This window comes from Cupriavidus sp. (assembly GCF_057315035.1).
In genome coordinates, this window is record NZ_DBHKYV010000015.1 from 69081 (window position 1) to 125280 (window position 56200).

54 protein-coding genes (2 of these 54 only partly in view) are annotated in these 56200 nt (G+C 64.0%); 38 read left to right on the plus strand and 16 right to left on the minus strand.

What is annotated here, in order from left to right:
- From ACO550_RS19035 to ACO550_RS19085, 11 genes are all read left to right on the plus strand, one after another.
- Positions 1 to 968 carry the final stretch of a molybdopterin cofactor-binding domain-containing protein gene (locus ACO550_RS19035; protein WP_315594032.1) on the plus strand. The gene continues 1429 nt to the left of window position 1, outside the view, so 968 of the gene's 2397 nt are visible here — the last part of the coding sequence; its start codon lies off the left edge, out of view; it ends in the stop codon at positions 966 to 968.
- Positions 965 to 1783: an FAD binding domain-containing protein gene (locus tag ACO550_RS19040; protein WP_315594033.1), complete on the plus strand. Its 819-nt coding sequence runs from the start codon at positions 965 to 967 to the stop codon at positions 1781 to 1783. The genes ACO550_RS19035 and ACO550_RS19040 overlap by 4 nt, the downstream gene beginning before the upstream one ends.
- Positions 1780 to 2307, plus strand: coding sequence for a (2Fe-2S)-binding protein (locus tag ACO550_RS19045; RefSeq protein ID WP_315594034.1), 528 nt, complete (start codon positions 1780 to 1782; stop codon positions 2305 to 2307). The genes ACO550_RS19040 and ACO550_RS19045 overlap by 4 nt, the downstream gene beginning before the upstream one ends.
- Positions 2297 to 2896, plus strand: a complete 600-nt coding sequence (locus ACO550_RS19050) for an SRPBCC domain-containing protein (protein WP_315594035.1) — start codon at positions 2297 to 2299, stop codon at positions 2894 to 2896. Before ACO550_RS19045 ends, ACO550_RS19050 begins: the two co-directional genes overlap by 11 nt.
- 66 nt (positions 2897 to 2962) lie before the next feature.
- Positions 2963 to 4150, plus strand: coding sequence for an ABC transporter substrate-binding protein (locus ACO550_RS19055; protein WP_315594036.1), 1188 nt, complete (start codon positions 2963 to 2965; stop codon positions 4148 to 4150).
- Positions 4151 to 4176: 26 nt separating this feature from the next.
- Positions 4177 to 5049 carry an ABC transporter permease subunit gene (locus tag ACO550_RS19060; RefSeq protein ID WP_315594037.1) on the plus strand — a complete coding sequence of 291 codons (873 nt, stop codon included), beginning with the start codon at positions 4177 to 4179 and terminating at the stop codon, positions 5047 to 5049.
- Positions 5046 to 6101, plus strand: coding sequence for an ABC transporter permease subunit (locus ACO550_RS19065; RefSeq protein WP_315594038.1), 1056 nt, complete (start codon positions 5046 to 5048; stop codon positions 6099 to 6101). The genes ACO550_RS19060 and ACO550_RS19065 overlap by 4 nt, the downstream gene beginning before the upstream one ends.
- Positions 6098 to 6880: an ATP-binding cassette domain-containing protein gene (locus tag ACO550_RS19070; protein WP_315594039.1), complete on the plus strand. Its 783-nt coding sequence runs from the start codon at positions 6098 to 6100 to the stop codon at positions 6878 to 6880. The genes ACO550_RS19065 and ACO550_RS19070 overlap by 4 nt, the downstream gene beginning before the upstream one ends.
- Positions 6867 to 7571, plus strand: coding sequence for an ATP-binding cassette domain-containing protein (locus ACO550_RS19075; protein WP_315594040.1), 705 nt, complete (start codon positions 6867 to 6869; stop codon positions 7569 to 7571). Before ACO550_RS19070 ends, ACO550_RS19075 begins: the two co-directional genes overlap by 14 nt.
- Positions 7572 to 7584: 13 nt before the next feature.
- Positions 7585 to 8859, plus strand: a complete 1275-nt coding sequence (locus ACO550_RS19080; RefSeq protein WP_315594041.1) for an amidohydrolase/deacetylase family metallohydrolase — start codon at positions 7585 to 7587, stop codon at positions 8857 to 8859.
- 19 nt (positions 8860 to 8878) lie between these two features.
- The gene (locus tag ACO550_RS19085; RefSeq protein ID WP_315594042.1) at positions 8879 to 9961 is read left to right on the plus strand and encodes an oxamate carbamoyltransferase subunit AllG family protein; all 1083 of its coding nucleotides are present in this window, start codon (positions 8879 to 8881) and stop codon (positions 9959 to 9961) included.
- Between the two features lie 10 nt (positions 9962 to 9971).
- Here the strand turns inward: ACO550_RS19085 and ACO550_RS19090 are convergent, their stop codons facing one another.
- Positions 9972 to 11315 (minus strand): MFS transporter, encoded by a 1344-nt coding sequence (locus ACO550_RS19090; RefSeq protein WP_315594043.1) that lies wholly within the window; start codon positions 11313 to 11315, stop codon positions 9972 to 9974.
- Between the two features lie 30 nt (positions 11316 to 11345).
- Complete coding sequence (locus ACO550_RS19095; protein ID WP_315594044.1) at positions 11346 to 13103, minus strand: dihydroxy-acid dehydratase; 1758 nt, start codon at positions 13101 to 13103, stop codon at positions 11346 to 11348.
- A 212-nt stretch (positions 13104 to 13315) separates the two neighbouring features.
- On the opposite strand from ACO550_RS19095, the gene ACO550_RS19100 reads away from it, so the two are divergent.
- The 3 genes from ACO550_RS19100 (at position 13316) to ACO550_RS19110 (ending at position 16689) form a co-directional block, all read left to right on the plus strand.
- On the plus strand, positions 13316 to 14290 hold the full coding sequence (locus ACO550_RS19100; protein ID WP_315594045.1) for a LysR family transcriptional regulator: 975 nt from the start codon (positions 13316 to 13318) through the stop codon (positions 14288 to 14290).
- Positions 14291 to 14477: 187 nt separating this feature from the next.
- Positions 14478 to 15770 carry a cation:dicarboxylate symporter family transporter gene (locus ACO550_RS19105; RefSeq protein WP_315594046.1) on the plus strand — a complete coding sequence of 431 codons (1293 nt, stop codon included), beginning with the start codon at positions 14478 to 14480 and terminating at the stop codon, positions 15768 to 15770.
- Positions 15771 to 15774: 4 nt separating this feature from the next.
- Complete coding sequence (locus ACO550_RS19110) at positions 15775 to 16689, plus strand: amino acid ABC transporter substrate-binding protein (protein ID WP_485994936.1); 915 nt, start codon at positions 15775 to 15777, stop codon at positions 16687 to 16689.
- A gap of 107 nt (positions 16690 to 16796) precedes the next feature.
- Here ACO550_RS19110 and ACO550_RS19115 read toward each other — a convergent pair whose 3' ends face one another.
- Together ACO550_RS19115 and ACO550_RS19120 are read right to left on the minus strand one after the other, a co-directional pair.
- Positions 16797 to 17180: a HipA domain-containing protein gene (locus tag ACO550_RS19115; RefSeq protein WP_315594047.1), complete on the minus strand. Its 384-nt coding sequence runs from the start codon at positions 17178 to 17180 to the stop codon at positions 16797 to 16799.
- A 129-nt stretch (positions 17181 to 17309) separates the two neighbouring features.
- Positions 17310 to 17645 (minus strand): helix-turn-helix domain-containing protein, encoded by a 336-nt coding sequence (locus tag ACO550_RS19120; RefSeq protein ID WP_315594048.1) that lies wholly within the window; start codon positions 17643 to 17645, stop codon positions 17310 to 17312.
- 298 nt (positions 17646 to 17943) lie between these two features.
- Between ACO550_RS19120 and ACO550_RS19125 the strand changes: the two genes are divergently transcribed.
- The 5 genes from ACO550_RS19125 to ACO550_RS19145 all read left to right on the plus strand — a co-directional run bounded on the left by ACO550_RS19125 (position 17944) and on the right by ACO550_RS19145 (position 24023).
- Entirely contained in the window at positions 17944 to 20250 is a 2307-nt protein-coding gene (locus tag ACO550_RS19125; RefSeq protein ID WP_315594049.1) for an FdhF/YdeP family oxidoreductase, read from the plus strand.
- A 5-nt stretch (positions 20251 to 20255) separates the two neighbouring features.
- The gene (gene fdhD / locus ACO550_RS19130; protein WP_315594050.1) at positions 20256 to 21089 is read left to right on the plus strand and encodes a formate dehydrogenase accessory sulfurtransferase FdhD; all 834 of its coding nucleotides are present in this window, start codon (positions 20256 to 20258) and stop codon (positions 21087 to 21089) included.
- A 53-nt stretch (positions 21090 to 21142) separates the two neighbouring features.
- On the plus strand, positions 21143 to 22573 hold the full coding sequence (locus tag ACO550_RS19135) for an aminotransferase class I/II-fold pyridoxal phosphate-dependent enzyme (protein ID WP_315594051.1): 1431 nt from the start codon (positions 21143 to 21145) through the stop codon (positions 22571 to 22573).
- Entirely contained in the window at positions 22570 to 22872 is a 303-nt protein-coding gene (locus tag ACO550_RS19140; protein WP_315594052.1) for an ArsR family transcriptional regulator, read from the plus strand. Before ACO550_RS19135 ends, ACO550_RS19140 begins: the two co-directional genes overlap by 4 nt.
- A gap of 149 nt (positions 22873 to 23021) precedes the next feature.
- Positions 23022 to 24023 (plus strand): PDDEXK nuclease domain-containing protein, encoded by a 1002-nt coding sequence (locus ACO550_RS19145; protein WP_315594053.1) that lies wholly within the window; start codon positions 23022 to 23024, stop codon positions 24021 to 24023.
- Positions 24024 to 24184: 161 nt separating this feature from the next.
- On the opposite strand, the gene ACO550_RS19150 is transcribed toward ACO550_RS19145, so the two are convergent.
- Genes ACO550_RS19150 through wrbA form a run of 3 tightly spaced genes read right to left on the minus strand, consistent with a single transcriptional unit; the run spans position 24185 to position 26615 of the window.
- Positions 24185 to 25618 carry an FAD-linked oxidase C-terminal domain-containing protein gene (locus ACO550_RS19150; RefSeq protein ID WP_315594054.1) on the minus strand — a complete coding sequence of 478 codons (1434 nt, stop codon included), beginning with the start codon at positions 25616 to 25618 and terminating at the stop codon, positions 24185 to 24187.
- Positions 25619 to 25623: 5 nt separating this feature from the next.
- Positions 25624 to 26022 (minus strand): DUF2069 domain-containing protein, encoded by a 399-nt coding sequence (locus tag ACO550_RS19155; RefSeq protein ID WP_315594055.1) that lies wholly within the window; start codon positions 26020 to 26022, stop codon positions 25624 to 25626.
- Positions 26019 to 26615, minus strand: coding sequence for an NAD(P)H:quinone oxidoreductase (wrbA, locus tag ACO550_RS19160; RefSeq protein WP_315594056.1), 597 nt, complete (start codon positions 26613 to 26615; stop codon positions 26019 to 26021). The genes ACO550_RS19155 and wrbA overlap by 4 nt, the downstream gene beginning before the upstream one ends.
- A 170-nt stretch (positions 26616 to 26785) precedes the next feature.
- Here wrbA and ACO550_RS19165 point away from each other — a divergent pair, with 170 nt between their 5' ends.
- The 3 genes from ACO550_RS19165 (at position 26786) to ACO550_RS19175 (ending at position 29794) form a co-directional block, all read left to right on the plus strand.
- Complete coding sequence (locus tag ACO550_RS19165; RefSeq protein WP_315594057.1) at positions 26786 to 28123, plus strand: YihY family inner membrane protein; 1338 nt, start codon at positions 26786 to 26788, stop codon at positions 28121 to 28123.
- 92 nt (positions 28124 to 28215) lie between these two features.
- A complete protein-coding gene (locus ACO550_RS19170; protein ID WP_315594058.1) occupies positions 28216 to 28863 on the plus strand; it encodes a DUF1120 domain-containing protein in 648 nt (215 codons plus the stop codon).
- A gap of 226 nt (positions 28864 to 29089) precedes the next feature.
- Positions 29090 to 29794 carry a DUF1120 domain-containing protein gene (locus tag ACO550_RS19175; protein ID WP_315594059.1) on the plus strand — a complete coding sequence of 235 codons (705 nt, stop codon included), beginning with the start codon at positions 29090 to 29092 and terminating at the stop codon, positions 29792 to 29794.
- A 23-nt stretch (positions 29795 to 29817) separates the two neighbouring features.
- Here the strand turns inward: ACO550_RS19175 and ACO550_RS19180 are convergent, their stop codons facing one another.
- The 3 genes from ACO550_RS19180 to ACO550_RS19190 are packed head-to-tail and all read right to left on the minus strand — an operon-like array spanning position 29818 to position 32277.
- Positions 29818 to 30135, minus strand: coding sequence for an Mpo1-like protein (locus tag ACO550_RS19180; protein WP_315594060.1), 318 nt, complete (start codon positions 30133 to 30135; stop codon positions 29818 to 29820).
- 13 nt (positions 30136 to 30148) lie between these two features.
- Entirely contained in the window at positions 30149 to 30976 is an 828-nt protein-coding gene (locus tag ACO550_RS19185) for an alpha/beta hydrolase (protein ID WP_315594061.1), read from the minus strand.
- Positions 30976 to 32277, minus strand: coding sequence for an O-acetylhomoserine aminocarboxypropyltransferase (locus ACO550_RS19190; RefSeq protein WP_315594062.1), 1302 nt, complete (start codon positions 32275 to 32277; stop codon positions 30976 to 30978). Before ACO550_RS19190 ends, ACO550_RS19185 begins: the two co-directional genes overlap by 1 nt.
- Positions 32278 to 32505: 228 nt before the next feature.
- On the opposite strand from ACO550_RS19190, the gene ACO550_RS19195 reads away from it, so the two are divergent.
- The 5 genes from ACO550_RS19195 (at position 32506) to ACO550_RS19215 (ending at position 38171) form a co-directional block, all read left to right on the plus strand.
- On the plus strand, positions 32506 to 32970 hold the full coding sequence (locus ACO550_RS19195; RefSeq protein ID WP_315594063.1) for a CBS domain-containing protein: 465 nt from the start codon (positions 32506 to 32508) through the stop codon (positions 32968 to 32970).
- Between the two features lie 156 nt (positions 32971 to 33126).
- Entirely contained in the window at positions 33127 to 35031 is a 1905-nt protein-coding gene (locus ACO550_RS19200; RefSeq protein ID WP_315594064.1) for an MFS transporter, read from the plus strand.
- Between the two features lie 2 nt (positions 35032 to 35033).
- Positions 35034 to 35813, plus strand: a complete 780-nt coding sequence (locus tag ACO550_RS19205; RefSeq protein ID WP_315594065.1) for a glutathione S-transferase family protein — start codon at positions 35034 to 35036, stop codon at positions 35811 to 35813.
- Between the two features lie 46 nt (positions 35814 to 35859).
- Entirely contained in the window at positions 35860 to 36975 is a 1116-nt protein-coding gene (aroC, locus tag ACO550_RS19210) for a chorismate synthase (RefSeq protein WP_315594066.1), read from the plus strand.
- 89 nt (positions 36976 to 37064) lie between these two features.
- Positions 37065 to 38171, plus strand: coding sequence for an MFS transporter (locus ACO550_RS19215; protein WP_315594067.1), 1107 nt, complete (start codon positions 37065 to 37067; stop codon positions 38169 to 38171).
- A gap of 34 nt (positions 38172 to 38205) precedes the next feature.
- Here ACO550_RS19215 and ACO550_RS19220 read toward each other — a convergent pair whose 3' ends face one another.
- Entirely contained in the window at positions 38206 to 39321 is a 1116-nt protein-coding gene (locus ACO550_RS19220; RefSeq protein ID WP_315594068.1) for an FAD-dependent oxidoreductase, read from the minus strand.
- A gap of 27 nt (positions 39322 to 39348) precedes the next feature.
- Positions 39349 to 40050 (minus strand): FadR/GntR family transcriptional regulator, encoded by a 702-nt coding sequence (locus ACO550_RS19225; protein ID WP_315594069.1) that lies wholly within the window; start codon positions 40048 to 40050, stop codon positions 39349 to 39351.
- 305 nt (positions 40051 to 40355) lie between these two features.
- On the opposite strand from ACO550_RS19225, the gene ACO550_RS19230 reads away from it, so the two are divergent.
- The 4 genes from ACO550_RS19230 (at position 40356) to torA (ending at position 46372) form a co-directional block, all read left to right on the plus strand.
- On the plus strand, positions 40356 to 41261 hold the full coding sequence (locus ACO550_RS19230) for a flagellar brake domain-containing protein (RefSeq protein WP_315594070.1): 906 nt from the start codon (positions 40356 to 40358) through the stop codon (positions 41259 to 41261).
- Between the two features lie 344 nt (positions 41262 to 41605).
- Positions 41606 to 43210 carry a c-type cytochrome gene (locus ACO550_RS19235; protein WP_315594071.1) on the plus strand — a complete coding sequence of 535 codons (1605 nt, stop codon included), beginning with the start codon at positions 41606 to 41608 and terminating at the stop codon, positions 43208 to 43210.
- Positions 43207 to 43899: a TorD/DmsD family molecular chaperone gene (locus tag ACO550_RS19240; RefSeq protein WP_315594072.1), complete on the plus strand. Its 693-nt coding sequence runs from the start codon at positions 43207 to 43209 to the stop codon at positions 43897 to 43899. Before ACO550_RS19235 ends, ACO550_RS19240 begins: the two co-directional genes overlap by 4 nt.
- Entirely contained in the window at positions 43889 to 46372 is a 2484-nt protein-coding gene (gene torA, locus ACO550_RS19245; protein ID WP_485994937.1) for a trimethylamine-N-oxide reductase TorA, read from the plus strand. The genes ACO550_RS19240 and torA overlap by 11 nt, the downstream gene beginning before the upstream one ends.
- A 69-nt stretch (positions 46373 to 46441) precedes the next feature.
- On the opposite strand, the gene ACO550_RS19250 is transcribed toward torA, so the two are convergent.
- Positions 46442 to 48121, minus strand: a complete 1680-nt coding sequence (locus tag ACO550_RS19250) for an electron transfer flavoprotein-ubiquinone oxidoreductase (protein ID WP_315594074.1) — start codon at positions 48119 to 48121, stop codon at positions 46442 to 46444.
- Between the two features lie 420 nt (positions 48122 to 48541).
- Between ACO550_RS19250 and ACO550_RS19255 the strand changes: the two genes are divergently transcribed.
- The 4 genes from ACO550_RS19255 (at position 48542) to ACO550_RS19270 (ending at position 52425) form a co-directional block, all read left to right on the plus strand.
- A complete protein-coding gene (locus ACO550_RS19255) occupies positions 48542 to 49327 on the plus strand; it encodes an SDR family oxidoreductase (protein WP_315594075.1) in 786 nt (261 codons plus the stop codon).
- 120 nt (positions 49328 to 49447) lie between these two features.
- Complete coding sequence (locus ACO550_RS19260) at positions 49448 to 50056, plus strand: TRAP transporter small permease subunit (RefSeq protein WP_315594076.1); 609 nt, start codon at positions 49448 to 49450, stop codon at positions 50054 to 50056.
- Positions 50053 to 51357 carry a TRAP transporter large permease subunit gene (locus tag ACO550_RS19265; RefSeq protein ID WP_315594077.1) on the plus strand — a complete coding sequence of 435 codons (1305 nt, stop codon included), beginning with the start codon at positions 50053 to 50055 and terminating at the stop codon, positions 51355 to 51357. Before ACO550_RS19260 ends, ACO550_RS19265 begins: the two co-directional genes overlap by 4 nt.
- Before the next feature lie 39 nt (positions 51358 to 51396).
- A complete protein-coding gene (locus tag ACO550_RS19270) occupies positions 51397 to 52425 on the plus strand; it encodes a DctP family TRAP transporter solute-binding subunit (protein WP_315594078.1) in 1029 nt (342 codons plus the stop codon).
- Positions 52426 to 52524: 99 nt separating this feature from the next.
- Here ACO550_RS19270 and ACO550_RS19275 read toward each other — a convergent pair whose 3' ends face one another.
- Positions 52525 to 53070 carry a LuxR C-terminal-related transcriptional regulator gene (locus ACO550_RS19275; protein ID WP_315594079.1) on the minus strand — a complete coding sequence of 182 codons (546 nt, stop codon included), beginning with the start codon at positions 53068 to 53070 and terminating at the stop codon, positions 52525 to 52527.
- Positions 53071 to 53224: 154 nt separating this feature from the next.
- On the opposite strand from ACO550_RS19275, the gene ACO550_RS19280 reads away from it, so the two are divergent.
- Positions 53225 to 53923, plus strand: coding sequence for a 3-oxoacid CoA-transferase subunit A (locus ACO550_RS19280; RefSeq protein ID WP_315594080.1), 699 nt, complete (start codon positions 53225 to 53227; stop codon positions 53921 to 53923).
- Between the two features lie 11 nt (positions 53924 to 53934).
- On the plus strand, positions 53935 to 54573 hold the full coding sequence (locus ACO550_RS19285; protein ID WP_315594081.1) for a 3-oxoacid CoA-transferase subunit B: 639 nt from the start codon (positions 53935 to 53937) through the stop codon (positions 54571 to 54573).
- A 109-nt stretch (positions 54574 to 54682) separates the two neighbouring features.
- On the opposite strand, the gene ACO550_RS19290 is transcribed toward ACO550_RS19285, so the two are convergent.
- Positions 54683 to 55174, minus strand: coding sequence for a DUF411 domain-containing protein (locus ACO550_RS19290; protein WP_485994938.1), 492 nt, complete (start codon positions 55172 to 55174; stop codon positions 54683 to 54685).
- Between the two features lie 10 nt (positions 55175 to 55184).
- Positions 55185 to 55961, minus strand: a complete 777-nt coding sequence (locus tag ACO550_RS19295) for a 3-hydroxybutyrate dehydrogenase (protein ID WP_315594082.1) — start codon at positions 55959 to 55961, stop codon at positions 55185 to 55187.
- Positions 55962 to 56189: 228 nt separating this feature from the next.
- On the opposite strand from ACO550_RS19295, the gene ACO550_RS19300 reads away from it, so the two are divergent.
- Positions 56190 to 56200, plus strand: the start of a protein-coding gene (locus tag ACO550_RS19300; protein ID WP_315594083.1) for an alpha/beta fold hydrolase. 880 nt of this gene lie beyond the right edge of the window; the window shows 11 of its 891 coding nt (coding positions 1–11); the start codon lies at positions 56190 to 56192; the stop codon falls past the right edge of the window.

The window sequence follows — 56200 nt, forward strand, 5'->3', positions numbered from 1 at the left end:
ATCACGGCTGGGGTATCCCGATGGTGCCCGGCTTCGAGCAATGCTCGGCACGGTTGACACCCGACGGTGTGCTCGAACTGCGGCTCGGCGTGCATTCGCACGGGCAGGGCATGGAAACGTCGATGGCACAGGTGGCCCACTCGGTGCTGGGCATCGATATCGAACGTGTGCGCGTGGTGCATGGCGATACCGCGGTATCGCCGTACTCGACAGGCACCTGGGGCTCGCGCTGCGCGGTGATGGCTGGCGGTGCGGTCGGCGCGGCGTGCGAGGTACTGGTGCAGCGCGCGATCGCGATTGCCGCCGGTCTGCTTGGCAAGCCTGCCGAAACGCTGCGCCTGGCCGATGGCATCGTGGGCGAGCCCGGCATGGCCGGAGTGACGCTCGCCGAGATTGCCCATGCCTGGTATCGCGCGCCGCAGAAAATTCCGGTGGGCAGCGTCGATCCGGGTGGGCTCGAAGTGGTGACCGGCTACAAGACGCAGCCAGACACCGGCACCTTCAGCTATGCATGCCATGCGTGCGCGGTGGAAGTCGATACCGCCACCGGTCGTGTGACCTTGCTCGATTACGCGATCTGCGAGGACGGTGGCGTGCTGCTGAATCCGCTGATCGTCGACGGTCAGATCATCGGTGGGCTGGCACAAGGCATTGGCACCGCGTTGTACGAGGAAATGCCGTTCGACGCCGAAGGCCAGCCACTGGCCTCGACCATGGCCGACTACCTGTTGCCCGGTGCCGGGGAAATGCCGCCGCTCAAGGTGCTGCATATGGAAACGCCAAGCCCCCACAGCATGTTCGGACAGAAGGGACTGGGCGAGGGCGGCGCCATTGCGCCACCAGCCGCCATCGTCAATGCGATCAACGACGCGCTGTACGCGCTGGGTGCGGAGCTCACCGAATGTCCGGCCAGCCCGGAGCGCGTGCTCGCTGCACTGGCCCGCGCGGGCCATGGAGAACGGGCATGAAGGCCGTTGCGTACCAACTGGAAGCAGTGGCATCGGTCGCCGCGGCGACGCAGCGGCTGGGCGAGGGTGGCTGGGGCAGCAAGCCCGTCGCCGGTGGACAGTCGCTGGGCGCGATGCTGAACCTGCGGCTGGCCCAGCCCGAAACGCTAATCGATCTCGACCAGATCGAAGCCTTGCGTGCGGTGCACGCCGGACAGGATGCGGTGACATTCGGCGCGATGCTGACACACGCAGCATTCGAGGATGGCAAGGTGCCCGACCCGAGCCGCGGCCTGATGCCGTTCGTGGCGCGTCGTATCGCGTATCGCGCGGTACGTAACCGCGGCACGCTGGGTGGCAGCCTGTGCCACGCCGATCCCGCAGCCGACTGGGTCAGCACCATGCCCTTGCTCGGCGCCACGCTGCGCATCGACGGAGCGGCGGGCAGCCGCGTCGTACCTGCAGCGGACTTCATGGTGGGCGCGTTCGAAACACAACTCGCGGACGGTGAGTTGCTGGCTGCGATCAGCGTGCCGGTGCTGTCGGCCAATGCACGCTGGTCGTACCGCAAGTTCTGCCGCAAGACCGGCGAGTTCGCGCAGGCGCTGGCCTGCGCACTGCACGATCCCGGTCTCGGTATTGAACGGATCGTGCTCGGTGCGCTTGATGGTGCGCCACAGGTATTCGAAGGTGCCGGGCTGCTTGCATCGCTAGGCAGCGGGCCTGCACGCGCAGCGTGGCTGGCTGGCACTGGCATCGCACTGGATGGCGTGCGCATGACGCTGCTGGCAGAAATGCTGCGACTGGTTGTGGAAGACATGGAGACCCCTCGATGAACGCACCTGACCTGCGTTTCCCTGCGGTGCGCGAGGCGCGCATCACGCTGGACGTCAATGGCCGGCAGTACGAGATCACGGTGGAAGACCGGACTCACCTGGCCGATGCGCTGCGTGAGCAATGCGGGCTGACCGCAACCCATATCGGCTGCGAACACGGCGTGTGCGGTGCATGCACGGTCGAGGTCGACGGTGCGCCGCAGCGCTCGTGCCTGCAATCGGCGACGCGCTTCTGCGGCAAGCCGGTGCGCACGCTTGAAGCATTCGACGAAGACCCGGTCATGGCCCAGCTGCGCGCGGCCTTTACGGCTGAACACGCGTTGCAGTGCGGCTATTGCACGCCTGGAATGCTGATGACGGCGCGCGACATCGTACTGCGCCTGCCCGATGCCGATGAGGCGCGAATTCAGGAAGAACTGGCCGGCAACCTGTGCCGTTGCACCGGATACCTCGGCATCGTACGCGCGGTACAGCGCGTGCTGGCGGCCCGTCGGCAAACCATGGAGACCACTGATGGAAATTGAACAGCGCTTCACACTCGATGCCGCGCCCGAGCGCGTGTGGCAGGCCTTCGACGATGTCCGGCTGCTCGTCAATTGCCTGCCGGGTGCATCGATTGCAGCGGATGCCGATGCCGACCTGTCTGCCGGCAATGTGCCACTGCTGTTCAAGGTGAAGCTCGGTCCGATTGCGGCCGCATTCAAGGGGCAGGGGGAGTTGCAGCGCGACCCGGCTGCCCGTACCGGTGCCTTCAGCGGTAGCGCGGTCGATGGCAAGACGCAGAGCCGCGTCAAGGGTGTGGCGCGCTTTGCGCTGCAGCCCGACGACGCCGGCGGCACGGCGGTAACAGTCGCGGTGGACTACACGATTACCGGCGCACTGGCCCAGTTCAGCCGTGAAGGCATCGTGCGCGCACTGGCCGAGCAGCTGACGCGCGATTTCGCGCAAAACCTGCAAGCCGCTTTGCCCCAGGGCGTTGCCGTCGATGCCGTGGGCGAGGTTCCAGTGACTGCCCGGCCGGCTCTCCATTCGCCCAATGCTTCGATCGATCTCTGGAGCGTGCTGAAAGCGTGGCTGCGCCAGTGGTGGACCAGCCGCCGCAAGACGTCCTGATTGCCCCGATTTCCGATTGCCGTTCCCGTCGTTCCAACCTGCCTCAAGACAAAATAGGAGATCCCCATGTGGATCCGCAGCAAGACCCGCGCCCTCGCCACCCTTACCAACTTCACCGCGCTCGGCGCCACGTCCGTCGCACTTGCGTTGGGCAGCGCCGCCGCGCAGGCGCAGGAAACCATCAAGATCGGTGTCTCCGAGCCGCTGACCGGCGCGGTGGCTGCCTCGGGTACCTATGTCACGAACGGCGCGCGCATCGCGGCCGACGTCATCAACCGCAAGGGTGGCGTGCTTGGCAAGAAGCTCGAACTGGTGATCGAGGACAACAAGTCGAACCCGCGTGAAGCCGTGAACTCGGCCGAGAAGCTGATCCTCAAGGACAAGGTGCCAGTGCTGATGGGGGCATGGAGCTCGACCTTCACGCTGGCCGTGATGCCCAAGCTCGTCGAGTACGGCGTGCCGATGGTGGTTGAAACTGCATCGTCGACCAAGATCACCACCTCCGGCAATCCGTGGGTCTTCCGTACCAGCCCGACTTCGGCCATGGAGGCCGCCGCGTTCAGCAAGCATCTGGCATCGTTTTCGCCGGCCATCAAGAAGGTGGACTTCCTGTCGGTCAACAATGACTGGGGCCTGGGAGCCGCCGCGGAATTCCGCAAGGCGCTCGAAGCCAAGGGTATTGCCGTGGGCCGTACCGAGACCATGGCCCCCGATGCCACCGACCTGTCCGCGCAGCTCGCATCGCTCAAGAGCACCGGTGCCGACACGCTGATCGTCACCTCGGGCATCGAGCAACTGACGCTGGCCATCCGCCAGGCCGCCGAGCAACGCCTGCCGCAACGGGTCATCACCACGGGCGGCTCGTTCCCCGAACCGCTGCTGAAGACGCCAGGCCCCAAGGGCTATGCCAGCCAGCACCTGCTGTTCTTCGCACCGTGGGCAGTGGAACGCGCCAGGTATCCCGAAGTGGCGAAGGAGTTTGTCGAAGGCTGGAACGCGCGCAAGCTCGACTTTGCGGGACAGACCGAAGGCTTCCGCGGCTATGACGCAATCCTGACCATTGCCGAGGCGATCCGCGTGGCCGGCAAGGCCGAGCCTGCCGCGATTCGCGATGCGCTGTGGAAAATCAAACTCAAGGGTGTGAACGGCGATATCGCCTTCATCAAGGAAGGCCCGGCCGGCAAGGAAAGCGGACAGGCGGAGCCGAACATCTACGTCGTCGAACTCAAGGATGGCGCGGTCGCGGTCAAGTAAGCGACGGCATCGAAGGAGGAAATCACGTGGATTCGTTCCTGCAGCACGCGCTTAACGGGCTGGTACTGGGGGCGACCTATGCACTGCTGGGGATCGGCTTGACGCTGATCTTCGGCATCATGCGGGTGGTCAACTTCGCGCACGGCGAGCTCTATGCAATGGGGGCCTATATCGCCTACGCGGTGGTATCGGTGCTGGGTCTCAACTTCTTTGGCTCGCTGGTGCTCGCCGCCGTAGGCGGTTTCCTGGCCGGGGCGCTGATCGAGTATGCACTGCTGCGGCGACGCAATCTGGGTGCCATCGACGAGGTCATGCTGATCATGATCGGCGTCATGATCATCCTGCAGAACGGCGAACTGCTGCTGTGGGGCGGTGTGGCCAAGGCCGTGCCGTCGCCGTTCTCGCAGGAGCCGCTGGTGTTCGGCATGGTGTCGGTGTCGCCGATCCGGTTGTTCGTGCTGTGCACGGCGCTGGTGCTGCTGGGCATGTTCTACCTGCTGATCGAACGCACGCGGCTCGGGTTGGCGATGCGCGCCACGTTCCAGGACCGCGACGCGGCCGAGATCGTCGGCGTGAAGGTGCCATACATGTACACGCTCACGTTTGCGCTGGGGTCGGCGCTGGCGGCGGTAGCCGGCGCGCTGCTGGCGCCGGTGTTCGTGGTCAGTCCGACCATGGGTGACCTGGCCAGCCTCAAGGCCTTCGCGATCGTGATCCTCGGTGGGCTGGGCAACCTGCCGGGCGCCGCGCTGGGCGGCTTTACGCTGGGCCTGGTCGAGGAGTTCGGTGCCGGCTATATCTCGACCGCCTATCGCGATGCGATTGGCTTCCTGGTCATCCTGATCGTGATGATCGTGCGCCCCCAGGGCTTGTTCTCGACCAAGGAGCGCGTGGGATGAACCTCTCCAGACTGCCTCTGACTCCCGTCATCTGCGTGCTCGCGCTGGCCGTGCTGCCGCTATGCTGGCCTGACCCTTATCTGCTGTCGGTGGTCACATCGTGCGGCATCTTCATTGTCGCGGCCATCAGCCTGAACCTGCTGCTTGGCTACACCGGACAGCTGAGCCTCGGGCACGTGGCCTTCTTCGGCATTGGTGCCTATACCACCGCGCTGTTGTCGCTGGGCTTCGACGTAACGCTGTTCGGCATGGATACGCCGCTAGTGGTCGCGCCCAAGCCGGTGTGGCTGTGCTTCGTCGCCGGCATTGGTGCCGCCAGCGTGGCGGGATGGCTGGTGGGCAAGCTCGCATTCCGGGTACGTGGGGCGTACTTCGTAATCGTGACCATCAGCTTTGCCCAGGTCATGCGCATGGTGGCGCTGAACTGGGTAGACCTGACCGAAGGGCCGATGGCGCTGAACAATATCCCTTCGCTGACCATGTGGCTGCCTGGCTCCGGCGTGATCGAGCTGACCTCGAAGGCGGCACGCTACTGGCTGGTGCTGGCCGCCGCCGTGGTGGCATGGTGCATCGTGGCCGCCATCGTACGCAGCCGGGTAGGGCGCGCGATGATCGCGCTGCGCGAGAACGAAACGCTGGCGCGCTCGATCGGCATCGAAGTGACACGCTACCTGCGCATTGCCACGCTGGTGTCGGCGGGCATCGCCGGCGCCGCGGGTGGGCTCTACGCGCATACGGTGCAGATCATCGATCCCGACGTGTTCATGTTCATGTTCACGATCACGATGGTGATCATGGTCATCGCCGGCGGCAAGGGTACGCTGGCCGGCCCAGTGGTGGGTGGCCTGATCTTCGGGCTGCTGCCTGAGCTGCTGCGCGGTGTACTGGCGCCCGAGTTGCAATGGATGCTGTATGGCGCGCTGATGATTGCGATCCTGGTATTGCTGCCGCGCGGCATCGTGCCCGCACTGCAGCAGCTGCGCCGCGGCAGGCGCCGTGCTGCCGGCATGGCGCTACCGGTGACGGTGCCGGTCAAGGGAGACAAGGCATGAGCGACGCAGTATTGAGTCTCGGTGGCGTCACCATGGATATCGCCGGCCTCAAGGCGATGGACCAGGTCAGCTTCGATGTCAGGGAAGGGCAGATCGTGAGCCTGATCGGTCCGAACGGGGCGGGGAAGACCACCACGTTCAACGCCATCTCGGGCTATATGCGCCCGACCGCCGGTGAAATCCGTGTGTTCGGGCGCAATGTGGTGGGCATGGCGCCCGAGCAGATTGCACGGTTGGGACTGGTGCGCAGCTTCCAGCGGACCAACGTGTTTCCCGGGTGCACGGTGTTCGACAACGTGCTGACCGCCTTGCATCTGCAAGGCAAGGCGGGGCTCTGGCAAGCATTGACGCGCGGCGTACGGATGCGTCGCGAGGAACAGGCACTGCGCGCGCGGGTCGGCGAACTGCTGGGCTTTGTCGGCCTCGAGCACCGCGCCGATGAGCTGGCTTCGAGCCTGGCCTACGGCGAGCAGCGCCTGCTTGGCGTGGCGATTGCATTGGCCGCGCAGCCACGCGTGCTGCTACTCGACGAGCCGGCCGCGGGCCTCAATCCATCGGAAACCGATGCGTTCAAGGCCATGGTGCGCCGCATTCGCGATGGCGGGGTCACCGTGCTGCTGGTGGAACACGACATGCATATGGTGATGTCGATCTCGGACCATATCGTGGTGCTCAATCATGGCCGGCGGATTGCCACAGGCACGCCGCGCGACATTCAGCAAGACCCGGAAGTCATCCGGGCCTATCTCGGAGCGGGGCTCAAACGTGCTCAAGGTTGATCAGATATCGGTGCGCTACGGCAGCGCGGTCGGCGTCGAACGGATTTCGCTGGAGGTGCGCGAAGGCGAGCTCGTGACGCTGATCGGCGCCAACGGCGCGGGCAAGTCCACCACGCTGCGGGCCATCAGCGGGCTTGAGCCGTTGGTACACGGCAGCATTACCTTTGACGGGCATCCGATCTCGGGCACGTCAGCCGCGGCGGTGATCGAACGCGGCGTATCGCATTGCCCGGAAGGCCGTCGCGTGTTTCCGCAGTTGACGGTGGCCGAGAACCTCGAGATGGGCGCCTACCGACGCATCGACCGCAACCGTGTGCGGCAGGACCGCGAGCGCATGCTGGACCGCTTTCCGCGCCTGCGCGAACGGCTCAAACAGGCCGCGGGCACGTTGTCGGGGGGCGAGCAGCAGATGCTGGCCATTGCGCGCGCGCTGATGTCGCGGCCGCGGCTGGTGATGTTCGACGAACCGTCGCTGGGCCTGGCGCCCAACTTCGTCGAGATGATCTTCGAACTGATTCTCGAAGTACGGCGCGAAGGCACCACCGTGCTGATGGTGGAGCAGAACGCCTATGCCGCGCTGGAAATGTGCGACCGCGCGTATCTGCTTGAGAACGGACGCATCGTCAACCAGGGATCCGCCGCGCAGATGCTGGCCGATCCCAATATTCGCCGCGCCTACCTGGGCGGCTGACCATCGGAATCCCATGACAAAGATACTTCTGAAGGGCGGCAGGGTGATCGATCCTTCCAGCCAGCGCGACGGCGTGTTCGACATACTGGTGCAGGACAACACGATCGCGGCGATTACCGCGCCGGATCAGCAACTACCCGCCAGCGCGTTCGGCGCGGAAGTCATCGACTGCCGTGGCAAGCTGGTGCTGCCGGGCCTGATCGATACCCATGCGCATGTCTATGAGGGCGTGACCGGCCGCTTCGGCCTGAATCCGGACATGTGCGGCGTGCATTCCGGCGTTACCACGCTGGTGGACCAGGGTGGTCCCAGCTGCATCACGCTGCCGGGTTTTAGACGCTATGTGAACGAAGCATCGAAGACGCGCGTGCTGGCCTACCTGTCGGCCTATCTGGTGGGCGGGCTGGAAGGGCATTACTACCCGGAGCTCTATCGTCCGGAATGCCTCGACGTAGCGGCCACGGTCAAGTCGGCGCGCAGCAATGGCGATCTTGTGCGCGGTCTCAAGGCACATGCGGAGATCGGCGGCTTTGCGCGCTGGGGCGTCGACGTGATGCGGTTGGCCACGCAGATCGGCCGTGAAGCTGACCTGCCCGTGTATATCCATTTTGGCCAGCTGTGGCCCAAGCCGGAAAGCGGTGCACGCGCCGTGAACCCCGACTCGATCTTCAACCAGGTGGTGGAGATGCTGAAGCCGGGCGATATCCTGGCCCATCCGTTCAGTCGCCATCCCGGCGGCTTTGTCGAACTCGACGGCAAGCTGCATCCGCTGGTGCCCGAGGCCATTGCGCGTGGACTCAAGGTCGATGTGGGACACGGCTCGCATTTCAGTTACGGCACGGCGCGCATCGTGCTCGATGCGGGCGTGATTCCCGATACGCTGGGCGCCGACATGCACGGCTACAACACCTCGGTGCCGCCGCCGCCGGGCACGCCCGACTTCCATCCGGACGAGGAGGACCATATGTTCAAGGGCAAGACCCGCTTTGGGCTGGTTTCAGCGATGACCAGCATGCTGGCGCTTGGCTTGCCGCTCGATCACGTAGTGGCGATGGTCACGCGCAATGCCGCACGCATGATCGGCATGGAAGGCGAGCTTGGCATCATGAAGGTGGGCGGTGTGGCCGATATCAGCGTGCTCGACGATATGCGAGGCCGCTGGGTCATGCGCGACAACGAAGGCACCGAGGTGGTCACCGACCGCTGGCTGGCACCGGCGTTCTGCCTGCGCGCTGGTACGCGTTTCGATGCGCAGTCGCCGTTGCTGCCGATGGCGCAGGCCGCTTGAGACCGGAGGAGCGTTGTCGATGAGCCATCCGTTTGCCCAACCATTCGAAGGCGCGACATGGCGCGGCGTAGTGCGCCGCGATGCGGCCTTGCCGGCATTGCCCGCGACTGTCCTGCTGCATGCGGGACCACCGATCGCTGGCGAGATGCCGGCACCGGTACGCCACGCCGCCATTCAGGCACTGCTGTTCGAAAGCATGGCCGTCGATAGCGACGATGCTGCGCGCATGCTGACGCATGGCGAGGTCCGTTGGGCGCCCGCGCAGGATCACGGCGTGGCTACGCCGCTGGCACAGGTGGTATCGGCTTCGATGCCGCTGGCCGCGGTGGGGGACGGTGCGTCGGTGGCTTATGCGCCGTTGATCGAAGGCCCGCCACCAGCCTTGCGCTTTGGCACGCTGGACCCGGTCGCGCAGGCGCGGTTGGCGGCGGTCAGCGCATTGGGGCTGGAGCGGCTCGATCCGCTGCTACGCAACCATCCGGTATCGATGATGCCGGTCATCGCGCACGCCCTCGGCGATGGTGACGAGTGCCATGGCCGCACGCTCGCGGCCAATGCCGCGCTGGTGGCAGCATTGCCGATGATGTCGCTCGATGACAAGGCGGTGATACAAAGCAATGCCGGTTTTGTGCTGCCGATCCTGATGGCAACGGCATGCTGGCATCTGCGCAGGCAGCGAGGCGGTATTGCCGCAGTCGGCGGTAATGGGGCCGCATTTGGCGTGCGTATGCATGGTGCGCAGACGTGGGTGACGGTAGCCGCGAAGCCACCGGTGGGACCGCGCTTCCCGGGCAGGGAGGCCAATCGCGCGCTAGGTGCGATTGGCGACAGCGCGGTCATCGATATCTGCGGCCTCGGCGGGCAGGCCTTGACGCAGGCGCCGCAACTGGCGGGGGAATGGCAAAGCTGGCTGCCCGAAGACTGGAGCACGCGACGGTCGGTGCTTGTCGATCCCGTCAGCGGCATCGTCGATGTCGCGCGGGTGCGCCAGGCGGGCCGGGCGCCGCTGATCAACCTTGCGATCCTTGATGAAGCCGGCGATGCCGGGCTGATCGGACGCGGCTTCTACGAGCCGCCGTCCGAACCGTTCGTCAACGCCTGACGCGCAACGTTCAACGCTTCGACTGCCGCGGCTCCAGCGCCGCGCGCACCACGAACGCCATGACCACCGCAAAGACCAGCATGACCGCCAGGAAATACAGTCCGGCGGCCAGGCTGCCGGTGGCGTCCTTGATCAACCCGATACCATACGGGCCGATATAACCGCCCAGGTTGGCCAGCGAATTGATCGTGGCAATGCCAACCGCGGCGCTGGCGCCAGTCAGGAACTGGCCCGGCAAGGCCCACACCACGGCCTGGATCGAGTAGATCGAGAACGCGGTCAGGCAGATGAACAGGAACTGCAGCGCCGGCGACTGGGCCCATGCACTGAGCGCCATCGTGATGGCGGCCGCGCCCGACACCACCACGATATGCCAGTAGCGCTCGCCACGGCGATCGGAATGGCGCGGTACCAGGTACAGGCCAACCATCGCAAACAGATAGGGCACCGCGGACAGGAAGCCTGTGGTCAGGTCGCTGACGCCGAACTGCTTGATGATCGTCGGCAGCCACAACGAAAGTCCGTAGATGCTTAGCGGGAACGGCAGGAACAGCAGCGACAGCAGCAGTACGCGGCGGTCCTTCAAGGCCTTGAGCGGGTTACCGTGCGACTTCAGCGCAAACGTGGCCTGATCCGCCGCGAGCTCGCGCTCGATCCATGCGCGGTCCTGGGCGTTCAGCCAGTGGGCACTGGCCGGCGACTCGGGCAGCAGTCGCAGCGTCGGCACGCAGAGCAGGATCGCGGGCAGGCCGCTCAGCACGAACAGCGTTTGCCAGTTCGACAGCCCGAACATGCCGCCGGTCGACAGCACCACCCCCGCCAGCGGGCCGGTCACGATCAGTGCGATCGGTTGCGCCAGTACCAGCAGGCCGATGATGCGTGCGCGATGCCGCATCGGAAACCACTTGGTCAGGAAGTAGAGAATGCCTGGATAAAGTCCCGCTTCGGCGGCGCCCAGCAGGAAGCGCAGCGCATAGAAGCTGTAGGGGCCCTGGATCAGGGCCATCATCACCGTGATCGCCCCCCAGGTCAGCAGGATCCGCGCAAACCAGCGGCGCGCGCCAAAGCGCTCGAGCGCCAGGTTGCTGGGCACCTCGCAAAGGAAGTAGCCAATGAAGAACAATCCCGCGCCAAGACCGTAGGCGGCATCGCTGATGCCGGTCGCTGCGTTCATATGCAGCTTGGCAAAGCCGACCACCGAGCGGTCGATGTAGGCCACGACGTAGATCAGCGCCAGGAACGGAATCAGCTTGCGTACCAGCATGCCGATAATGCGCTGTTCCTCGTCGACGTGGGTTGCTTCTCGCGGTAGCGCGGCGCTGCGATCCGCCGCCGCGGCTTGGGTGCCATCCATGTTGTCTCCTCGTTATGGTTATGGGGTAATTCAGTGCGAGTGCCGGGGAACCTCGCGGCCCCGGCACCCGACCAGGAAGTCGAGGTCGCAGCCTTCATCGGCCTGCAGCACGTGGTTCACATAGAGCTTGCGGTAGCCGCCATCGGCCGGCGCCTGCAATGGCTGGACATCGGCCATGCGCCGGGCAAACTCGGCCTCGTCGATGTCCAGGTGCAGGCGGCCCGCTTCGCAATCGAGTTCGATCCAGTCGCCATCGCGCACGATGGCCAGCGGCCCGCCCGCGGCGGCCTCGGGCGCGACATGCAGCACCACGGTGCCGTAGGCGGTGCCGCTCATGCGCGCGTCGGAGATGCGCACCATGTCCTTGATGCCCTTGCGCAGCAGCTTGGGCGGCAGTCCCATGTTGCCGACCTCGGCCATGCCCGGATAGCCGCGCGGGCCGCAGCGCTTGAGCACCAGTACCGAGTTCTCGTCGACCTCGAGCGACTCGTCGACAATGCGTTCCTTGTAGTGCTCGAGGTTTTCAAAGACCACGGCGCGTCCGCGATGCTTGAGCAGGTGCGGCGTGGCGGCCGACGGCTTGAGCACGGCACCGCGTGGCGACAGGTTGCCGCGCAGGATGCGGATGCTGCCGTCTTCGATCAGTGGTTTGTCGAGCGGGCGGATGACTTCGTCGTTGAAGCTCGGCGCATCCTTGACGTTGTCCCAGATCGACTTGCCGTTCACGGTCAAGGCATCGGGGTGGGGCAGCAGGTTGGCCTCGCCCAGGCGGCGCAGTACCGCCGGCAGACCGCCCGCGTAATAGAACTCCTCCATCAGGAAACGGCCCGACGGCATCAGGTCGACAATGGTTGGGGTATCGCGGCCGACGTGCGTCCAGTCTTCCAGTTCCAGCGGCACGCCGATGCGGCCCGCGATGGCCTTCAGGTGAATCACGGCATTGGTCGATCCGCCAATCGCGGCGTTGGTGCGGATCGCATTCTCGAACGCCTCACGTGTCAGGATCTTCGACAGCGTCAGGTCCTCGCGCGCCATCTCGACGATGCGGATGCCGGACATGTGCGCCAGTACATAGCGTCGGGCATCCACGGCGGGAATCGCGGCGTTGTGCGGCAACGAGGTGCCGAGCGCCTCGGCCATGCAGGCCATGGTCGAGGCGGTGCCCATGGTGTTGCAGGTGCCGGCAGAGCGCGACATGCCGGCCTCGGCGGACAGGAACTGATGCAGATCGATCTCGCCGGCCTTCAGCGACTCGTGCAGTTGCCAGACCGCAGTACCCGAGCCGATGTCCTTGCCATCGAGTTTGCCGTTGAGCATCGGCCCGCCGGTCACCACGATGGCTGGCACATCGCAACTGGCCGCGCCCATCAGCAGCGCCGGGGTGGTCTTGTCGCAGCCGGTCAGGAGCACCACGGCGTCGATCGGATTGCCGCGAATCGCTTCTTCCACGTCCATCGCGGCCAGGTTGCGCGTCAGCATCGCGGTGGGGCGCAGGTTCGATTCGCCATTCGAGAACACCGGGAACTCCACCGGGAAGCCTCCCGCTTCATAGACGCCGCGCTTCACATGCTCGGCCAGCTTGCGGAAGTGCGCGTTGCACGGGGTCAGTTCGGACCACGTATTGCAGATACCGATGACCGGGCGGCCATCGAACGCGTGGTTCGGAATGCCCTGGTTCTTCATCCAGCTGCGATACATGAAGCCGTTCTTGTCGGCCGTGCCAAACCAGGCGGTGGAGCGCAGCGGTGGTTTGGGCTTGGTGTCCTTCGGATCGTTGGAATCGGGCATGGCGGTGTCTGGCGGAATGGGTCGGGGGGCAACCAGCGGGAACAGTGGCCAGGTGCGCGAGGGTCGCATGGAATCGCGCAAGAGAAGCTGTCTCCGCTTCGTTGTTATGGAAACGCAGTGTATGGAGTTTCTCGATGTGCTACTAATGAAGCTTTCGGCCGGATCGATATTGTTTTCGGCATTGGTAATAACCCTTGGTCAGATTCGATTCCATGCAGCCATCCCTTCCCCCGACGCCAACGGCAACGTGGTCTAGCCATACGCGCCTGAAGACGCGCCAGCTGTTGTTGCTGATGGCCGTGGCGGATGAAGGCAGTGTCCATCGCGCGGCAGAGCGGCTGGCGATGACGCAGCCCGCGGCATCGAAGCTGCTGCGCGAACTGGAGGAGTTACTCGGGGTGCCGTTGTTCGAGCGCTTGCCGCGCGGCATGGTCCCGACCGACTACGGCCACGCGATGATCCGTCATGCGCGCGCAGTCATCGGCAGCCTGAACCAGGCGCGCGACGAAGTAGCGGCGCTCAAGGCAGGCCGCCTCGGACACGTGGCCATCGGCACGATCACATCGCCGGGCGTGCGGTTGTTGCCGCCCGCGATTGCACGTATCAAGGCCAACTATCCCGGCCTGCGTGTAAGCGTGGAGATCGAGAACAGCAACGTGCTGCTGGACCGGTTGGCGCAGGAATCGCTCGATATCGTGGTTGCGCGACTGTTTCCCGAACACGATGAAATGAAGCTTGCTTACGCGCCACTGGCCGAGGAGCCGGTGTGTGCGGTGGTGCGGCCGGGGCATCCGCTGCTACAGGCGCAAGGGCTGGCACTTGCCGATATTGCAGCGGCGGCATGGTTGATCCCGCCGGCCGGCACGGTGCTGCGGCACCGCTTCGAACTGATGTTCCAGCGCGCGAGCCTGACGCCGCCGTCGAATGTCGTGGAAACGGCGGCGTTGCTGTTCGTGACGCAGATGGTGGCGCAGTCGGACATGATTGCAGTGCTGACCGACGATGTGGCGCAGTACTACGCGTCGTACGGCATGGTGGAGATCCTGCCGCTCGAGATGCGCTGCCATATGGATGACTTCGGCATCATCACGCCCACCGACCGGCTGTTGTCGCCGGGCGCCTTGCTGGTTGTGGACGCGATCAGGGATGTGGCTGCGTCGATCTATGGCGAGCCCGGCCTGGCGTAACCCGGCATAAAACCGACATCGCTTTCATGTGTCGCATGGTCGACAACGTTTCCGGTTGGCGTAAACAAAGGCATTTCAGGGCCAGATAGCTTTTCCGGGTTTGCGCAATGGCCCCTGCGCATCCTATCGTTACCTAGGTGCAGACCTCGGCGCAGGACATCCATACGGCCGCCCCCTGGGAGACGTCATGAGCAAGAAGTCAAATATCACGACCTGGATCCTGATTGCGATGATCCTTGGTGCCGCGGTTGGCTACGCGTGCAATACGGCATTCCCCGACCCGAAGGTCGCCAAGGATATTGCCGGGTACATTTCGATCATCACGGATGTGTTCCTGCGGCTGATCAAGATGATCATTGCGCCACTGGTGTTCTCGACGCTGGTGATGGGCATCGCGCACATGGGCGATGCCAGCACGGTGGGGCGCGTCGGGGTCAAGGCGCTGGCGTGGTTCATCACCGCGTCGCTGGTATCGCTGACGCTGGGCCTGATCATGGCCACGCTGCTGCATCCCGGCGTCAATATCGGTTTGCCATTGCCCGATGTCGGGTCGGCCACCAACCTGAAGACCAACGCGTTCACGCTCAAGGACTTCATCGCGCATCTGGTGCCAAAATCGGTGGCCGAGGCCATGGCCAATAACGAGATCCTGCAGATCGTGGTGTTCTCGATCTTCTTCGGCACGGCCATTTCCACGCTGGGAGAGCGGGGCGCGCGCATGGCGGCGGTGATCGAGGATCTGGCGCAGATCATGCTCAAGATTACCGGCGCGGTGATGTGGCTGGCGCCGCTGGCCGTGTTCGCGGCAATAGCCTCCACGGTGACCACGCAGGGTCTGGGTATCCTGATCACGTTCGCCAAGTTCATGGGCAGCTTCTACCTGGCGCTGTTCGTGCTCTGGGGGCTGCTTACGCTGGCGGGCTTCCTGTTCCTCGGACGCCGCGTGTTCGATCTGATCCGGCTGATCAGGGAGCCGTTCCTGCTGTCGTTCTCCACGGCCAGTTCCGAGGCCGCCTATCCGAAGCTGCTCGATTCGCTGGACCGCTTCGGCGTGAACCGCAAGATCTCGAGCTTCGTGCTGCCGCTCGGCTATTCGTTCAACCTCGACGGGTCGATGATGTACTGCACGTTCGCGGTGCTGTTCATTGCCCAGGCCTACGATATCCATCTGCCGATGGGCACGCAGATCACGATGCTGCTGTTGCTGATGCTGACGTCGAAGGGTATGGCCGGCGTGCCGCGCGCCTCGCTGGTGGTGATCGCGGCCACGCTGAACCAGTTCGGCATTCCCGAGGCGGGGCTGCTGCTGATCATGGGGGTGGACCAGTTCCTCGACATGGGCCGCTCGGCGACCAACGCGGTGGGCAACTCGATTGCCGCAGCCGTGGTGGCCAAGTGGGAAGGGCAACTGGCCAGCGGCCCGGTGCCCGAGACCGAGAAAGATATCCCTGGTGCCAAGCCCGACGCAGCGGAGGCCTGATGCCATGCGTGGATCTGCTAACAGGCTGGCCGCGCAGTGCCTGATCGTGCTGATGCTGGCCGGCGCCATGGCGACGCTGGCCCACGCACAGGATGCCGTGGTGCTGGCCGGCACGCTCAAGAAAGCCAAGGACACCGGCACGCTGACTGTCGGCTATCGCGAATCGTCGCTGCCATTTTCTTATCTGAACCAGGCCAGGCGTCCGATCGGCTATTCGATCGATATCTGCCAGGCCATCGTCACTGCCGCCGCGGCCGAGATCGGCCGTGACCTGACCGTGCAGTGGGTGCCGGTCACATCCGAGAACCGTTTCGAAGCGGTGACGTCGGGCAAGGCCGACCTCGAATGCGGCTCGACCACGCGCAATGCAGAACGCATGCGAACCGTGGCGTTCTCACCGGTGATCTTCGTGGCCGGCACCAAGCTGATGGTGCCGCGCAATTCGCCAATCAAGACATTCCGTGATCTCAAGGACAAGACCGTGGTGGCCACGGCCGGCACGACCAATGTCGATGCCATTGCGCAGTTGTCCACGCGCTTCAACCTGAACGTAAAGCTGATCCGCGCACGCGACCATGCCGACGCGTTCGAGGTGCTACGCCATGGCGGTGCCGACGCCTATGCCGGCGACGACGTGCTGCTCTATGGCTTCCTGGCGCACTACGGCGCCGGCAAGCAGTTCGTGGTCACGCGCGATTTCCTGTCCTATGACCCATACGGGATCATGCTACGCCGCGGCGACCCACAATTCGCGGCCGTGGTCGACAAGGCCGTGCGCGACCTGATCACGACTGGCGAGCTGGAAAGGCTCTACCGGCAGTGGTTCCTGAACAAGCTGCCAACCGGCGAAAAACTCGGCATCCCGATGAGCTCGCAACTCGAGGACATCATCCAGGCAACCCCACAGCAACCGGAGTAGGGGAGTGGGTTTGCTCCCCTCTCCCGCGCGCGGGAGAGGGACTGGGGGAGAGGGCATGAGGTTAAATTGCGATTTGTCCCGGCGTGAGCCGCCGCTCTCGCAGCCCCTTAAAGCGTGTCCGGCAGCTCCGCAAAGCATCCCGCCCAGTCTTGCGAGGCATGTTCGTCGAGACCCTCGTCCAGCAATGCCTGCTGCCAATTGGCGTGCACGGTCGCCTCGACCTCTGCAAGGATCTCGCGGGCTTGCATGCGCGTGAGCCCAAACACGGCGCAGTCGCTCAGGATGTTCTCGCGCGTCCCGACAAAACCATGCTGGCCGATCGAGAGCGCATGTTCACGGCGCCGCGTCGCGTGTATGCGCGGCACCATGTCGTAAGCGGGCGAAAGCATGAACAGGCCCGGTGTGTCGGCGGCCAGGAAGCCATGGTTTCGCTCATGGTCGTCCGTGTTGGAGATACAGCAGTTGAACACCATCCGCCGAAACAGTTCCAATAGGACCGGCCATAGACAAACTTACCCTGGTACCGCGGCGTGCCGGCACCACCAGAGACTTTCATGTGCTGGAAGCGTCCGGCCAGGGTAGGCTCGGTGTCTCCGGGCAACCAGGACCAGACCCAGGCCTCAGAAGTCATTGTCCAACCCCCGTCGTATGCGTACGCGACGTTCGCCTGGCACGTACTCCAGCGTGGCGCCTTGCTGGTCGAACGCGGTGTCCGCCACCAGATCCAGTTCGCGATCGAGTCCCATTACCCAAAGCGCCCTGGCGTAGGCGCCAATGGCCGTGTCCGGACTGCCACGTTCGATCGCCTCGATGGTCGAGCGTGACATGTGGGTCCGTTCCGCAAGGTCAATCTGGCGGAATTTGCGGTGCAGCCTGGCGTCCCGGATACGTGTTCCGAGCGCTTCCAGGCGCGACTTGAGTTCGGGAGGCAGCGGTGCTGCAACGGAGCGTGGCATAGCAGGCAATATCGCTCTTTATGCTTTTTATGGCAAGCATCAGCTAATTGGCTTTGCCACAGCTCCAAGCCCGCGTTTCATGCGAATTACGACTGAATCATCGCCTTTGGTCGCCAAACCAAAAGTACAGTTTCTTGATGGTGCACCGCAAAAGTGCAAACTGTACTCTTCCAGCGGTACCCGTTCTGTACGTCCCCTGCATCACTTCAAAGGCCTAGTCTGCAACCATTGCTGAAGGGTGCGCGGACATCGGAAGACCGGGCCGGGCACCTGGCATTTGCCCTGGAAGTCGCCCCCGATGAGTACTCCCACGCCCGAAAAGGGACATATTGCCCCTTACACGCACCCAGCCGCCGGCTGGGGCGCGCTCAAGCAGGTCGCCATCAACCTGGTCAAGGAAAAGGTTGCCGGCGGCAAGTACAAGACGCTGTTCAAGCAGAACCAGCCGGACGGATTCGACTGCCCGGGCTGCGCCTGGCCGGATCGCCAGCATGCGTCGACGTTCGAGTTCTGCGAAAACGGTGTCAAGGCCGTGGCCGCCGAGGCCACCAGCAAGCGCGTCACCAATGCGTTCTTCGCGCAGTACACGGTGGCTGAGCTGATGCTGCAGTCCGACTACGAGCTCGAACAGCATGGCCGCCTGACCCATCCGGTCAGGTACGACGCCGCTACCGACAAATACGTACCGGTTGACTGGGACGAAGCGTTCCGCCTGATTGCCGACCATCTGCATCGGCTGGACGATCCCGACGCCGCCACGTTCTATACGTCCGGCCGTGCCAGCAACGAGGCCGCCTTCCTGTTCCAGCTGTTCGTGCGCATGTATGGCACGAACAACTTCCCCGACTGCTCGAACATGTGTCACGAGGCCACCAGCCGGGGCCTGCCGGTGACGGTAGGCGTGGGCAAGGCCACGGTAGTGCTCGACGATTTCCAACTGGCCGACACCATCATGGTGTGGGGCCAGAACCCGGCCACCAACCATCCGCGCATGCTCAACGAACTGCGCGATGCGTCGAAGCGCGGGGCTACCATCGTATCGATCAACCCGCTCAAGGAGCGCGGCCTGGAACGCTTTGTCAGCCCGCAGCATGTGACCGAGATGCTCGGTGGCGGCGGTACGAAGATCGCGTCGATGTTCGTGCGTCCGAAGCTGGCCGGGGATTTCGCGCTGCTCAAGGGCATTGGCAAGCGCGTGATCGAACTTGACGATGAAGCCATTGCCACCGGTGGCAAGCGGGTGGTCGATGTCGATTTCATCAACACGCATACCGCAGATTTCGAGGCCTTCGCCGCCGACCTGCGTGCCGAAAGCTGGCCCGATATCGTGGCCGAATCGGGGGTGACGCGCGAGGATATCGATGCGTTGGCCGACGTCTATGTGAAGAGCGAGCGCACCATCATGTGCTGGGGCATGGGCCTCACGCAGCATAAGGAATCGGTGCGCACGATCCAGCTGCTGTCCAACGTGATGATGCTGCGCGGCAATATCGGCCGGCCCGGCGCGGGCCTGATGCCGGTGCGCGGGCATTCGAACGTGCAGGGCGACCGCACGATGGGCATCGAGGAACAGCCCGACGATGCCTTCCTGGACCGCCTGGGCGCGGCATTCGGTTTCGAGCCGCCGCGCGCGCACGGCCAGGACGTGGTGGCCGCGATCAATGCGATGCTGGCCGGCAAGGTCAAGGTGTTCGTGGGTCTGGGCGGCAATTTCTCGATTGCCACGCCCGACACACCGCGCACCTGGGAAGCGCTGCGCCAGTGCGACCTGACCGTCAATATCGCCACCAAGCTCAATCGCAGCCATCTGGTGATCGGCAAGGATGCACTGCTGCTGCCGACGCTGGGCCGCACCGAGATCGACGAGCAGGACGGCGTGGCACAAGGCGTGACCGTGGAAGACTCGGTCTGCATGGTCCACATGTCGTACGGCATGAACAAGCCCGCGTCGCCGCACCTGCTGTCGGAGACCGTGATCGTGGCGCGCATGGCCGATGCAACGCTGGGTTCGAACAAGGTGGACTGGCGCTGGTTTGCACAGGATTACGCGCGCATCCGCGATGCGATCGAAAAGGTGATTCCGGGCTTCGAGCGTTTCAATGAACGCGTGGCCCAGCCGGGCGGCTTCCACCTGACCCCGGCTTCGCGCAACCGCGTGTGGAAGACGGCTTCGGGCAAGGCGCAGTTCCTGGTGCATGCGATCGACAAGGACACGCCGATCAAGCGCGCCCGCGAACGGTATGGCGACGATCTGCTGGTCATGATGACCACGCGCTCGCACGACCAGTACAACACCACGATCTATGGCCTGGACGACCGCTATCGTGGGGTGTTCGGCCTGCGCCGCGTGGTGTTCATCAACCAGGCAGACCGTGAGCGCCTGGGGTTTGCGGAAGGCGAACGCGTAGACGTCACCAGCGTCTGGGAAGACGGCGTCACGCGCCATGTGCAGGACTTCCTGCTGGTCGACTACGATATTCCCGCCGGTTGCCTTGGGGCGTATTACCCCGAGACCAACCCGCTGGTGCCGCTGGAAAGCATCGGCGACCGCTCGGGCACCCCCACGTCGAAGTCGATCCCGGTGCTGCTGCAACGCGCAGCCTGATTTCCATGGCCGAACGTGGATATGTCGCGCGCGAGATTCGCCGCCACCAGGGCGACGCCATCGCGCTGGAAGTTGACCTGGTCGCCGAGGAAGTACCGGTTGCGCTGGTCTACAACGGCATCTCGCATGCGGTCATGATGGCCACGCCGCTCGACCTCGAGGCATTTGCAGTGGGTTTTTCGTTGACCGAGGGTATCGCCGACAGCGTGGCCGAGATCTACGATGTGGAAGTGGAGCCGGGCTGCGATGGCATCGAAGTGCGTATCGAAATCGCCCAGCGCGCGTTCATGGCCATGAAGCAGCGCCGCCGCACGCTGGCGGGCCGTACTGGCTGCGGCGTGTGCGGGATCGAAAGCCTGGCCTTGCTCGATCTGGTGCCGGAACCGCTGGCCGCTACCACGCGTCATATCGAGCCTTCGGCGGAAATGGTCCGGCGCGCGGCTGACTCACTGCGGACACACCAGCATCTGATGGCCGCCACCGGGGGCGTGCATGCCGCTGCGTGGTGTGGTCCCGACGGAGCGCTGCGCGCCGTATTCGAGGACGTCGGCCGCCACAATGCCCTCGACAAGCTGATTGGCCACCTGGCGCGTTCACGCGAGGCATTCGGCGACGGCTTTGTCTTCCTGTCCAGTCGCGCGAGCTATGAACTGGTGCGCAAGGCCGCGCGCATGCAGATTCCCATGCTGGCAACCATTTCCGCGCCAACCTCGCTGGCCATCCGCATCGCGGAACAGGCGGGCGTGCGGTTGCTCAGCTTTTGCCGCCAGAACGGTTTCGTCGAATACACTTCGGCTAAATCCGTATTAGCATCGGATCCGCTGGTCGCCGCAGGCTGACGCCCTGGGTTGCCCGGCAGGAGACCGGACAACCCTGAAAGGCAGACAACCCGTTGGCAACCCTGTACGAGAAGCTCGCGGCCGATATCGAGGCGCTGGTGCAGCAGGGCGTGCTGCTGCCTGGCGAGAAGATTCCTTCGGTACGCCAGGCGGCGCAGCATCACCGGCTCAGCATCACCACGGTGATTCGTGCCTACCTGCTGCTGGAATCGCGCGGCATTCTGGAAAGCCGGCCGCAATCGGGCTATTTCGTGCGTGCCCGCCCGGGCGAGCCCACCATCGACCTGCAACCGACACGCCCGGCGGCACGCCCGTCGGCGGTGGACGTCAGTGCGCTGGTGTTGTCCACGCTGCGTTCGATCCGTGCCGACGACGCGATTCCGCTCGGTTCCCCGTATCCCGACCCGCAACTGTATCCGTGGCAGCGCATCATCCAGTACGCCAACACCATTGGCAAACGCTACGACACATGGAGCGTGCTCGATGACCTGCCGCCTGGCGCCCCGCAACTGATTCGCCAGATCACGCGCCGCTACCTGGAAAACGGCTACACCGTCGATCCGAACGAGGTCATCGTCACGATTGGCGCCACCGAGGCCATCAACCTCTGCCTGCAGGCCGTGGCAAAACCTGGCGACACCATCGCCGTGGAATCGCCCACGTACTACGCCATGCTGCACGCAATCGAGCGTCTTGGCATGCGCGCGGTGGAGGTGGCCACCGACCCCGTGGCGGGCATCGACGTGCAGGCGCTGGCCAGGCTGCTCGACGAACGCCCGGTGGCCGCGTGCATGGTGATGCCGAATTTCCAGAATCCGCTGGGGTTCCAGATGCCGGACGAACGCAAGCAGGCATTGGTGAAGCTGCTGACCGAGCGCGATATCCCGGTGATCGAGAACGATGTGTATGGCGAGCTTTACTACGGCGATGCGCACCCGACCTCGCTCAAGTCGTACGACACGGCCGGTATCGTGCTGCATTGCTCGTCGTTCTCGAAGACGCTGACCAATGCGTATCGCATCGGCTGGGCGCTGCCGGGACGTTACCGGGAGCAGGTGGAGCGGCTCAAGTTCCTGAATACGCTGACTACCTCGACCATTCCCCAACTGGCGATCGCGGAATTCCTGCGCAAGGACGGCTACGACTATCACCTGCGGCGCGTGCGCAAGGCCTATGCGCAGCAGGCCAACATCATGGCGGCGGCGGTACGGCGCTTCTTTCCGTCCGGCACGCGAGTGTCGCGTCCGACCGGTGGTTATGTGCTGTGGGTGGAGTTGCCGGAGCAGGTGGACGCCATGGCGCTCTATCACGCCGCGCTGGAGCGGCGCATCACGGTGGCGCCGGGCCATATCTTCTCGCCGGTACCGACCTATACGAATTGCATCCGGCTCAACTACAGCGGTGCGTGGTCGGCGCAGGTGGAAGCCGCCGTGGTCACGCTGGGCCGGCTGGTGGCGACTTTGCAGGAACGGGAGGCGACATGACGGATGAAGCGGAAGAGGGCGGCCTTGATCCGGTGCTGGCCGCGATCCTGCAAGCGCTGTGGGACCATGCCCGGTCCGGGCCGGACAAGGACCTGTCGCTGGCGCGGCTTAGCAAGCGCGCCGGCGTGCAGATGAGCGTGCTGCGGCGTGTGTTGACGCAACTGGCCGACGCCGACCTGGTGGCAACGGCGATGGAAGAGGACGGACGTGGGGCCGCGCGCCTGACCGAGGATGGCGAGGCGCTGTGCGGGCAATTGTTCGACGGCCCCGACCCGCAGGACGCTCCGGTACTGCATTGAAATGGGGTGAACTGACCAAATCAAATCCGTAGCAGATTGTCCCGTTGTCTCATAGACCGCACGGATGCTGGCTCACACAATTGGCTTACCCATGAATCAGCCATTGTGAATCGATGTTCGATGAGCCAACCCCCAATGCGGAGTATGAAATGCTGCTTGCAAGCTTGAAGAGGCGCGTAGAGACCGCGCGACAGCGCGCGTTGTTGTCGGTGAACCGGGAACTCGTCGCGCTGTACTGGCATCTCGGTCGCGAGATCCTGGCACGACGTGAAAGCGAAGGTTGGGGAGGCGGCGTCTTCGATCGGCTGGCTCATGACCTGCGGCTCAGTTTCCCTGGCATGAAGGGCTTTTCGCCGAGGAACCTGAAATACATGCAAGCGTTGGCTGAAGCCTGGCCCGACGGCGCAATCACGTCCCAGCCAGCATGGCAACTGCCCTGGGCGCACCTGTGCACGCTGCTCGACCGGGTCAAGGATCCCGACGAGCGCGAATGGTATGCGTCCGAGGCGTTGCGGCACGGGTGGTCCCGTAATGTGCTGGCCATGCAGATTTCACTGCGATTGCATGAACGCAAGGGGCGGGCGGTCAACAACTTTGCCGAGCGGCTGGCGCCACCACAATCCGATCTTGCGCGTGAGGTGTTCAAGGACCCGTATATTCTCGACTTCGTGGGTCTGGCCGAGAATGCCCAGGAACGTGCCATCGAGGCGGCGCTGATGCAGCATGTCACCAGGTTCCTGCTGGAACTCGGATCGGGATTCGCGTTTGTGGGCCGGCAATTCCGGCTGGTAGTGGGCGGGGAAGAGTTCTTTGTCGATCTTCTCTTCTACCATCTGCAGCTGCGCTGCTATGTCGTCGTCGAACTCAAGGCGACTGCATTCAAGCCGGACTACACAGGGCAACTCAACTTCTACCTGTCGGCGATCGACGACCGGCTCAAGGGCGCCGACGATCAGCCGACCATCGGCCTGCTGCTTTGCCGGGAAAACAGTCGCCTGGTTGCCGAGTACGCGCTGCGCGGCATGGCCAGGCCGATGGGCGTGGCCGAGTATCAACTGCAGTGCGAACTGCCGTCAGGCTTGCCATCCATTGCCGAGATTGAGTCGGAACTGGCAGCGGAAGCCGGGCGACTTGAAATGCTTGCGGGATGAGGGAGAGTTTGCTCCCCTCTCACCGCGCGCGGGAGAGGGGTTGGGGGAGAGGGCATGAGGTTCAAATTGCGGCTTGTCTCAGCTTGAGCCGCTCGCCCTCTCCCCCGCCCCTCTCCCGCAGGCGGGAGCGGGGAGACAACCAAAGCGCCGCCGCGCTGCCCTCAAACCACCTTGCCCGGATTCATCAATCCCTGCGGATCCAGCGCATGCTTGATCGCTCGCATCATCGTCAGTTCCACGTCGCTCTTGTAGCGCCGGTTTTCCTCCAGCTTGAGCTGACCTAGTCCATGCTCGGCAGAGATCGAGCCATTGTGCGCATGCACGCTGTTGTGGACGACCAGGTTGATGGCATCCTGATGACCCAGGAACTGGTCATGGTCCACGCCCACCGGCGGCGATACGTTGTAGTGCAGGTTGCCGTCGCCAAGATGGCCGAACGTGACCATGCGCGCGCCGGGGAAGGCGTCCTGCAGCAGCGCATCGGTGGTTTCGATGAAATCGGCCACGCGCGAGATCGGTACGGCGATGTCGTGCTTGATGTTCTTGCCTTCCTCGACCTGCGCCAGCGGGATATGTTCGCGCAGGTTCCAGAAGTCGCGCGATTGCTGCACCGACTCGGCCACCACCGCGTCAGTGACCACGCCGGCCTCGAATGCGGTTTCCATCATCTTCTCGAAGATGCCGCGCGCGTGTTCCTCGCTTTCGCTATCGGACAGTTCCAGCAGTACCAACTGCGGATGATGTTCGCTGAACGGATAGCGCAATTGCGGGTAGTGCCGGGTGACCAGTTCCATGCACATCGCGGACATCAACTCGAAGCCGGTCAGCATGGCACTGGCGTGCGACTGGGCGATGGCCAGCAGCGCCAGCGCCGCGCGGGGGCTCTGCACGGCGGCCAGCGCCGTCACGCGTGCACGCGGTGCCGGAAACAGCTTCATGACCGCGGCGGTGATGATGCCGAGCGTGCCTTCGGCGCCGATGAACAGGTCCCGCAGGTCGTAGCCGGTGTTGTCCTTGCGCAGGCCACGCAGTCCGTCCCAGACTTCGCCCTTGACGTTCACTACTTCCAGGCCCAGGCATAGTTCGCGCGTATTGCCATAGCGCAGTACGGCAGTGCCACCCGCATTGGTCGACAGGTTGCCGCCGATCGTGCAACTGCCTTCGGCCGCCAGCGAGAGCGGAAACAGCCGTCCATGTTGTTGGGCCACTTCCTGCAACTGCTGCAGGATCACGCCGGCCTCGACGGTAATCGTATTGTTGAGCGGATCCACCTGGCGGATGCGGTTCATACGCTGCAGCGACAGCACCACCACGCCGCGCGCGGCGGCGTCGCCCGCTGCCGGTGTGGCACCGCCGCATAGTCCCGTATTGCCACCTTGCGGCACCACGGCCAGCTTGTGTGCATGGCAGGCATGCATGACGGCGGCCACTTCGTCGGTATTGGCCGGGCGTAGCACTGCAAGCGCGTCGCCCGTGTAACGACGGCGCCAGTCGGTCAGGTACGGTGCCTTGTCGGCTGCGTCGGTGAGCACGTTTTGCGGGCCCACGGCGGCGCGGCACAGATCCAGGAACGAGTCGGGGTGCGCAGCAGTCATGGCAGTCACGATGGTTGGGATGATTTTGCGGCGGCCTTGGCACGGCGCTTGTAAGGCCGCAGGTAGAGGATCGTGCTGAAGAAGAACAGCAGCGACAGCGCGACCTCGCCCAGGGCCAGCCACGAAGAGGGTGCGCGATCGCTGGTGGCGCGCACGATACCTTCGGTGAAATAAAGCAGGATCAGCATCGACGACCACTGCATGGTGTAGCGGTTGCGCATCCAGACGCCACGCAGCACCGGCAGCAGCAGGACGAACTTCAGGATCAGCCACGAACCGCCAGGTCGCAACGGTGCGAGCAGCCATTCCCAGGCAATGCACAGCAGCACCAGCAGTACCAGGCTGGCCAGGCTCAGGCGCCAGAGCGCGGGATTGTGCAGGGTGCGATCGTCGGGAACGTTCATCGTGGGGTGAGTTTGAGCGCTGTCTCGGCCAGCCTGCGGCCCATGGCGATGGCCAGCGAAGCCTCGTGGTCGGTGACCGGGCCGTGGTTGTCCACGTGGGCATGATGGCTCGGGCCATACGGGGTGCCGCCAGCCGTGGTGGTCATCAGTCCGGCTTCTGAGTAGGGCAGGCCAACGATCAGCATGCCATGGTGCAGCAGTGGCAGCATCATCGAGAGCAGCGTGGTTTCCTGGCCACCATGCAGGCTGCCCGTCGACGTGAACACGCATGCGGGCTTGCCGGCCAGCGCGCCGGACAACCACTGGGCGACAGTGCCATCGAGGAAGTACTTCATCGGCGCTGCCATGTTGCCGAAGCGCGTGGGGCTGCCCAGCGCCAGTCCCGCACATTCCTCGAGGTCACGCAGTTCCGCATAGGGTGCGCCTTCGGGTGGGATATCGGACGCGGTGGCTTCGCAGACTGTAGATACCGGCGGCACGGTGCGCAGGCGCGCCTGTGCGCCGGGAACGCGGTCAATGCCGGTGGCAATCAGTTCGGCCAGCTTGCGGGTGGCGCCGTGGCGGCTGTAATACAGGACGAGGATGTCGGTCATGGGTGTGCGGGCGCAGCCGGCAGGATTTGCAGGGATTGCGGAGGCGCCGCAAAACGATCCGCGTATTATAGATGGGCCGTTGCCGGAAGTGCCGGGTAGTAGCTTTCCGGACTATGCCATGGCAACTTGTTCAAATTGAAAACCGTGAGAACCAGGGAGAAAGCCCCCGCATGACCACCGCCCGCATCGCCCGCCTGCGCAGGGAATGGAACCTGCAGAAGGTGCGCGCACTGGCCCGCTACGCGTTGCGCCGCGCCGGCGAGGACCGCCTGCCGCAGGTGTCCGCGAGCCTGACCTTCACGACTGTACTGGCCGTGGTGCCTGTGCTGACGGTGGCGTTCGCGCTGCTGGCGGCATTCCCGGTGTTTCGTGATTTTCGCGGCCAGATCGAGATGTTCCTGTTCCAGAACCTGATTCCGGGCGGCAATATCAGCGACTCCGTGTCGCGCTACATCGGCCAGTTCTCCAAGAGCGCGCGGGGATTGACCGCACTGGGCCTGGGTGGCCTGATGGTGACCTCGGTACTGACGATGCTGACCGTCGAGGATGCGCTCAATGCGATCTGGCGCGTCAAGCGGCGCCGGCCGCTCGCGCAACGCGTGCTCGTGTTCTGGGCCGTGCTGACACTCGGGCCGGTGCTGATTGGTGGCAGCCTGTCGGTCAGCTCCTACCTGATCTCGGTGTCGATGGGCTACGTCGGCAATCTGCCATTCGGCATGGGCCTGCTGTTCAGCATCGTGCCAGTCGCGCTGACCGCGCTGGCGTTTGCATTCCTGTACATGGCCGTGCCGTATGCCTATGTCGACTGGCGGGATGCCATCGTTGCCGGCATCGTGGCCGCGGTTGCCTTCGAAGTGGCCAAGCGCGTCTTCGGCTACTTCATTACGCATATTCCTACCTATACGGCGGTCTATGGCACGTTTGCGGTGCTGCCGCTATTCCTGCTCTGGATGTACGTGAGCTGGCTCGTGACCTTGCTGGGCGCCACCATCGCCGCGAACCTGCCGGTGGTCCGTGAAGGGCACTGGCGCCGCCGCACGTTCGCGGGCAGCGAATTCTTTGATGCGCTCGGCATCCTGTACCTGCTGTACCGCGCGCGTGACGAAGTGCCTCGCAGCGTGGGCGAACTCGACATGGGCCGCAAGCTCAGGATGGAGGCCGATTACCTGGCAGGCTTGCTGGCCAAACTGAAGGCCATGCATCTGGTGGGCAAGCTCCAGCAGGACCGTGGCCAGGCGCATTGGGCATTGCTATGCGACCCGTCGCAGGTGACGCTGCGCATGCTCCATGATCGCCTGGTCCTGAATCTGGCGCGCCTGCCACGCACCGCGCTGGCGCAGCAGATGCAAGGCGTGGAAGTGCTGCGTGGGATCCTGGACAATCCGCAACTTGCCCAGCCACTCGAGGCAGTGTTTCGGCAGCAGACCGCCGGGGCCGCGGCCAACGAAGATGGCGACGCGCGCAAGGTCGTTGAGGTGGTGCCGCCGGGCTGGCACGGACAAATATGATTGTTTAGTTGATCAGCTATTTGCTGGGGGTGCCATTTTCCTAAGCTGATGTCAGTTGTTTCCATTCAAATGACGGAAAACAGGATGACATCATGAATATCTTCTGGAAGGGCACTCTTTGCACGGTGCTGGTCGCGGCTTCAGCCAGTGGCATCGCCGCTGAATCCACGGACGTGAGCGTCAAGGGGATGATCCGTCCCTCGGCCTGCCACGTGGCGCTCAGCAACGGCGGTACGGTCGATTTTGGGACGATCTCCGCCACGACGCTGGGTCAGTCCGCGGCAACTGTGCTGCCAGATCAATCGCTGTCGCTGAACATCAACTGCGATGGTCCGACCAGGTTCGGCGTCATCATTCCCGATGCCCGACCCGGCACCGTTGCCGACGGGATGGAGGATGCACTGAAAAGCCAGAATCTTCATGGTCTCGGCAGCGTGGATGGCAGGAATATTGGCGCATTCACGTTGATGTTTTCGCCACCTTCGGTCGACGGCGAAACCGGATCCACGCTGGAGTCCTGGAACGGTACGACATGGCGGACATACGAGTCGGGCGTAACGCCCGGGTTGCGCTACATGACAGCCTGGGCAAAGTCCGACGACACGACGCCGTCGTCGATCACCGACCTGTCTACCAGCATTCGCGTCCGGACCGGGGTGGTGGCCAAGGACGACTTGCCGCAACTGACTGCAGGCGTCCCGCTCGACGGCTTGGTCACCATTCAGCTCCGGTATCTCTGAGCGAGTATCTGAGCGAGTGTTCGCACGATTCCTGATGCGGAACACTACCGAGTCTCATGGCGGGCAGCTACTGTCGTGGCAGATTTTAGGCTGTCTGCCATTTCTTGCCCCGAATCGGCTTCCTAGGATTCGATCAAACCGTACGGTCGTAATTGCAGTTGCTGGTGCACTGCAATTGCCGTTCGTGCGGCTTACTGATTGATTGATCGATCCTGGGGTAGCCGACATGAAGTATTCATATTCGCGTTCGTTCCTGTACTTGTTCTGGGTGGTGGCAACCGGCGCGGCATCAATGGACGCAACGGCCGCAACGGCCGCAGCGGTCGCGGCAAAGGTCCACGTCAGCGTGAAAGGCAAGGTTCCACCCCCTGCGTGCGCGGTGGCGCTGACCGACAACGGGCTGGTGGACTTCGGTACGATGTCTTCCCGATTGCTCACCACCATCCATGAGTCCGAGCCCTTCTATATCGCGCCGATGCGCGTGCATATGACACTGACCTGCACGGCTCCGACGGCAATCGGCTTCCGAATCATCGACAATCGCCCGGGCACGGTCCCCCGTGCCGCCAATGTCATGCGAGGGCATGGCGTGGTGGCCTATGGGTTAGGCAAGTTCGCGGGCAAACAGATCGGCGGATTCGTCCTGACCATCGGTCGTCCGCAGATCAATGGCGGGGACTACGCGCATATCCTGCTTCGCACCGGCATGGATGAGCGCTGGAACAATCTCGGAAAATACGCGCATATCAACTGCACGCCCAACCTGTACATGGCATGGACGACCAATATGGGCACCGCGCCGGGTGCCTACTCGACCATCAGGTTACCTATCGTGGTGATGCCGGTGATTGGCCCAAGGCGAGACCTGCCTCCCCTGACGTCCAGCATTCCGCTGGACGGTTCGGTCACGTTTGCATTCCAGTATCTTTAAGCCCGCATTGCGAGCCGCAATGACTAGAACCTGATGCGGCCGCGCAGGATGTCGGCATACATCACCCAATCTCCCATCAGGCTATAGAACGGATGCCGGAAGGTTGCGGGCCGGTTCTTCTCGAAGCCGAAATGGCCGATCCAGGCAAATGCGTAGCCGGACACCAGTGCCCCCAGCAGCCACCATGCATTGGCGGTGAGTACCAGCGCCGCCAGGCACAGCAAGGCCAGCGTCGAACCGGCGAAATGCAGGCGCCGGCAAGTACGGTTGCGATGTTCGTTCAGATAGAACGGATAGAACTCGGCAAAGCTGGCGAATTCCTTCGCTGGGGCGTGGGCCATGGGGCCTCCCGGTTTATTGTTGGGCTTGCAGCGTCGACCGCGCAAACGCCGCGAGGGCATCGAGCACCTCGTCGGGTTTTTCTCCCATCATTGCGTGACCGCTCGGCACCGTGACGATCCTTGCCTTGGGCATCTTGCCTGCCAGTGCCTGTGCGGCCTTGGGTGACGTCATCATGTCCTTGCTGCCGACCACGAACAGCGCCGGACAGGCTACCGCCGCCGCCGCCTCGTCGCCGTGTGCGTAGCCGTTGCAGGCCGAAAAATCGTTGTGGAACACATGGGCGCCAGGGTTGCGCGCGGCAACCCGTTCCATCAACCGCTGGCTACCGCCATGCATCCATGCGCCAGGTCCCGGTGAAGACGGTTTGTTGGCCAGGCTGGAAATGGACCACTGGTTGACCATCGCGATCGCATCGTTCTCCCGGTTCAGCGCCGCCTCGAGCAGCGCATCGGAAACCTTCATCGGATACGCGGTGGCCAGCAGGCCGATACCGCGCACGGCGGCCGGATGACGTGCCGCACATTCAAGCGCGATCAGCGATCCCATGCTGTGGCCAAACACCAGTGCGGGCGTCGTGACACCCGCTGCGCCAACCAGCGCCATGACCCAGTCGGCCATGGCTTCCACCGATGTCAGCGGCGCGCCTTTGCTACGGTTGTGGCCGGGCAGGTCCACGGCCAGTACCGAGAATCCATGATTGGCGAACCAGCGCGTCTGCAATGCCCAGACGCTGTGGTCGTTCTGCGCGCCATGAACGAACACCGCACAGGGCAGGGTGGGGTCGAATGCCTTGCCGCCGGTGTAGGCATAGGCCTGGTTGCCGGAAACGTTCAGTTCCATTACGCCTTGCCTCCCATGGCCTTTTCAGCAGCCTTCAGGCCGCGCTTGAGGTCGTCGATCAGGTCGTCGGGGTCTTCCAGGCCGATCGACAGGCGAATCGTGCCTTCGCCGATGCCGGCGGCCTTGAGCGCCGCCGCATCCATGCGGAAGTGCGTGGTCGAGGCCGGATGGATCACCAGTGAACGCGCATCGCCAACGTTGGCAAGATGCGAGAACAGCGACAGGCTTTCAATGAAGCGCTGGCCGGCCTTGCGGTCGGCCTTGAGGTTGAAACTGAAAACGGCCCCACAGCCACGCGGCATCAGGCGCTTGGCAAGTTCGTAGTCCGGATGCGATTCGAGTTCGGGATAGGCCACCGATTCCACCATCGGATGCGCGGCCAGCAACTGGACCACACGGCGCGTGTTGTCGACATGGCGGCTCATGCGCAGGGGCAGCGTCTCGATGCCCTGCAGCAACTGCCACGCAGCCATCGGGTTCATGCAGGCGCCGAAGTCGCGCAGCCCTTCGCGGCGGGCGCGCAGCAGGAACGGCGCCACCGTGCTTTCCTCGGTGAACACCATATTGTGGAAGCCCTCGTAAGGCTCGGACAGTTCCGGGAAGCGTCCCGAAGCGTCGAAATCGAAGGTGCCGCCTTCCACCAGCACGCCGCCGATCGTGGTGCCGTGGCCGCCCAGGAATTTGGTGGCCGAGTGGTAGACCAGGCCGGCACCGAGGTCGAACGGGCGCAGCAGGTACGGCGTGGTGAACGTGGAATCGACCAGCAGCGGAATGCCGTGCTCCTGGCCGATCTGGGCCACGGTTTCGATATCGAGCACGTCGAGCCCCGGATTGCCGAGCGTTTCGCCAAACAGCAGCCGGGTCTCGGGGCGGATGGCGGCACGCCAGGCGTCGATATCGCGCGGATTGACGAAGGTGGTCTCGATGCCGAAACGGCGCAGCGTGTAGTGCAGCAGGTTGTGCGACCCGCCATACAGCGCGGTGGACGCCACGATATGGGATCCGGCCCCCATCAGGGTGGCCACGGCCAGGTGCAGCGCGGCCTGGCCTGATGCGGTGCCGATGGCGCCCGCACCGTTCTCGAGCGCGGCCACCCGTTCCTCGAACACGGCTACGGTCGGATTGCTGATGCGGGAATAGACGTGACCGGCGCGCTCCATGTTGAACAGCGACGCGGCGTGCTCGCTGTCGCGGAACACGAACGACGTGGTCAGGTGGATTGGCGTGGCGCGGGCCCCCGTGGCGGGGTCGGGTGCCGCGCCCGCGTGCAGCGCAAGCGTGTCGAATCGGGTACCGGACATTGGAATTCTCTCGATCGATGGGTTGTCTCTGCCCGGCATCGTAGCACCGTGCGCCGCCTGCGCCATCGGGGGATTCACCGCCGCCGCGGGCGCTGGAGGCCGCCCTCGCTTTACTTGAAACCGCGAATTGGGCTAGGATCGGCCAGCGGGCCTCGTGCCACGTCAATATCAAGCCTGGCAAACAGGCAATTAAACAGGCAACTGCAACAAGGCAGCGGAGACACCACCATGAAAGTCAGCGATATCCTGCAGATCAAGGGCAACACGCTCTTTACCGTTACGCCGGATACGCCGTTGCAACAGGCCATCCAGACCATGGCCGAGCACGATATCGGCTCGCTGGTGGTCATGGAGTATGGCGATCTCGTTGGCATGCTGACCTTCCGCGAAATCATCGAGATCATCGCGGCCAACCAGGGCACGCTCGGTACCCACAGCATTCGCAAGGTCATGGACGACGCACCGCTGACGTGCACGCCCGAGACCGACGTCAACGAAGTGCGCCGCATGATGCTGGAGCGCCACACGCGCTACCTGCCGGTGCTCGACAGCCGCACGCTGATGGGCGTGATCTCGTTCTACGACGTGGCCAAGGCCGTGGTGGAAGAGCAGAGCTTCGAGAACAAGATGCTCAAGGCCTATATCCGCGACTGGCCGGAAGAGAGCGAACAGAAAGAAGAGCGGGCCAGCTGACCGGCTGAGAGGTTCGGCTGAACGGCCCGGCTGGGCGGCCCGGCCGCCGCGTGGTTTTTCGGCGGCCGTGCTGTAGCCGATCCTGCCCGCTGCTGGCATGATGGCGGCGAACTGATGCTCCGGCGGGTCACCGGAGCCAACGAACGTTTGCCTTTCATGAGCCAACAAAGCCAGTTTCGCCTGCTAGGCGTGCGTCGTTTCGCCCCGTTCTTCTGGACGCAGTTCCTCGGGGCCATGAACGACAACGTCTTCAAGGTTGCCTTTACCTCGCTGGTGACATACCACGCCGCGCTGTTCGAGGGCGTCGATCCCCACAGTGCCGCATTCCTGATCTCGGCCATCTTTATCGCGCCATTCGTGCTGTTCTCGGCCACGAGCGGGCAGATTGCCGACAAGATCGAGAAATCCCGCCTGATCCGGCTGGTCAAGACACTGGAGATCGGCATCATGCTGGTCGGCATGGCAGGGTTCTACCTGCACAGCGCCACGCTGCTCTACCTGGGTACCTTCCTGATGGGGCTGCATTCCACGCTGTTCGGGCCGGTCAAGTTTGCCTATCTGCCACAACACCTGGACCAGGCCGAACTGGTCGGCGGCAACGGGCTCGTGGAAATGGGCACGTTCGTGGCCATCCTGATCGGCACGTTGCTGGGGGGCGAAATGGCTGGCCTGACACGTGGCGACGGCACCGTGGTGGGGCCGTTCTATGTCGGCATTGCCTGCCTGGCGATTGCCGTGGCCGGACGCGCGGTATCGCAGGGGGTACCGTTGTCGCCGGCGCCGCAGCCGGACCTGCGCATCAACTGGAACCCGTTCACCGAGACCTGGCGCAACCTGGTGCTGGCACGCCAGAGCCGGGTCGTGTTCCTGAGCCTGCTTGGCATTTCGTGGTTGTGGTTTCTCGGGGCGACGTTCCTGACATCGTTCTTCAGCTTTGCCAAGGACGTGCTCGGCGGCGACCAGAACGTGGTGACCTTGCTGCTGGCGGTATTCTCGATCGGCATCGGCACGGGTTCGCTGCTGTGTGAGCGGTTGTCCGGCCGCCATGTGGAGATCGGCCTGGTGCCATTCGGCTCGATTGGCATGACGGTGTTCGCGGTCGACCTCTACCTGGGCACGCATGGCCATGCGACTGGCGCCACGCTGACCGGCGTGGGCGGTTTCCTGTCCCAATCCGGCCATTGGCGCGTGCTGTTCGACCTGTTCTGCGTGGCGATGTTCGGCGGCTTCTACAGCGTGCCGCTCTACGCGCTGATCCAGAGCCGTTCGGCGCCCACGCACCGCGCGCGCATCATCGCCGCCAACAACATCCTGAACAGCTTCTTCATGATCGCGGCCTCGCTGCTGGGCGTGTTCATGACCCAGGCCGGCTATTCGATCCCGCAACTGTTCCTGGTGGTGGGGCTGCTCAATGCCGTGGTGGCCGTCTATATCTACACGCTGGTGCCCGAGTTCCTGTTGCGTTTTATCGCCTGGCTGCTCGTGCATACGATCTACCGGCTGCGCCGTGTGAATGCCGAGCGGATTCCTGAGCACGGCGCCGCGCTGCTGGTCTGCAATCACGTGAGCTTTGCCGATGCGGTAGTGCTGATGGCGGCCAGTCCGCGGCCGGTGCGCTTCCTGATGGACCACAATATCTTCAAGGTGCCGGGGCTGTCGTGGTTTTTCCGGCAGGCCAAGGCAATTCCGATTGCCCCGGCGCGCGAGGATCCGAAGATGCTCGAGCGTGCCTACGATGCCGTGGCCGCTGCGCTGGCGGACGGCGAACTGGTCTGCATCTTTCCCGAGGGCAAGATCACGGCGACCGGCGAGATCAATCCGTTCCGGTCCGGCGTGCAACAGATCATCCAGCGCACGCCGGTGCCAGTGGTGCCGATGGCGTTGCGTGGCCTGTGGGGCAGTTTCTTCTCACGCAAGGGCGCACCCGCCATGACCAGGCCATTCCGGCGCGGGCTGCTGAGCAAGCTTGAACTCGTGGTGGGTGAACCGGTGCCCCCGGAAGCCGCCACGCCCGAAGGCCTGCAGCAGATGGTGCTGGCGCTGCGCGGCGACTGGAAATAACCATGATCACGCTCTATACATTTGGTCCCGCGTTTGGCCTGCCCGACGCCAGCCCGTTCGTCATCAAGGCCGAAATGCTGCTCAAGCTGGCCGGCCTGCCGTACCAGACCCGGCGTGGCAACCTGCGTCGCGCGCCCAAGGGCAAGCTGCCGTATCTTGACGACATGGGGCGGCTGGTGGCCGATTCGACGCTGATCCGCTGGCATATCGAGAAGACCTACCATATCGATTTCGATGAAGGCCTGAGCCCGGCCGAACGCGGTACGGGCTGGGCCGTCGAAAAACTGCTCGAAGACAACCTGTATTGGGCCGTGGCGCGCGTGCGCTGGCTCGAAGGCGAGAATTTCGAGCGGGGACCGGCCCAGTTCTTCAGCTTCGTGCCGGCACCGCTGCGCGGGGTGGTCAAGGCGCTGGTCAGGCGCAAGGTGCGCCAGATGCTGTGGGCACAGGGGCTGGGGCGGCATACCGAGCAAGACATGACCGCCATGGCGGTGCAGGGCGTCAAGTCGATTGCCGACATCCTTGGTGACCGGCCCTACCTGATGGGCGATCGTCCATGCGGCGCCGACGCCACGCTGTTTGCGTTCGCGGCCAGCTTGCAGGCGCCGATGTTCGAGACGCCGATCCGGGCGGCAGCGGAGTCGCACGCCAACCTGCAGGCCTATCTGGCGCGCATGCGCGCGCAGTTTTATCCCGATTTCGCCGGGGAGGGGGTCTTCGCCCCGGGTTTTGATGGGGCTCGCGTGGCGCCGGGCCACCGGGAAGCGGCCGCCAGTCACTAATGGCCGTACAATGTAGGCCGTCCCCAATTCCTGTGCGGTCTCCATCATGTCTGGCAATACCCTCGGCCTGCTTTTCACAGTCACCACCTTCGGCGAATCGCACGGCCCCGCCATTGGCGCGGTAGTGGACGGCTGTCCGCCGGGAATGTCGCTGACCGAAGCCGACATCCAGATCGACCTGGACCGCCGCAAGCCGGGCACGTCGCGCCACGTGACGCAGCGCCAGGAAGCCGATCAGGTGGAAATCCTCTCGGGCGTATTCGAGGGCAAGACCACCGGCACGCCGATCTGCCTGCTGATCCGCAATACCGACCAGCGCAGCAAGGACTACGGCAATATCGTCGAGACCTTCCGTCCCGGTCACGCCGACTATACCTACTGGCACAAGTACGGCATCCGCGACTACCGTGGCGGCGGCCGCTCGTCGGCCCGCCTGACCGCGCCGGTAGTCGCCGCGGCCGCGATTGCCAAAAAGTGGCTGCGTGAGCAGTACGGCACCGAGATCCGTGGCTACATGTCGCAGCTTGGTGAAGTGGAAGTGCCGTTCATCGACTGGAAGCACGTGCCGGAGAATCCGTTCTTCGCCCCGAATGCCGACATCGTGCCGGAACTCGAAACCTATATGGATGCATTGCGCCACGACGGCGATTCCGTGGGAGCACGGATCGAGGTCGTGGCCAGCGGTGTGCCCGTGGGCCTGGGCGAGCCGTTGTTCGACAAGCTCGACGCCGATATCGCGCACGCGATGATGGGCATCAACGCGGTCAAGGGCGTGGAAATTGGCGCCGGCTTCGACAGCGTGGCGCAGCGTGGCACGGTGCATGGCGATGAACTGACCGCGCAGGGCTTCCGTACCAACAACTCCGGTGGCGTGCTGGGCGGGATCTCGACCGGGCAGGACGTAACCGTGTCGCTGGCCATCAAGCCGACCTCAAGCATCCGCACGGCGCGTGAATCGATCGACAAGACCGGCAATGCGGCCAGTGTGGAAACGTTCGGGCGCCATGATCCGTGCGTGGGCATCCGCGCCACGCCGATTGCCGAGGCCATGCTGGCCCTGGTGCTGATGGACCACGCGCTGCGGCACCGCGCCCAGTGCGGCGATGTACGCGTCGATACCCCGCGCATCCCGGCGCATATCCCGGTCCAGGACACGCCCTGAGCACGGCGACCTTCAAGCCCGGGTCGATCGACCCGGCAACCTATCTCCGTTTCGGACTTTTCTATCTCGGCTACTACGGCTACGTCGGCGTGATTTCGCCGTATGTCAGCCTGTTTTTTGCCGATCGCGGTTTCTCGCCCGTGCAGATCGGCGTGCTGATGGCCTGCTTCCAGCTCAGCCGCATCGTGGGTCCGTACCTGTGGGGATGGCTGTCGGACGTCATGCATACGCGGGTGAAGCTGCTGCGGCTGGCGGCTATCACGGCCTTGCTGGCGTTCCTGCTGGTACCCGGCGTACATAGCTACGGCGGCATGATGGCCATGATGATCGGGCTCAACCTGATTACCAGTGCCATGTCGCCGCTCGGCGATGCACTGACCATATCCACCTTGCGGCGTCACGGTGCGTTCGACCACCGTTACGGGCGCGTACGGATGTTCGGCTCGGCGGGCTTCATTGCCGCGGTATTGCTTGGCGGGGCGCTGTTCGAACGCTACGGCATGTCCGCGTTTCCGTGGCTGGCCAGTGCGATGCTGGGCCTGTTCCTGCTGGTGGTATTCGGCATGCGCGATTCGCCCGACGAAGGGCCGCGCATCGCGCCGCCGCCGGCGCTGCCATTGTTGCGCCGTCCCGATGTGGCGTGGTTCCTGGCGTCGGCATTCCTGATGATGTTCGCGCATGCCGCGCTCTACGTGTTCTATTCGCTTTATCTCGAACAACTGGGCTACAGCAAGCTGGCCATCGGCGTGATGTGGACCATCGGCGTGGTGGCCGAGATCGTATTTTTCTTCTATCAGGGCAAGCTGTTCGGCGCACTGACGCTGCGCACGATCCTGGCCGGCACCTTTGTGCTGGCGGCGCTGCGGTTCGGGCTGACCGGCTACTTCGCGCAGTACGCTTGGCAGATGGCGGCAGTACAGGTCCTGCATGCCGCCACCTTTGCCGCCCACCACAGCGCCAGCCTCAAGCGCCTGCAGCGCTGGTTCGCCGGACCGTTGCAAGGCCGGGGGCAGGCGCTGTACACCGGCATCTCCTACGGAGTCGGCGGCACGCTTGGTGGACTCGCGATGGGTTGGACGTGGAAGACGCTGGCCCCGATGCACACGTTTGGACTCGCCGCGCTGGCCGCCTTGCTTGGTGCGGCATGCGCGGCGATGAGCTTCCGCGGCGAGCGCGGGATGGCCGGCGCGGACTGAACCCGTTGTCGATATTGCAAGAGCGGGCGTGGCGCTAGGCCGCGTCGCCCGCGAGTTCCTGCGCGACCCGTTCCGCAATCGCCAGCGACGATGTCAGCCCCGGCGATTCGATCCCGAACAGGTTGACCAGTCCCGACACGCCGTGCGTGCGCGGTCCGTCGATACGGAAATCGGCGGCGGTTTCCTTCGGTCCGCTGATTTTCGGGCGAATCCCTGCATAGCCGGGTTGTAGCGCGCCATCGGCCAGCCCCGGCCAGTAGCGGCGCACCTCGTCGTAGAAGCTGTCCGCATCGTGCGGCGGTACGCTGTACTCGATCTCGTCGATCCAGCGCACATTGGGGCCGAAGCGGGCCTGCCCACCAAGGTCCAGCGTCAGGTGCACGCCAAGGCCGGCGGCTTCCGGTACCGGATAGATCAGCCGCGAGAATGGCGCACGGCCGGCCAGCGTGAAATAGCAACCCTTGGCGTAGTACTGCGCCGGAATGTGTTCGGGCGGAATGCCGTCGATACGGCGGGCGAGTTCGGGGGCGGTCAGGCCGGCCGAATTGACGACGGTGCGCGCCAGCAACGTGGTTGCGCCATCCTGCGCGCCAACTTCGAGACGAATGCCTTGCGGCGTGACGGCACCCGACAGCACCGGCGACTGGACGGCCAGCATCGCGCCTGCCTGCTCGGCATCGCCGAGCAGCGCGGTCATCAGTCCATGGCTGTCGATGATGCCAGTCGATGGCGACAGCAGCGCCGCGTGGCATTCGAGTTGCGGTTCCAGTGTGCGCGCTTCTTCGCGGGTCAGCATCTGCAGGTCATGCACGCCGTTGGCTTCGGCCTTGGCGCGGATGCCCGCCAGCGTGGCAACCTGCGCTTCGCTGGTGGCGACGATGAGCTTGCCACAGCGCTGGTGCGTGACGTGATGGCTGGCGCAATAGTCGTAGAGCATGGCCTTGCCACGCACGCACAGTTCCGCTTTCAGCGATCCGGCGGGGTAGTAGATACCGGCGTGGATCACTTCGCTGTTGCGGGCGCTGGTGATCGTGCCGAAGGCGTTCTCGGCTTCGAGGATGATGACCTCGCGGCCCTGCTGCGCCAGCGCGCGTGCCACGGCCAGTCCAACCACGCCGGCGCCGATCACGACGCAATCCACTTGTTCCATCTGTCTACTCCTGGTGTGTCCTGGTGTTCAGTCGAGTCCCATGCGCGCTGCGGCCGCGCTCAGGTGCGCAGTGGCCGCGGCGCGCGCGGCAACGGGATCGCCCGCGGCAATCGCGTCGACCAGCGCCACGTGCTCCGCGTCGGCCGCGCGCGGTGTGCCCTGACGAGCGTGCAACCGCGCGCTGTTTTCCCAGGCGCGCTGGCGCGCGCTCAGCAGTTGCTGGCTCACGAAGTCGGTCAGGCCGGTAAAGCAGGGGTTGTGCGCGGCACCGGCAATCGCGTGATGAAACGCGATGTCGGCTGCGGCGGCGCTCGGGAAATCGTCGGCATGACTGTGCATGGCGTCGAGCGCCTCGCGGATGCGAACCAGGTCTGCGTCGGTCCGGCGCAGCGCCGCCATTTCGGCGCAGGCGGTTTCCACCACGCGCCGCAATTCGAACAACTGGGCCAGGGTGGGTCCGCCCTCCGGTGCGCTGGCCACGCGCCAGACCTGGCCGCCTGGCGTCTCCGAAACATACGCGCCAGACCCCTTGCGCGTTACCAGCACACCGTCGGCCTTGAGCAGCGCTATGGCCTCGCGCACGATCGGTCGGCTGACATCGAAGCTGCCGGCCAGCGTGGCTTCTGCAGGCAGCCGGGCGCCGGCGGCGAAGCGTCCCGCCGCGATCTCGTCGCGCAGGTGCTGGGCGATACGGCTGGGAAGCGAGGCGGGGCGGGGCAGGCGTTCCATCGAATACGGTACTTTTACTCGTTTAGTCTGTCAGGCTGTCTGACAGCTTTACTCTGGAAGTCGAATTCTCAAGCCAAGCTTGATGCCAGTCAAGGGCCTGCAAGCCGAGTGGCGGTGGAATGGCGAAGACACCACAAAGGGTTTATCCCAGATGTCTTGCCCCGGATGTGGGGTCAAGGTTCTGTCACATTGGTCGATAGCAGACGCATCACCGGTTGATGTCGTCGTCGACAGCGGCCGCCCATCCCGATTTCCTGCGTCGGCTCGATAGCTGCCGGCGTACTTCATGGAGAGTCCCTCACGCCATGATTCCGCTAACTCCCCAGGACCTGCCCGTTGGGCAGCCGCTGCCATGGTCGCTGCTCGATGGCCAGGGCAATCTGATGCTCGGCAGCGGCAGCATCATTCCCGATGAGCGCGATCTGGCACTGGTGTTCCGGCACGGCACGGTCTGCCGTCCCGATGACATGCCCGAGGCCGGCAACGAGCCCGACGCCCAGGGCGCATCGCGCCTGAGTGCCGGGCCGCTTGGCCTGCAGGTTGGCACCTTGCTCCATGTGAAGTTGCCCGGTGACAGCTCACGCGCGGCGGCGAGCCGCCTGATCGGCTTTATCGAACAAGGGCTGTTTGTTACGTGGCCCACGCTGGGCGGCCGCGAACTGGCCATCAATGCCGGCGAGACGCTGCTGTTGCGCGGTTTCTCGGGCCACGCCATCCACAGCTTCACCTCGACGATTACGGCGGTATGCCGGAGCCCGTTCCGCTACCTGGTGCTGTCGGCGCCGGCGCAGACCGAGCAGATGCCGGTACGCCGCGCCACGCGTGTGCCCACGCGCCTGGCTGCCTACCTGCTCGACCATGTGGAAGAGGGCGACCCGGCCGCCGCCGAGGTCTGCGCGGATGAACGCATGAGCGAGGGGTTGGCACGTCTTGGCCTGTTGTCGGACCTCAGTACCGGCGGCGCGCTGGTGCAGACCTCGTCCCCGGCGCCTGCCGTGGGCCAGAAGGTTCGTCTGCGCTTTCACCTGCGTACCGCCTCACTAGATGCCGAAGTCCTGGTGGACGGTTCGGTACGCAGTTCGTCCGCCCAGGACGACGATCAGTTTCCCGCCTTCAGCGTGGCCTTCGACGCCTTGGGCGAGCGCGAGCTGACGCTGCTCCAGTGCTTTGTCTACGAGCAACTGCTGGCTACATCCTGCATGCCTGTGTGAGCCCGGCCCGGCCCACCCCGGTTTGCTGATGGCTACGCCATCCGTGTCATAGTCTTGTCCCTGCGCGCGCAGATGCTCCCCGGTTCATCCGGGCATCGCGCGCCCCTGACGTCCGCAAGCTCCCGGCAGCCTTCACGTTCCGCACGCGGCCCCTTGCATTAGCCGCATCTGCTGCGTCGTTTTTCTCCTCTGCACTCTCTCCCCCTGCAACTCAGATTGCTTCGGATACTTGGTCCCTGTACCAGATTGTCGCCTTTGATTGCCGCTTGCCGTGTGTCAATCCACGCGCATCCGGGCAGGCGTACGGTGATGGGCGGCTGAGGTTTTTCCGACAGAGGTTCCCCATGAAAAAGAAGCTGTCCCTACGTATCGCCGCGGCAATCGTGGCGATCGGCATCGTTGCCTTTCTTGCGCTCACAGCGCCTTCCACCTGGAGGCTGCTACACGCACCGCGCGATTTGCCGGATGCGTCGACGCCGGACCTGAAGAACGGACGCACATTGTTCCTGGCCGGTGACTGTGCCACATGCCATGCATCGACAGGCAAGGGCGATCACACGTTGCTTGGTGGCGGCCGCTCGCTGGACACCGCGTTCGGCACCTTCCACATGCCGAACATTTCCTCGCATCCGCGCGATGGTATCGGCGGTTGGACACTGGAGCAGTTCATCCTGGCCATGCGCGAGGGTGTGCTGCCCGACAAGGGCAATGCCTATCCCGCCTTTCCCTATACCTCGTACCAGCGCATGACTGCCAATGATCTGCGCGACCTCTTTGCGTACATGCAATCGCTGCCGCAGGTAGAGGGCAAGGTGCCCGACCACGAACTGAAATTCCCGTTCTCGATGCGTCGTGGTGTCGGCCTGTGGCGCCTGGCATTTCTCGATGGCAAGCCACTGGCGGATGTCCCATCGGACCGTGGCGAGCTCTGGCATCGTGGCCGCTATCTGGTGGAAGGGGCAGGCCATTGCGTGGAGTGTCATTCGCCGCGCAACGTGGCCGGCGCAGTACCGTTTGCGAAGCGCTTCTCCGGTGGTCCCAATCCAGAAGGAACGGGATATATCCCGAACATCACGCCGGACGAGACCGGGATTGGCTACTGGTCGGCCAACGATATCGCGCGCTATCTCGAGGAAGGTGTCAGTCCGATTGGCATGAAGGCCGGCGGTGACATGAAGGAAGTCATCGAGAACACCTCGCGATTGACGCCGCAAGACCGGCTTGCGATGGCCGAGTACCTCAAATCCGTGCCCGCGGTGGAGGCGCCGAATGCCGGGGCGCCGAAGCCGAACCGTACCGAGCAGGTGGTCATGCTGCCCGCCGCACATGCCGCGGCGGGACCGTCGAAGCTTGGGGCGCTGGCGGCGTCTCCCGATGTACTTGCCAGCGGCGATGCGTTCTACGTCGTGTCACCCACGCCATTCACGCTGGAGCAGGCTGCCGGCGGCACGGCCGAGGATGGCAAGCTGCTTGGTGCGACAAGGCTGGCGGTGTTGTCACGCGAGGGTGGGCGGATGCAGGTGCGCGTGGATGGCTGGCAGCTCGAAGGTTCCGAAAGCGCGCTCTATGCGTTGCAGGGCCAGCGCATCCTGCAGGCCGTGCTGTCACCCGAGGCGATTGCAAAGGTAAAGCGCGTGACATCCGTGCAGGACGAGCATACGGGACAGCAGTGGCATCAGGTCAGCCTGGCGGTCTGGATCGCCCAGAAGGACTTGTCGGCCGACCTCACGCAGTTGTGGCGCCATGCCGACGAAACCTATCGAGCGTCTTGCGCCACGTGTCATGCGCTGCCGCACAGCCAGGACTTTCTCGCAAATCAGTGGATTGGCACGCTCGGGGCAATGAAACGCTATACGTCGCTGGACGACGCGGAGTACCGGTTGCTGTTGTCGTGGCTGCAATATCACTCGAAGGACGTAGGCGCGTCGTCAAAGGGCACCCATCCATGAGCGCACTCGCACAACGCGCCGTGGTAGTCGATGTCGTCGAGGCATCGGTGCTGGAGTGGGCGGCGGGCTTGCTGGCGGCGCCGCCGGCGCAAGCCGATATTGCACGGCTGCAATCACCGGAGGGCAAGGCGTTGCTCGACGCCATCGCCAGCGAATGGACCTGCCAGGCTGCCATGCGCCAGATTTTCGCGGCGCTGGACCCGGCCAGGCCCGCATCGACCATCGCGCTGGACTTGTCAGTCGCCTACACACGCCTGTTTGAAGCCATTGCGGGCAACCCCGCGATATCGCTGTACGAAAGCACCTATACCGTCGCGGGGCGTCCGGGCCCGGGCACACCCAGGCTGTATGGCAGCCCAGCCAACGAAATGCGTGAGTTGCTGCAACGCTTTGGCCTGAGCATCGGTGCGGTTCGTGAGCCACCGGATCACTTATCGATCGAACTCGCGCTGTATGCAGTGCTGCGGCGCAGGGGCGACGCCGCAGGCGTTGCATTGATGCGTGAACGACTCGAGCGCTGGGTGCCAGCGTTCATCGACGGATGCGTTGCGATGGATCCGGACGGCTTCTACGGCGGCCTGGCCCAGTTGCTGAACAACCTGCTGGAGGCGGTAGTGCCGGACGCACGGCTTCAAGCTCAAGCAGCCTCTATCCCCAATACTCAAGACGGGAGTCACTATGCCGAATGAAACCAGGATGACGGGAACGAACCTGTCCCGCCGCCGCTTTATCCAGGGGGCGCTGGCCACGGGCGCGTTGGGGTCCGCTGGCGCCACGTTGCTGGCGTCGGGCGCGCGCGCTGCTGCAAAGGAGGGCGGCCGTGAGGTACTGACGGGATCGCATTGGGGGGCGTTCTACATGCGCGTGGAAAATGGCCGCGCCGTGGGCATCAGGCCATGGGAGCGGGACCCCCATCCATCGCACCAGCTTCCTGGCGTTCTCGATTCCATCTATTCGCCCACGCGCATCCGCTATCCGATGGTCCGGCGCGCGTGGCTCGAACGCGGACCCGGCAGTGACCCTGAGGCGCGCGGCAAGGGCGAGTTCGTACGGGTTAGCTGGGACAAGGCGCTCGATCTCGTGGCGGCGGAACTGGACCGCGTGCGCAAGAAGCATGGCCCCACGTCAATCTTCGGTGGTTCCTATGGGTGGAAAAGTCCAGGCAAGCTGCATAACTGCCAGACGCTGCTGGCTCGTGCGTTGACTGTCAACGGTGGCTTTGTCAGCCGCAGCGGAGACTATTCGACGGGCGCCGCGCAGGTGATCCTGCCTTATGTAGTCGGTTCGATCGATGTCTACGAGCAACCCACCACATGGCCAGTGCTGGCTGAGCATACGGAACTGATGGTCTTCTGGGCCGCCAATCCGGTTGTCACGAACCAGATTGGCTGGCAGGTGCCTGACCACGGTGCCTATCCGGGCATGGAGGCGCTAAAGAAGAAGGGCGTCAAGGTGATCTGCATCGATCCCGTCAGGACCGAGACCTGCCGCTACTTCAATGCCGAATGGCTGGCGCCGCGGCCACATACCGACGTGGCAATGATGCTTGGCATTGCGCACACGCTGTACACCGAAAACCTGCACGATGCAAAGTTCCTGACGCGCTATACGACCGGCTTCGACCGCTTTGTTCCGTATCTCACCGGCAAGTCCGACGGCGTGCCCAAGGATGCCCGATGGGCGGCGGACATCTGTGAGATTCCCGCCGACACCATCCGTGAACTGGCGCGCCGCTTTGCGTCGAAACGGACCATGCTCGCGGCGGGATGGTCGATCCAGCGTCAGCATCATGGAGAACAGTCACACTGGATGCTCGTCACGCTGGCTGCCATGCTTGGGCAGATCGGCCTGCCGGGCGGCGGCTATGGCTTTACCTATCACTATGCCAATGGCGGCAGTCCGACGGCCACGGGGCCGGTGCTGCCCGGTATCGTCGGCGGTGCCAAGCCGCCTCCGGGTTCGGAATGGCTCGAGGCGGGAGGCACCGAGACCATTCCGGTCTCGCGTATCGTCGAGATGCTCGAGAATCCCGGCAAGCCCTACGATTTCAATGGCAAGCGGGCGAAGTACCCCGATATCCGCCTGGCCTACTGGGTGGGTGGCAATCCATTCATGCATCATCAGGATCGCAACCGGATGCTCAAGGCCTGGCACAAGCTCGAGACGTTTATCGTGCAGGATTTCCAGTGGACGGCCAGCGCGCGCCATGCCGATATCGTGCTGCCTTGCACGACCAGCTATGAACGCAATGACATCGAAGGCATTGGCGATTACTCGATGAGCCATTTCCTTGCCATGCGCAAGGTAGTGGACCCGCTGTTCGAGGCGCGCAACGACTACGACATCTTCGCGGCGATCTGCGAACGGATGGGCACCGGCAAGGCCTTTACCGAAGGACGTGACGAGATGGCATGGATCCGCACGTTCTACGAGGCGGCTCGTGTCCAGGCACGCGGCAAGCGTATGGAAATGCCGGTGTTCGATGTGTTCTGGAACAGCAACAAGCCATTGGCATTCCCGATCGGTGACGAGGCGAAGCGTTATGTCCGGCACAAGGAATTCCGCGACGATCCACTGCTCAATGCGCTTGGCACGGCCTCGGGGCGTATCGAAATCTTTTCCTCGAATATTGCGCGCATGAATTACGACGATTGCCCGCCGCACCCGACGTGGATGGAGCCGATCGAGCGGCTGGGCCGCTCCGCGGCCAGGTACCCATTGCATGTATCCAGTGGTCACCCGAACAGCCGTCTCCATTCGCAGCTATGCGGGACGGTGCTGCGCAAGGCCTATACCGTCAAGGGGCGCGAACCGTGCCTGATCCATCCGGAAGATGCCAGGGCGCGGGGTATTGTCGATGGCGATATCGTTCGCGTGTTCAACGATCGCGGACAGATGCTGGCTGGCGCCAGGCTGACCGACGATATCCGGCGCGGGGTCATCCGGGTGTCGGAGGGCGGGTGGTATGACCCTGCCGAGCCGGGCAAGCCTGGAACGCTGTGTCGTTATGGCGACGTGAACAACCTGACTACCGGCATCGGCACCTCGAAGCTGGCACAAGGCAATTGCGGACACACCGTGATGGCCGACGTGGAGAAGTATCGCGGCGACAAGGTGCCTGTCGTCGGCGTGTTCAATGCGCCACACGGTGCAGACGCCTGAGCGGTCACAGCAAGAAAAACGCCGGCCAGTGGCCGGCGTGCTCGCGTTGATTTACGTCCCTTGCGTGGCTTACATGCCCACGTAGTTCGGACCGCCACCGCCTTCGGGCGTGACCCACACGATATTCTGCGTCGGGTCCTTGATGTCGCAGGTCTTGCAGTGCACGCAGTTCTGCGCGTTGATCTGCAGGCGTTCCTTCCCGTCATCGTTCTGCACGAACTCGTACACGCCAGCCGGGCAGTAGCGCGACTCGGGGCCGGCGTACTTCTCCCAGTTGATGTTGACCGGCACGCTGGCATCCTTGAGTGTCAGGTGGGCGGGCTGGTTCTCTTCGTGGTTCGTGTTGCTGATGAACACCGACGACAGGCGGTCGAACGTGAGCTTGCCGTCCGGCTTCGGATACTCGATCTTCTGGCACTCGGCGGCCGGCTTCAGGTACACGTGGTCCGGCTTGGTGCGGTGGATGGTCCAGGGCGGATTACGGATGCCGAGCTTGGGCAGCAGCCATTGCTCGATACCGGTCATCAGCGTGGCCGTGGTACGGCCCTTCTTGAACCATTGCTTGAAGTTCTTGGCCTGCAGCAGCTCCTTGTGCAGCCAGCTCTGTTCGAATGCAGCCGGGTAGGCGGTCAGTTCGTCGTGCTGGCGGCCGGCCTGCAGCGCGTCGTATGCGGCCTCGGCGGCCATCATGCCGGTCTTGATCGCGGCGTGGCTGCCCTTGATGCGCGAGGCATTCAGGTAGCCGGCATCGCAGCCGACCAGTGCACCGCCCGGGAACACCGTCTTGGGCAGCGACAGCAGGCCGCCGGCCGTGATCGCGCGCGCGCCATAGCCGATGCGCTTGCCACCTTCGAAATACTGGCGGATTTCCGGATGCGTCTTGAAGCGCTGGAATTCCTCGAACGGCGACAGCCATGGGTTGGTGTAGTCAAGGCCCACCACGAAGCCGACCGCAACCTTGTTGTCCTCCATGTGATAGAGGAACGAACCACCGTAGGTGGCCGGGTCCAGCGGCCAGCCGGCCGTGTGAACCACCAGGCCGGGCTGGTGCTTGGCCGGGTCGATTTCCCACAGTTCCTTCAGGCCGATGCCGTAGCTCTGCGGATCGCGGCCGGCGTCGAGCTTGAAGTTGGCGATGATCTGCTTGCCCAGGTGGCCACGCGCACCTTCGGCGAAGATCGTGTACTTGGCATGGAGCTCCATGCCGAGCTGGAAATTCTCGGTCGGCTCGCCTTCCTTGTTGATGCCAAGGTTGCCGGTGGCCACGCCCTTGACCGAGCCGTCGTCGTTGTAGAGTACCTCGGCGGCCGGGAAGCCCGGGAAGATCTCCACGCCCAGCGCCTCGGCCTGCTGGCCCAGCCAGCGCACGAAGTTCGACAGGCTGACGATGTAATTGCCTTCGTTGTGGAAGCACTCGGGCAGCAGCGGGGCGCCCTTGGAGCCGTTCTGGTCGAGGAACAGGAACTTGTCTTCGGTGACCGGCTGGTTCAGCGGTGCGCCCAGTTCCTTCCAGTTCGGGATCAGCTCGTTGAGCGCGATCGGGTCCATAATGGCGCCCGACAGGATATGTGCGCCGGGCTCGGAGCCTTTTTCAAGCACGCAGACGTTGACGTCGCCGCCTTTTTCCGCCGCCAGTTGTTTCAGGCGGATGGCCGTGGCCAGGCCGCCCGGGCCGCCGCCAACGATGACGACGTCGTACTCCATGGCTTCGCGCGGGCCGAACTGCTCGACGAGCTGTTGCTGATCCATTGTCTCTAACCCTCTGTTTCTTCTGGGCGGCAATACTGCCGCAAGGTTTGCAGCCCGTGTTGCGGACCTGCAGTTTGTGGGATGCGGTGATCGATGCTCTGCGGAACCGGGAGCGGGCGGGGAGCGAGGCTGGCCCGTATCGGGCGGCATGCGGGAGCCGGTCGGGCTCGGTGCGGCATGCGCGGCGGACAGGTTTGCCGGCGGGTTACCGGGCCTGAACTAGGCGTTTTTCCTCTTTCCCTTTGGGGACCAAGTTCTTAGAATCTTCGGCATTGTCCGGGACTCGACACCCTCAGGCAAGATATTTTTTTGAACGACCGTTCTTTTTTTTGCTAAGCTGCGGCCACATCGCTGTACAGCCCGCTGTACAGGGCGCTCGCGCCGTACGGTGTGTCCGGATGCCCCTATACCGAGGTAATCATGGGTTTGTCGATCAATCTGGAAGGCAAGGTTGCGCTGGTGACCGGTGCCTCAAGCGGGCTGGGAACGCGTTTCGCCAATGTGCTGGCGTCTGCCGGCGCCAAGGTGATACTGGCTTCGCGCCGCGTGGAACGGCTCAAGGAATTGCGTGCCTCGATCGAGGCCGATGGGGGCAGCGCCCATGTGGTGCGCCTGGACGTGACCGACCCGGACAGCATCCGCGCCGCCGTGGCGCATGCCGAAACCGAGGCGGGCGCCATCGATATCCTCGTGAACAACTCGGGCGTCTCCACCACGCAGAAGCTGACCGACGTGACGGCCGACGACTTCGATTTCGTCTTCGATACCAATACGCGCGGCGCGTTTTTCGTGGCCCAGGAAGTGGCCAAGCGCATGATCGCGCGGGCCAAGGGCGCCGAAAAGCAGGGCAATCCGCTGCCGCAGGCGCGCATTGTCAATATTGCGTCAGTGGCCGGTCTCAAGGTACTGTCGCAGATTGGTGTCTACTGCATGAGCAAGGCCGCCGTGGTGCATATGACCAAGGCCATGGCCCTGGAGTGGGCGCGTCACGGTATCAACGTGAACGCGATCTGCCCCGGCTATATCGACACCGAAATCAACCACCACCACTGGGATTCCGATGCGGGGCAGAAGCTGATCCAGATGCTGCCGCGCAAGCGCCTGGGCCGACCCGAAGACCTCGACGGCCTCTTGCTGCTGCTGGCATCCGATGCATCGCGCTTTATCAACGGCGCGGTGGTCACTGCCGACGATGGCATGGTCTGACCGCTGACCCTTCCGGGGCAGGGGACGGCCAATAACAAGAAGCAACAACAAGAAGCAATGAAAAAAGTCGCGCGGCGGCCGCAATGGCCCCGGGCGGACCGGACCGGAGGCCGGGGGTAGATGGATCAAGACAAGGAGGCACGGCGCGACGCCGTGCCGCAGCACGTCGTCGACTCGGTAATCATTCCCGAAGCCGCCGACGAGGCGCGCGACAGCGAATTCCGCATTTCACCGCGTATCGAAGACTGGATTGGCGTGATCGTAATGGTGCTGCTGGTGGCCATCACGTTCGCCAACGTGGTAGTCCGTTACTTCACCGACGAATCGTTCGCCTGGACCGAGGAATTCTCGGTATTCCTGATGATCGTGCTGGCACTGGTGGCCGGCAGCGCGGCGGTGGCGCGCGATCGCAACATCCGCATCGAGTTCTTCTTCGAGCGTGGCAGCGCCGCGCGGCAGAAGCGGCTGGCCATCCTGTCGGCCGTCGGCGTGGCGGTGATGTTCGTGGCGCTGGCCGTGCTTGGCGCGCGTATCACGTGGGATGAGTACACGTTTGGCGAGACTTCGCCCGGCATTGGCGTGCCAAGCTGGTGGTACTCGGTCTGGCTGCCGGTGCTGTCGCTGGCCATCGCGCTGCGGGCACTGGCTCTGGCACTGCGCAATCTTCGCGCGCTCAAGTCCCTGACATCCCTGAAGTCCCGGGAGCAGGGTGGGGAGCGTGCGCAATGACGCTGGTTGCCATCATTCTCTTCGTGGTCTTTATCGGCCTGATGCTGCTGGGTGTGCCGATTGGCGTGTCGCTGGGCCTGGGCGGGCTGGTGGCCATTGGCCTGTCGAACCTCGATACGCAGATGTTCGGCCTGCTGGCCGTGCCGCAGAACTTCTACGCCGGACTGGCCAAGTATCCACTGCTGGCGATCCCGATGTTCGTGCTGGTGGGGTCGATCTTCGACCGCTCCGGCGTGGCGCAGCGGCTCGTCACGTTTGCGATTGCCATCGTCGGACGCGGCCCGGGCATGCTGCCGCTGGTGGCCATCCTGGTGGCAATGTTCCTCGGCGGCATCTCGGGCTCCGGCCCGGCCAACGCCGCGGCCGTGGGTGGCGTGATGATCGCGGCAATGTCGCGCGCCGGCTATCCGGGCTCGTACAGCGCCGCGGTAGTGGGCGCGGCCGCCGCGACCGACATCCTGATTCCGCCGTCGGTGGCCTTCATCATCTATAGCGTGCTGGTGCCCGGCGCATCGGTGCCGGCGCTGTTCGCGGCGGGCATGATCCCCGGCATCCTGGCCGGCGTGGCGCTGATCGTGCCGGCCGTATGGCTGGCGCGCAAGCACAACATGGGGCATATCGAGGCCGGACTGCCGCGTCCGCCGTTCTGGAAGAGCCTGCGCGAAGCCGCCTGGGGCCTGGTGGCGCCGTTCCTGATCCTGGGCGGCATGCGCGCCGGCTGGTTCACGCCGACCGAGGCCGCCGTGGTGGCCGTGGTCTATGGCCTGTTCGTCGGCATGGTGATCTACCGCAGCATTGGCCTGCGCGACCTGTTCACGATCTTCCAGGAGGCGGCGGAAACCTCGGCCGTGATCCTGCTGGTGGTGGCGCTGGCCGGCATCTTTGCCTATGCACTGTCCACGCTGGGCGTGATCGATCCGCTGGCTCATGCCATTGCGAATTCGGGTCTCGGCGAATACGGCGTGCTGGCGTTGATCGTGCTGCTGCTGATGACAGTGGGCATGTTCCTGGACGGCATCTCGATCTTCCTGATCTTCGTGCCGTTGCTGCTGCCGATTGCCAATGCATTCCACTGGAATCCGGTGTGGTTCGGCGTGGTGCTGACGCTGAAGGTGGCGCTGGGCCAGTTCACGCCACCGCTGGCCGTGAACCTGATGGTCTCGTGCCGCATCGCCCGCGTGCGCATGGAAGAGACCGTGCCATGGGTGATCTGGATGCTGCTGGCGATGTTTATCGCGATGCTGATGGTGCTGGCCTATCCGCCGCTGGCCACGTGGCTGCCCGAACGCCTGGGCTACTGATTTGCAATGAACGACAAGATGAAACGAGGAGATTCCCGCATGAAACGCCGTGCCCTGATGCTGTCCGTTGCCGCCTCGATTGCCGCCGCCGCGCTGATGCCGGCTGGCGCGATGGCGCAGACCTACAAGTCCGAGTACAAGATGTCGCTGGTGCTGGGCCCCGCGTTCCCGTGGGGCAAGGGCGGCGAGATCTGGGCGGACCTGGTGCGCCAGCGTACCAACGGCCGCATCAACATCAAGCTGTATCCGGGTACGTCGCTGGTGGCCGGCGACCAGACGCGCGAGTTCTCGGCGATTCGCCAGGGCGTGATCGACATGGCCGTGGGCTCGACCATCAACTGGTCTCCGCAGGTCAAGGAACTGAACCTGTTCTCGTTGCCGTTCCTGATGCCCGACTACAAGGCGCTCGACTCGCTGACCCAGGGCGAAGTGGGCAAGTCGCTTTTCACCACGCTGGAGAAGGCGGGCGTGGTGCCGCTGGCCTGGGGTGAGAACGGCTTCCGCGAGGTGTCGAACTCCAAGCACGAGATCCGCAAGCCGGAAGACCTCAAGGGCCTGAAGCTGCGCGTGGTGGGTTCGCCGCTGTATATCGAGACGTTCAATGCGCTCGGCGCCAACCCGACGCAGATGAGTTGGGCCGATGCGCAGCCCGCCATGGCCTCGGGCGCCGTGGATGGCCAGGAGAATCCGCAGAGCGTGTTTGCCGCCGCCAAGCTCTACACGGTAGGCCAGAAGTACGTGACCACGTGGGGCTATGTGGCCGATCCGCTGATCTTCGTGGTCAACAAGCAGATCTGGGAAAGCTGGACCCCGGCCGATCGCGACATCGTGAAGCAGGCCGCCATCGACGCCGGCAAGCAGGAAATCGCGCTGGCCCGCAAGGGCCTGGTCGAATCCGGCGCGCCGGCGTGGAAGGACATGGAACAGCACGGTGTGAAGGTGACCGCGCTGACGCCGGCCGAACACGACGCGTTCCGCAAGGCCACCACCAAGGTCTACGACAAGTGGAAGAAGCAGATCGGTGCTGACCTGGTAACCAAGGCTGAAACATCGATCGCTAAGCGTTGAATGAGGTCATAGGTGTGATCCGGTGCATGGCGGCATTTTGAGCCGCCAGCCCTCTCCCCCAACCCCTCTCCCGCGCGCGGGAGAGGGGAGCAGCGTCCCCTAGTGGTTCACCAGGCGCTGGACCAGGTCCACGGCGGTATGGGCGCCATACTTCTTCATTAGCCGCGCGCGATAGATGTCCACTGTGCGTGGGCTGATTGCCAGCAGCTTGCCAATCTGCTTGCTGGTTTTTCCTTCCACCAGTTGTGCGGCAATATCGCGTTCGCGTGCGGTCAGTTCGGCCGTGACGGGCCGCTTCTGCGACAGGTCCTCGAAGGTCCAGATGCCGGCGCCCAGTGGGTCCTTGCGATCCAGCGCGCGGCCGGTCACGTGGCACCAGAACAGCTCGCCATTGGCCCGTTTCATGATCCGCTCGTCGGAATACAGCCCCTTGGTGTTCATGACCGGTACGATCCGGGCGCCGGTTCGTTCGAACTCGTCGGCGGTGGGATAGAGTACCTGGAACGACTCGCCCACCAGCGCATCGCGCGTGGTGCCGAAGATCCGGCAGACCTCGTCATTGCAATCCTCGATCATGCGGGCGCGCGACAGCACCAGCCCGACGGGGGCCATCTGGAAAGCGGTCTGGTAGTCGATGGACGGCATTATCCCTTATGTACTTTTACGTAATGGCGTTGGCGGTATCCATTGACGTATGCTTTGGGGCGTCAACGGCGGCGCCTGACCGCCGATTGTACCGTTACAATTTCCGCGTGTGGCCAGCCGGCCGCGCAGCGGGACTACCGAGGAAGGAGCAAACATGAACAAGGTCTACGCCAGCGCCGCCGAGGCGCTTGCGGGCGTCGTACGCGACGGCCAGACGATCGCCGTGGGTGGTTTCGGCCTGTGCGGCATCCCTGAAGCGCTGATCGCCGCGCTGCGCGACAGCGGCACGAAGCAACTCACCTGCATCTCCAACAACGCCGGCGTGGACGGCTTTGGCCTGGGCCTGCTGCTGGCCACGCGGCAGATCAAGAAGATGATCTCGTCATACGTGGGCGAGAACAAGGAGTTCGAGCGCCAGTACCTGGCCGGCGAACTCGAACTGGAGTTCACGCCGCAGGGCACGCTGGCCGAAAAGCTGCGCGCCGGCGGTTCCGGCATCCCGGCCTTCTTTACCAAGACCGGCGTGGGCACGATCGTGGCCGATGGCAAGGAAGTGCGCGAGTTCAACGGCGACCAGTATGTGATGGAGCGCTCGCTGGTGTCGGACGTGGCTCTGGTCAAGGCCCAGAAGGCCGACAAGGCCGGCAACCTGGTGTTCCGCCGCACCGCGCGCAACTTCAACCCGGTGTGCGCGATGTCCGGCAAGATCACGGTGGCCGAAGTGGAAGAGATCGTCGAGATCGGCGAGATCGATCCCGATGACGTGCATCTGCCTGGCATCTTCGTGCACCGCATCGTGCTGAACACGACCCCCGAGAAACGCATCGAACAGCGCACCGTGCGTGCCAAGTAAGGAGACAGATCATGGCATGGACACGTGATGAAATGGCCGCGCGCGCGGCCGCCGAGCTGCAGGATGGCTTCTACGTAAACCTCGGCATCGGTCTGCCGACGCTGGTCGCCAACCATGTGCCGCAAGGCATGGAAGTGTGGCTGCAATCGGAAAACGGCTTGCTGGGTATCGGTCCGTTCCCGACCGAGGAAGAAGTGGACGCCGACATGATCAATGCCGGCAAGCAGACCGTGACGACGCTGCCCGGTTCGTCGATCTTCTCGTCGGCCGATTCGTTCGCGATGATTCGCGGCGGCAAGATCAACCTGGCCATCCTCGGTGCGATGCAGGTCAGCCAGCGCGGCGACCTGGCCAACTGGATGATCCCGGGCAAGATGGTCAAGGGCATGGGCGGCGCGATGGACCTGGTGGCCGGCGTGGGCCGCGTGGTGGTGTTGATGGAACACACCGCCAAGAAGAAGGATGGCACCGAGGACATCAAGATCCTCAAGGAGTGCAACCTGCCGCTGACCGGTGTGGGCGTGGTGAACCGCATCATCACGGACCTGGCGGTACTCGACGTAACGCCGCAAGGGCTGAAGCTCGTGGAAACCGCGCCGGGCGTGACGCGTGAAGAAGTCCAGGCCAAGACCGGCACCGAACTGATCTGACCTGTGGTGCGCCCCTCTCCCGCACGCGGGAGAGGGGACAGGGCAGGCCGTTCAATAAGCTGCCCGCCAGCTGCAACCTGCAACCCTACGACCCTACGACCCTACGACGCTACGACTTCACCTTGTTGTAGCTCGCAAATACCGATGCCGCGCCATCCGTCTTCACCAGCAGCACGTCGAACGGGTCCTTGCGCGGACCGTATTCCATGCCCGGCGATCCCGCCGGCATGCCCGGCACGGCCAGTCCGGCCGCCTTGGGCTTCGTGGCAACCAGTTTCCTGATATCCGCCGCCGGCACATGGCCTTCGATGCCATAGCCGTTGATGACCCCGGTGTGGCACGAGCCGAAGCGCTCCGGAATCCCGTACTTCTTGCGATAGACGCCGGTATCCTCGACATCGTGCGCGGTTACCGTGAAGCCGTTGTCACGCAGGTGCTTGACCCAGTCTTCACAACAGCCGCAGGTTGGGCTCTTGTAGACGTCGATGGCCAGCGGCTTCGGCGCCTGGGCCACCGCCATCAACGGCGACAGCAGCAGGGTGCCGGCGCCGAGCATGCGCAGCGCGTCGCGGCGCGAGTGCGATTGACGACCCGAACTCATGCGCACCTCCTTACTGGGCCACCCAGCCGCCATCCATGTTCCAGATCGCGCCGCGCACCTGTTTGGCCGCCTCGCTCGACAGGAACACCGCCAGTGCGCCGAGTTCATCCGGCGTGACAAACTGGCCCGACGGCTGCTTCTCGAGCACGAGTTCGCGCTTGGCCTGCTCGACCGGAATGCCTTCCTTCTGCGCGCGCGCCTCGACCTGTTTCTGCACCAGCGGCGTCAAGACCCAGCCCGGACAGATGGCGTTGGCGGTGATGCCGGTCTGCGCGGTTTCCAGGGCCGTAACCTTGGTGAAACCGACGATGCCGTGTTTGGCGGCCACATAGGCGGATTTTTCCGCCGAAGCCACCAGGCCGTGTGTCGACGCGACGTTGATGACGCGCCCCCAGTTCTTGGCCTTCATCGACGGCAGGGCAAGACGGGTGGTGTGGAAAGCTGAAGTCAGGTTGATGGCGATGATCGCGTCCCAGCGGTCCACCGGGAATTCCTCGATCTTGGCCACGAACTGGATGCCGGCGTTGTTGACCAGGATGTCGACGCCGCCGAAGTCCTTCTCGGCATAGCGCATCATGTCCTCGATTTCGGCGGCCTTGCTCATGTCGGCACCGTGATAGCCGACATGAATACCGCTACCGGCTTTGGCGATCTCCGCCTTTGCGCCGTCGGCGTCACCGAATCCGTTGACGATGATGTTGGCGCCTTGCGCGGCCAGGGCCTGCGCGATGCCGAGTCCGATACCGCTGGTCGAGCCCGTGACCAGTGCCGTCTTGCCTTTGAGCATGTAAGCCTCCGTCGGGAGTGTCGAGTGTCAGGATGTGCTGTGGCATTGTACTCGCAGGGCGTACAATCCGGCTTTGGCCCCGCGCCAGTGTTTGCAGGCGTTTTGGATTGGTTTCGCAGGGTTTCGCGGGGTTCCGCATTTGATTCGCAGTTGGTTTTGCTGTTCCGCAGGTATTTTCGAATAACCTCCACGCCGCAGGAATGCGGCGGCATCGAGCAGGGAGTCCAGATGTCTTCCAG

What these genes read in the sequence shown, in the direction of transcription:
- ACO550_RS19040 (WP_315594033.1), top strand. Translation starts at nt 965, where the DNA reads ATGAAGGCCGTTGCGTACCAACTGGAAGCAGTGGCATCGGTCGCCGCG.
- ACO550_RS19045 (WP_315594034.1), top strand. Translation starts at nt 1,780, where the DNA reads ATGAACGCACCTGACCTGCGTTTCCCTGCGGTGCGCGAGGCGCGCATC.
- ACO550_RS19050 (WP_315594035.1), top strand. Translation starts at nt 2,297, where the DNA reads ATGGAAATTGAACAGCGCTTCACACTCGATGCCGCGCCCGAGCGCGTG.
- ACO550_RS19055 (WP_315594036.1), top strand. Translation starts at nt 2,963, where the DNA reads ATGTGGATCCGCAGCAAGACCCGCGCCCTCGCCACCCTTACCAACTTC.
- ACO550_RS19065 (WP_315594038.1), top strand. Translation starts at nt 5,046, where the DNA reads ATGAACCTCTCCAGACTGCCTCTGACTCCCGTCATCTGCGTGCTCGCG.
- ACO550_RS19070 (WP_315594039.1), top strand. Translation starts at nt 6,098, where the DNA reads ATGAGCGACGCAGTATTGAGTCTCGGTGGCGTCACCATGGATATCGCC.
- ACO550_RS19080 (WP_315594041.1), top strand. Translation starts at nt 7,585, where the DNA reads ATGACAAAGATACTTCTGAAGGGCGGCAGGGTGATCGATCCTTCCAGC.
- ACO550_RS19085 (WP_315594042.1), top strand. Translation starts at nt 8,879, where the DNA reads ATGAGCCATCCGTTTGCCCAACCATTCGAAGGCGCGACATGGCGCGGC.
- ACO550_RS19090 (WP_315594043.1), bottom strand. Translation starts at nt 11,315, where the DNA reads ATGGATGGCACCCAAGCCGCGGCGGCGGATCGCAGCGCCGCGCTACCG.
- ACO550_RS19095 (WP_315594044.1), bottom strand. Translation starts at nt 13,103, where the DNA reads ATGCCCGATTCCAACGATCCGAAGGACACCAAGCCCAAACCACCGCTG.
- ACO550_RS19100 (WP_315594045.1), top strand. Translation starts at nt 13,316, where the DNA reads ATGCAGCCATCCCTTCCCCCGACGCCAACGGCAACGTGGTCTAGCCAT.
- ACO550_RS19105 (WP_315594046.1), top strand. Translation starts at nt 14,478, where the DNA reads ATGAGCAAGAAGTCAAATATCACGACCTGGATCCTGATTGCGATGATC.
- ACO550_RS19110 (WP_485994936.1), top strand. Translation starts at nt 15,775, where the DNA reads ATGCGTGGATCTGCTAACAGGCTGGCCGCGCAGTGCCTGATCGTGCTG.
- ACO550_RS19120 (WP_315594048.1), bottom strand. Translation starts at nt 17,645, where the DNA reads ATGCCACGCTCCGTTGCAGCACCGCTGCCTCCCGAACTCAAGTCGCGC.
- ACO550_RS19125 (WP_315594049.1), top strand. Translation starts at nt 17,944, where the DNA reads ATGAGTACTCCCACGCCCGAAAAGGGACATATTGCCCCTTACACGCAC.
- fdhD (WP_315594050.1), top strand. Translation starts at nt 20,256, where the DNA reads ATGGCCGAACGTGGATATGTCGCGCGCGAGATTCGCCGCCACCAGGGC.
- ACO550_RS19140 (WP_315594052.1), top strand. Translation starts at nt 22,570, where the DNA reads ATGACGGATGAAGCGGAAGAGGGCGGCCTTGATCCGGTGCTGGCCGCG.
- ACO550_RS19145 (WP_315594053.1), top strand. Translation starts at nt 23,022, where the DNA reads ATGCTGCTTGCAAGCTTGAAGAGGCGCGTAGAGACCGCGCGACAGCGC.
- ACO550_RS19150 (WP_315594054.1), bottom strand. Translation starts at nt 25,618, where the DNA reads ATGACTGCTGCGCACCCCGACTCGTTCCTGGATCTGTGCCGCGCCGCC.
- ACO550_RS19155 (WP_315594055.1), bottom strand. Translation starts at nt 26,022, where the DNA reads ATGAACGTTCCCGACGATCGCACCCTGCACAATCCCGCGCTCTGGCGC.
- wrbA (WP_315594056.1), bottom strand. Translation starts at nt 26,615, where the DNA reads ATGACCGACATCCTCGTCCTGTATTACAGCCGCCACGGCGCCACCCGC.
- ACO550_RS19165 (WP_315594057.1), top strand. Translation starts at nt 26,786, where the DNA reads ATGACCACCGCCCGCATCGCCCGCCTGCGCAGGGAATGGAACCTGCAG.
- ACO550_RS19170 (WP_315594058.1), top strand. Translation starts at nt 28,216, where the DNA reads ATGAATATCTTCTGGAAGGGCACTCTTTGCACGGTGCTGGTCGCGGCT.
- ACO550_RS19175 (WP_315594059.1), top strand. Translation starts at nt 29,090, where the DNA reads ATGAAGTATTCATATTCGCGTTCGTTCCTGTACTTGTTCTGGGTGGTG.
- ACO550_RS19180 (WP_315594060.1), bottom strand. Translation starts at nt 30,135, where the DNA reads ATGGCCCACGCCCCAGCGAAGGAATTCGCCAGCTTTGCCGAGTTCTAT.
- ACO550_RS19185 (WP_315594061.1), bottom strand. Translation starts at nt 30,976, where the DNA reads ATGGAACTGAACGTTTCCGGCAACCAGGCCTATGCCTACACCGGCGGC.
- ACO550_RS19190 (WP_315594062.1), bottom strand. Translation starts at nt 32,277, where the DNA reads ATGTCCGGTACCCGATTCGACACGCTTGCGCTGCACGCGGGCGCGGCA.
- ACO550_RS19195 (WP_315594063.1), top strand. Translation starts at nt 32,506, where the DNA reads ATGAAAGTCAGCGATATCCTGCAGATCAAGGGCAACACGCTCTTTACC.
- ACO550_RS19200 (WP_315594064.1), top strand. Translation starts at nt 33,127, where the DNA reads ATGAGCCAACAAAGCCAGTTTCGCCTGCTAGGCGTGCGTCGTTTCGCC.
- ACO550_RS19205 (WP_315594065.1), top strand. Translation starts at nt 35,034, where the DNA reads ATGATCACGCTCTATACATTTGGTCCCGCGTTTGGCCTGCCCGACGCC.
- aroC (WP_315594066.1), top strand. Translation starts at nt 35,860, where the DNA reads ATGTCTGGCAATACCCTCGGCCTGCTTTTCACAGTCACCACCTTCGGC.
- ACO550_RS19220 (WP_315594068.1), bottom strand. Translation starts at nt 39,321, where the DNA reads ATGGAACAAGTGGATTGCGTCGTGATCGGCGCCGGCGTGGTTGGACTG.
- ACO550_RS19225 (WP_315594069.1), bottom strand. Translation starts at nt 40,050, where the DNA reads ATGGAACGCCTGCCCCGCCCCGCCTCGCTTCCCAGCCGTATCGCCCAG.
- ACO550_RS19230 (WP_315594070.1), top strand. Translation starts at nt 40,356, where the DNA reads ATGATTCCGCTAACTCCCCAGGACCTGCCCGTTGGGCAGCCGCTGCCA.
- ACO550_RS19235 (WP_315594071.1), top strand. Translation starts at nt 41,606, where the DNA reads ATGAAAAAGAAGCTGTCCCTACGTATCGCCGCGGCAATCGTGGCGATC.
- ACO550_RS19240 (WP_315594072.1), top strand. Translation starts at nt 43,207, where the DNA reads ATGAGCGCACTCGCACAACGCGCCGTGGTAGTCGATGTCGTCGAGGCA.
- torA (WP_485994937.1), top strand. Translation starts at nt 43,889, where the DNA reads ATGCCGAATGAAACCAGGATGACGGGAACGAACCTGTCCCGCCGCCGC.
- ACO550_RS19250 (WP_315594074.1), bottom strand. Translation starts at nt 48,121, where the DNA reads ATGGATCAGCAACAGCTCGTCGAGCAGTTCGGCCCGCGCGAAGCCATG.
- ACO550_RS19255 (WP_315594075.1), top strand. Translation starts at nt 48,542, where the DNA reads ATGGGTTTGTCGATCAATCTGGAAGGCAAGGTTGCGCTGGTGACCGGT.
- ACO550_RS19260 (WP_315594076.1), top strand. Translation starts at nt 49,448, where the DNA reads ATGGATCAAGACAAGGAGGCACGGCGCGACGCCGTGCCGCAGCACGTC.
- ACO550_RS19265 (WP_315594077.1), top strand. Translation starts at nt 50,053, where the DNA reads ATGACGCTGGTTGCCATCATTCTCTTCGTGGTCTTTATCGGCCTGATG.
- ACO550_RS19270 (WP_315594078.1), top strand. Translation starts at nt 51,397, where the DNA reads ATGAAACGCCGTGCCCTGATGCTGTCCGTTGCCGCCTCGATTGCCGCC.
- ACO550_RS19275 (WP_315594079.1), bottom strand. Translation starts at nt 53,070, where the DNA reads ATGCCGTCCATCGACTACCAGACCGCTTTCCAGATGGCCCCCGTCGGG.
- ACO550_RS19280 (WP_315594080.1), top strand. Translation starts at nt 53,225, where the DNA reads ATGAACAAGGTCTACGCCAGCGCCGCCGAGGCGCTTGCGGGCGTCGTA.
- ACO550_RS19285 (WP_315594081.1), top strand. Translation starts at nt 53,935, where the DNA reads ATGGCATGGACACGTGATGAAATGGCCGCGCGCGCGGCCGCCGAGCTG.
- ACO550_RS19290 (WP_485994938.1), bottom strand. Translation starts at nt 55,174, where the DNA reads ATGAGTTCGGGTCGTCAATCGCACTCGCGCCGCGACGCGCTGCGCATG.
- ACO550_RS19295 (WP_315594082.1), bottom strand. Translation starts at nt 55,961, where the DNA reads ATGCTCAAAGGCAAGACGGCACTGGTCACGGGCTCGACCAGCGGTATC.